Below are 57,671 nucleotides of genomic sequence, written 5' to 3'. Positions count from 1 at the left end.
GTCTGCGTCCTGATTTGGCGCCAAAGCATGTTGCGCAAATCAAAAGATTAACAGAGGAGGGGGCCTATAATAATGTTGTGTTTCATCGCGTTATTCCTAATTTCATGGCACAAACTGGTGATGTAGAATTTGGAAAAAAAGGCAGTAGAGATTTTGATCTGAAACGCGTTGGTATGGGTGGCTCAAATTATCCCAATATACCGGCAGAGTTTTCAAAACAGCCGTTTAAGCGTGGTACAGTTGGGATGGCACGGTCACAAGATCCGGATTCCGCGAATTCTCAATTCTTCATTTGTTTTGATGATGCTGCTTTTTTAAACGGTCAGTATACGGTTGTTGGAGAGGTTATAAAGGGGATGGATGTTGTTGATAAAATAAAAAAAGGTACGACAAGTAATAATGGATCTGTAAAAAATCCTGATGTTATTAATGCTGCTACTTTACAAGTTGAGAAATGAATCAAGGGAGCTTTCCATATGGCTGAGAATAAAAATCCAGAGAATACTTTAATTCTTGAAACAACAAAGGGCAGAGTTGTTATTGAGCTTTTTGCTGATTTGGCACCTTGTCATGTTGCACGTATTAAAGAACTGGTACGGGAAGGTGCTTATGATAATGTTATTTTCCATCGCGTTATTGATGGTTTTATGGCGCAAACAGGGGATGTGCAATTTGGAAAGAAGGATAGTGAAAAATTCAATTTATCACGTGCTGGTATGGGGGGAGCAGAAAAACCAAATTTAACAGCAGAGTTTTCAAATCTTTCTCATAAGCGTGGTACAGTTTCTATGGCACGGAGTCAGAATCCAAATTCTGCTAACTCTCAGTTTTTTATTTGTTTTGCAGATGCTCCGTGGCTTGATCGTCAATATTCCATATGGGGGCAGGTTGTTGAAGGTATGGAAAATGTTGATAAAATTAAACGTGGTGAACCTGTTGCAGATCCAGATTCAATTACCAAAGCCATTATTGCTGCGGATGTAGAATAGTATAAACTATACTGATTTCAATTGTAAGTTTCTAAGAAAAAGTACTCTTTTCTGATCAATAAAGGCACACGAAACTCTTTTGTAGTATCACGCTTACCTTTTATAATTTCGAGCTAAGCATTGTCCATATATTTTCTTTAATCGGATCTTCCTGAAGAATATAACGCAACGGATTTGTACAAACACCTGTCAGAATAAGAAAACGCAAAGTCTGTTGTATTATGGTTGTTGTTTGGCAAAGTGTTTTATAAAAAATTCGGCATTTCTCTTCAATCCATTGTCGGTCTTAATGGTTTTATGATGTTACTTTCTTAAGAGAGCGTGTGCTTTTGTTTCTGCTCGTAAATCAACATCCAATCCTAATGCAGAAGCATGTTTGAAACACATATTAAGACGGATAAGAGCTTTACTCGCTCATCCAGTTTTCTTAGCAAGGTGGAAAACCAGCATTTATATATATATTGGCGTAATCTTTAAAATAAGAAGACAGTTTAATCTTAGAAGAATATAATAAAGGCGCAGAAGTGAAATAAATGGCTAGTCTTGCCATCTCCTTTTTAACTCAACTTTACTTTTTTAAAAGTATCTAATGCAATATCTTTTAAATAATGAAGATTATGCATGGACTTACGCTTTTATTTTTCTCGTTTTTTAATAGAGGAATGCTCCAAACGGAATACACTTGTGTTGCGTATTTACGTGTTTTTTAAGAAGCATTTCTTAGTACATATCAACGTTCACTTCCACGATGACATTCATAGCATGTATAGTTTTAAAGCTATAAATAGTATAAAATATTATGCACCACCATCTTTAAAGCTTGTGAAGGAGCAAACGGGTACCATCATACGCTTTTTCAGCCTCCAATGTTACGATAGAGCTTTTGGTATTTGAGAATCTTTACAAAAAGCATTTTTAGTTTTTTAAAGTATTTTATTTACACGTTAATTTCTTTTGTGAATTATCTCTAATGCCAAGAGCTATCTCAATATTGTGAGTGGATAAGTGATTATGCTCATTTGCGCTTTTATTAAGCGTGAGGATCGCTGTGCCCAGTAGATGAAAAATTTTTATCTGTAAAAGTTAAAGAATATGTAAGCTGTACAATGCGTTCAAAATTTTCTTCTATGGGTACAAAGTTACTGCTTATGGAAGTATGTGAAGATGAAATTATTGTGATAATAATTTTGCAGTTCTGTTAAGGCTTTAGTGCGTTAAGCGTAGGTATTTTGTGGTATGATATTATAAGGATTTTACTATTTTTCTAGAGTTAGATTATCACTTTTATTATGGTGATTTCTTAACAAGAAATGTTCTTTTATCTCGTTTAATTTTTGATGCTGGTTACAATATTGAGCGAATCAAAAATTAATTCATAAAGCTTTTGACAATGCTCGTAAGGGGATATCTTTTTTCTTTCTATAGAGATATGCATTGATGGAATCAAAAAGACGAGAGTTATGATAAAGACATTTCATTATAGAAAAATTGCTCAAGATGGGTATGCACGTCGAGGCGAAATTATAACGGGGCGAGGATGTGTTCGTACACCCGCATTTATGCCTGTTGGGACGGCAGGAACCATTAAGGCTATGTATATGGATCAAATTCGTGATCTTGGTGCAGATATCATTTTGGGGAATACTTATCATTTAATGTTACGTCCAGGAGCTGAACGTGTTGCGCGTTTGGGAGGATTACATGAATTTTCACGCTGGAGCGGACCTATTTTAACCGATTCTGGTGGCTTTCAGGTTATGTCATTGGCGGGAATCCGTAAAATTACTGAACAAGGTGTGATTTTTCGTTCTTACATTAATGGAGCTTACTATGAAATGAGTCCAGAGCGTTCTATCGAAATTCAAGAACTTCTTGGTGCGGATATCCAGATGCAGTTGGATCAATGTATTGCATTACCCGCAACTGAAAAAGAAATGGAAGAAGCTATGGAACTTTCATTGCGGTGGGCGCTGCGTTGTAAAACAGCTTTTGGAGATCAGCCAGATAAAGCATTGTTTGGGATTGTTCAAGGGGGTGATAATATGAAACTGCGTGAACGTTCTGCTCAAGCATTAAAAGAAATAGATTTAAAAGGTTACGCTATTGGAGGGCTTGCTGTTGGTGAGCCGCAGAGTGTTATGACAGCAGTATTGGATACTACTTGTCCGATTTTACCAGAGGATAAACCACGCTATCTTATGGGAGTAGGGACACCTGATGATATTTTACAAAGTGTTGCTCGTGGTGTTGATATGTTTGATTGTGTTATGCCGACGCGTGCAGGACGTCATGGTTTAGCTTTTACCCGCTTTGGTAGAATTAATTTGCGTAATGCGCGTTATGCAGAAGATCCACTTCCTCTTGATCCACAGTCACTTTGTCCAGCAGCACATAATTATAGTTGTGCTTATTTGCATCATTTGATTAAATCTGGTGAATCTCTTGGGGGGATGTTGTTGACGTGGAATAATCTTTTTTATTATCAACAACTTATGCAGGGAATTCGTGATGCCATTGAGGAAGGCTGTTATGCTGATTTTTGCGCTGAAACGCGTGCTCTATGGGCACAAGGACGCTAAAATATTAATCGTAATATAGCACCTCATTTTTTTATTGAATTTATTCTCGCACTTACAAATTTAGCTAAAAATATGAAATTAGAAACATCTTCCAAAATTATAAAATTCCACTATCTTAAGATATAACAGTGCGGTTTTATAGGGTACATATTCTTTTCTAATTACTATATAAAACAGAAACTGTTACTCCGGTACGCGCTACCTGATCCGGAGAAAAACAGTTTTTCTGTTTCTGATGACTGTTTACAGCAACAATGTTAATGAGGCGTTAGCGAACTCTTAAAGAAGTATGAAAATTGTACTTTTATGAGCTACTTTGTGTTTTTTATTACTAAAGGTAAAGAATGGATTATATACAATCGAACAGATAAATTTTTAGAAAATTAAAATAAAACTAAAATAAAATTACAACATTTAAAATGTTATAATTTTATTTTTTAAGTTTTTATATATAAATATTCTTTAAAATAGATTTATGTAATATTATTTATATAATAAAAATATAGATATTATGTCATAATAAATTAAATATTAATCACGGTAATTGTCATGTTTATAAAACATCAATAAACATACTTATACAAAATTTATTATATTTGTTTTTTGCTTTGTTTATAGAATTTATCTGAAAATAATCATAATATATTTACGTGAATATTTTAATTTACAGATAGTGAGTTAGATATCTGATGCGATTCCTCTGTTAGATGAGGGAGGGGTAAAGATGTCTAAAAGAGGGTATTTAATAAATCTAGAAACCAAGCACTATTATCATGAGAATTTTTAAAAGACTCTATAATAATTTATAAGAATGGCCTAAAGTTGAAATTATAGCTTATCGATTTGGGGGATCTGTATTCAGGTAGCAAAATAAAGCAACAATAATTTGGGGGGAGAAGTTTTATCTTTGTATCAAGATAATGATGAGATATTGTTCACTTGTTTGAAATGCATTCTTCAGCAAATTTTAGAATTATTTATAGGGTATATTATATCGTTTTAAAATAAAGTTTTCACTGTAAATTTCAACGGCTAAAAAGAGGAGACAAAGTTTATTATCTGGTAGATTTGATAGAAATAGGTGAATACGTCTATGATCTTGAGGTTTTCAAAGATTTTCCATTAAAGAATCTTACTTAAAACTCCATAAAATGCTTTATATATCAAAATATTTCTAAAACTTTATTGGGGACTATTGGGCATGCGTATAACAATGTTTTGAATTTTTGTTTGTGTGTATTACAGATATTTACAGTTAAAACTCCTATTCAGAAGTGATGATATGAGGGATTCTTATCAACAAAAGGTTCTTGTATTGGGAATTGATTCGAGAATACGACGTTTAATAATTTTAGCTCTTGCCGTGGGCAGTTTTGCTATTGGTACTGCAGAGTTTGTTGCAATGGGGCTACTGCCAGAGATGGCACGAAGTTCCTATGTTGATATTCCTACCGCTGGTCAATATATTTCTGCTTATGCATTAGGAGTTGTGATTGGAGCACCTCTTTTAGCTGTGGCAACAGCTCAGGTATCACGCAAAACTGTTTTGATAGGCTTGATGCTTTTTTATGCTTTAGCAAATATTGCTAGTGCCTTTGTTTCTGATTTTAGCATATTAGTAGTATTACGCTTTCTCAGTGGACTTCCTCATGGAATCTATTTTGGACTTGCGGCTATGGTTGCCTCTTCAATGGTAGAAATGAAAGAACGTTCTAAAGCTGTTGGATATGTTATGCTTGGCTTAACAATTGCAACCGTTTTGGGAGCACCCAGTGCTACTTGGATTGGTCAACTTATTGGTTGGCAGATTGCTTTTGTCCTTGTGGGGATGATCGCTTTATTATGTTGTTTGCTTATTTGGAATTTTTTTCCTTGTGATTCAAGTTTTCCAAAAACGAATCCTTTGCAAGAAATGGGTGCATTAAAGCAAAAGCAGGTGTGGCTTCTTTTGTTGATGGTGTCGGTGGGAGCGTCAGGATTATTTTCTGTTTTCACTTATATCAAGCCAACATTAATGCATATTTCTGGTGTTTCACTTGAGTTGGTACCATTTATCATGCCGTTAGTTGGATTGGGTATGGTGGTAGGAAATCTCTTGGGGCCTAAATTGGCCGTTAAAATTGGTATTTCGCCGATGATATTTTTTTCTATGCTTTGGAGCGTATTTGTTTTTTTTCTTTTTTTCTTTTTATCCTATGCTCCGTTAACAGCGGCAATAGGATGCTTTTTTGTTGGAACTTCTTTTGCTGCTATGCCTTCTATACAAACAAAAATTATGGATGTTGCACTACAGGGACAGATTTTGGCAGGAGCATTAATGCAGTCTGCTTTTAATATTGCCAACGCTCTTGGTGCAGAATCTGGAGCATTAGTTTTAAAATTGGGCTATAGTTATGAATATACAGCTTTTTTAGGAAGTGTTCTAACTTTGTGTGGATTAATGGTTTTTTGCGTCTCATGGTATATGGAGAAGCATGCTTAATATTTTTCATTTTTTAAATGAAGAAGGAATTTTTATATTTATTTTTAGTTATTGGAATGTCCTGTTGGATTTTTCAATATGCAGTAAGAAATGCGCAGTGCTAATGGAATAGCAAGACAAAATAAAAGACCCATGAGCACTATAAGAAGAGTTTTTGCTGCTAAGATCATTCCTATTGTTCCTCCAGGATTAAAGAGGCCAGCAAGATTGGTGATGACTCCTGCTAGAGTTGCACTTAAGGCCGCTGAAAATAGTTGTACAGAGGTAAGGGATTCACTGGCACGGAGAGCATCTTCATCATTTGCACATTGTAAGATCCTTGTGAGCAAATGTGGCCATGCTATGCCCGCACTGATTCCAATAGAAAACAGTGCTAAGCAAATAATAAAAATATATTCAAGCGCGGAAACTTCTGTTGGGATGAGCCATAAAAGAATCACTATGCCTAACAGTTTTAATAGGGGCGAGTATACAATGATGTTGCGAATTTTTTTTGTGGAGACACCAGCACTTGAGATGGCTCCACATGTCCACCCTAGGCTCATAAGTGCTGCTATATAACCAGCAATAAGTGGAGCTTGCCCATGAAGCTCTTGAAGAAAAAGTGGAAAATAAAGTTCTATACTGTATACGACTGTTGTCATAACGAGTATCAATGCGTAAACAGAAAAGATTTCAGAAGAGAAAGAAAAGGATTTGCGGGGCAACATAGGATGAGGGGTAGATGATTCGATTTTTGCTAGAACAAAGAGAAGACTAAGTCCGATAACTAATCCGCAAATTTTTGCTATTGTAGACTCCATAGCCCCTCCAACAGAAATAATAAAAATCAATAAGGTGAGTGTGAAAAGCTGGAGAAGAGGAAGAGGGGGTGTTGGAACATCGTTTTCATTCTTTTTTGGTAAAAATTTAAAGGCGATGAGTGAGAAAAATATAGCTAATACGCCAATGATCAAAAAGGATGCTCGCCATAGCCCATAATATACAGAAAGCCCCCCGATTGCTGGTCCTAACAAGGTTGATATTCCCCACATTCCAGAGATAATACTTAATGCATGTGACCATAAAGATGGGCTGAAAACAATCCGTACCATGGAATAGGATAGGGATAACAAAGAACCACTTCCAAATCCTTGGATAAAGCGTCCTATTAAAAACAATGGCATAGATGAAGAAATGCTGCACATAAAAGTGCCTAGGGTGAAGATAAGTCCAGAAATAACATACGCATTGCGAGGACCTAATTTCCCTAATATTTTTGTTGCAAGTGAAGTACCCACGAGTGAAGCTGTAATAAAGACAGTAGCCACCCAAGAATAATATATTTCACTGCCAATATGATTCATAAGAGAGGGTAAAATAGTAATAACAATATAAACGTTGGTGGCGTGTAACACAACTCCACCTGTAAACGTTAAAAAGCAAAGACCATTTTTACCCAATAAAAGCGCAGACCAGCCCTGTTTTTTCACTGTTTTTTGCTATTTAATAAAAATCTATCCTCTTTTTACTTATAAGGTACTTCTTTGAATTTGCCAAGAGAAATTCAAAGCTCTGTTTAGAGCTTTGAATTTTAATTTAAGTAATAACTCAACTGCCCATTGCTTTTTTGAGATTCTCATCAATTTTATCGAGGAAACCTGTTGTAGAAAGCCACTTTTGTTTAGGCCCAATCAAAAGTGCGAGATCTTTGGTCATAAAACCTTCTTCGACGGTTTTAATACAAACTTCTTCCAATGTCGTGGAAAAGTTTTTTAACTTCTCATTGTTATCTAGTTTAGCACGGTGCGCTAGTCCACGCGTCCATGCAAAAATAGATGCAATAGAGTTCGTTGATGTTTCTTCATTCTTTTGATGCTGACGATAATGGCGTGTTACAGTGCCGTGTGCTGCCTCTGCTTCAACAATTTTGCCGTCAGGTGTCATGAGAACAGAAGTCATGAGACCCAGAGAACCAAAGCCTTGGGCAACAATATCAGATTGGACATCACCATCATAGTTTTTACATGCCCATACGTATCCACCTGACCACTTTAATGCAGAAGCAACCATATCATCAATAAGACGGTGTTCGTAATATAATTTACGGTTTTCAAATTCAGTTTTAAATTCCGTATCGAATATTTCTTGAAAGATATCTTTAAAACGACCATCGTAAGTTTTTAGAATGGTATTTTTTGTTGAAAGATAAACTGGAACATTCCGTTGTAGTCCATAATTAAAGGATGCGCGGGCAAAATCACGAATTGACTCATCAAGGTTATACATAGCCATGGCAACCCCTGCGCTTGGAGCATCAAAAACATCATGTTCAATAACTTGATTATCATCACCGACAAATTTAATACTTAATTTCCCTTTTCCTGGAAATTTAAAATCTGTTGCCTTGTATTGATCACCAAAAGCGTGACGTCCGATAATAATTGGCTTTGTCCAGTTAGGAACAAGGCGAGGGACATTTTTACAGATAATGGGTTCGCGAAAAATGACTCCTCCTAAAATATTGCGGATTGTGCCATTAGGTGATTTCCACATTTTTTTTAGGTTAAATTCTTTAACGCGTGCCTCATCAGGTGTGATGGTTGCGCATTTTATACCAACCCCATATTTTTTGATAGCATTGGCAGAATCGATAGTTACCTGATCATTGGTTGCATCACGATTTACGACGGAAAGATCATAATATTTTAGATCAATGTCGAGGTAGGGATGGATTAATTTATCTTTGATATATTTCCAGATGATGCGGGTCATCTCATCCCCATCAAGTTCAACAACGGGGTTTTCTACTTTGATCTTTACCATTAGAAATCCTTTTTCTTTTAAGCGATACTACTTGTATAACACTTTCAAGTTTATAATGAAAAGTAAAAACAAGGGAAAAAAGCATTCAAATATGAGCTTTTAGAATATATTATCAATAGAGTGTAAAATTTTGTTGGAGGGTTTAATTTTTGAAAAGAAGTGATGTGTTTGCAAATCTATAATTATTCTATGATTAATGAAGAATCTGTTTAATAGATAAGGTAGTTAGATCACCGGGGGACGGGGATTATGCATTTTTATTATCAGAGATTCCATTTAATAAGTTGATCGTATTCTGAATTATAGTTTCTTGATTTGTTGTGTTAGGTGAATAAGAAACTATTTTTATATTGCTATTTCAATTCTGAGCTTACGGTCTGTTTGTTTATAAAAAGTTTAATGTGATAACAAAGGCACTGTAATTAGAAATGCTTCATATAAAATGCGTTTGAGATAAACTTCAATTTTGAAGGTTGAAAAAAACGTATAAATGATGCCGGCTGGTTTTAATTTAAAAATTAACAGCATACGCAAGAATATGACTTATAAAATTACCGTATCGCGAGCTAGAATCTTCTAATTCTTATGTTTTATCGATTCTTATTGTTATTAACTATGCGCAGTAAAGCACTATCCTCGAAATGCAACAAAGAAATTAATCACCTAATGATTCTTGTATCCTTTTTACGAAGAGATTCCTTTTAAAATCTTATTCCCTCATTTTTATTTATGCATCCCTCATTTTTAAAAACACAAATAAAATGAATATATTACACATAGAAAAAAGAAACATGGTACGCCCAAGGGGAATCGAACCCCTGTTTCCGCCGTGAAAGGGCGATGTCCTAACCGCTAGACGATGGGCGCAAACCAATGATGAGGCTTATAGAGAGGATCTTTTTACTTCGCAAGCCCTCTGTGTCATTTTTTTTGAAAAAAGTGTGTTTTATTGAATAATTTTTGAGCGATTTCTGTTTGGATTGTTTTTTTCAGTTTGAGGAGTAGGCAAAAATGATCAAAAACAGCATTTTTAATGTATTTATTTTTTGCATATTTTATCGTTTGTTATCTTTGCTCACCATATGAGAATATTATTTAACTTGCTTGAAAGAGCCTTTATACAGAAGACTTCTCATTTGAGCTTATCATAAAGCAAAAACTGTATAATTTATGAAGTAGAAAGACAATATTTATTACCAAATTAACAAATAATACCAATCATACAAAAGTTTTTTGAGGAACAAGCCACAGATTCCTTTCAGTTTAACAAAATATAAAAAGATTCTTTATAATAAAAATATTAAAGCAATTTTTACAGAATATATTAAAAAATAATTTTCTTATATTTACTTTTAAATGACTGTAAAATTTTTAAAATTAAAAACCATTCATTTGTTCTTTTACATATTGAGAAGTTCTTGATTTGAAAATGAATTAGCGTGGATAAAGGGTAAATTGAGTTTTTTGTCACTTCAATTCGCTAGTTTTGCAAAGAGGTGGTAATAAGTTGAGATAAAATATTCGAATTTTGCAAATTTATTCTCCATATTTATAATATTTCAGAATTATGGTGTACACATATCAAGTCTTGTTTTTTACTTTAATGTAAGGTTCTATTTTGATATATGAGTGCGTTAAGATTTTTGCATTAAAGATTTATAGTTAAAGCTATGGAATGGTAGGAAGGAATGTGTTATCATTTACTGATTTACTTTATTTTATTCATTCCCTTAATTTATCATATGAAAGAATGTTTTTTTTTCCATACTTGTTGATTTAGAAGAGATGTTTTTATTCTTTCTTACCAATTCTTCAATATTCTTTAACTGGTTATTGATTATTTTTTAGAACTTTTCTTTATGGAAACTTGCATTTATAAGTTTTACAGATTTTCATTCTGAATTAGATATTTTATAAAGATTCTGAAATCTTTGAAGACAATAAATATTATATTTTTAGGAATGTTGATTGAACAAGCGGGGATAATTCTATTAGAGAAAATGAAATGAATAGAGCAGGGTATTTCTTTTGTTTTTATGAACATAAGTACTTTTTGTGTTGATTGGCACATCATTTAAACGATTTTTCAATGAAGATAGGGATCAGTGGTTAGAATATGGCAGAAGCTTTAAAAGTTGGCGTTGCGGGACTTGGTACAGTTGGTACTTCAGTTATTCGAACTCTATTTGAAAAAGCGAATAGTTTAGCTTGTCAATGTGGGCGATTCATCAAAGTTGTTGCTGTTAGTGCGCGTGATAAAGGTCGCAATCGTGGAATTGATCTTAGTGGTATAAAATGGTTTGATTCACCTGTGGAGTTGGCTGCTTCTGATGAGATTGATGTTTTTGTAGAGTTAATTGGTGGTGAATTGGATGTGGTGTATACCGCTGTTAAGAGAGCGCTTGAGGCGGGACATCATGTTGTAACAGCCAATAAAGCTCTTCTTGCTCAACATGGCGTAGAGCTGGCTATAATTGCAGAAAAAAAAGGTGTTTTTCTTCATTTTGAAGCAGCTGTTGCAGGGGGAATTCCTGTCATCAAAGCGATGAGAGAATCACTTGTCAGTAATCGCATATCGCGAATTTATGGTATTCTCAATGGAACATGTAATTATATATTAACACGCATGTTTACGGAAGGTCTTTCATTTAAAGATTGTTTAGCAGATGCACAGAGACTTGGGTATGCTGAAGCAGATCCAAGTTTTGATATTGAGGGAAATGATACTGCTCATAAATTAGCTTTGTTGACAAGCTTGGCATTTGGAACTGCTGTTTCGTTAGATGATGTTTATGTTGAAGGAATTCATAATATTTCGCAAATTGATATTCGAGCAGCTGATGAATTGGGGTATCGGATTAAGCTTTTAGGGGTTGCATTAAAAACGGATTCTGGAATAGAGCAACGCGTTCATCCAACAATGGTACCAACATCCTCAATGATTGCACAGATAAATGGTGTAACCAATGCTCTTTCTATTCAAAGTGATTTATTAGGTGAATTACTGTTTTCTGGTCCTGGCGCCGGAGGAAAGGCAACAGCATCAGCCGTTATTGGTGATTTGGCTGATATAGCAAAAGCACGTTCTGGTTTTCAGTATGCACCTGTTTTAAGACGCCCAGCATTAGAACTTGCTCCTCATAAAAAAGCACGTATTTCGCATCATGCAGGTGGTTATTTTATTCGTTTAAATGTTCATGATCGTACTGGTGTTTTTGCCGCGGTCGCAAGGCATATGGCTGATAATCACATCTCATTGGAGTCGATTGTTCAAAGATCTTTTGTAGAAGATCAAATTGAAAAAACAATTATTTTAATTACGCATGAAACAACAGAGGTGAATGTACGACAGGCACTTGCAGAAATTGAAAAAGATGGACATCTTGTTGCAAAATCTCAATTTATTCGTATTGAACCTATGACAGAGAATTGATAACTTTCTTGATAATGACAAAAAGGAACGCTTGAGTTCTTTTATCTCTTGTGGAAAATTTTCATCTTTGCCAAAAAACTTTATTCTTAGTATTTAATAAGGACTCATATTTTTTCTGGTATTCATTCGGTAGGATTTTTTCATATGCCCACAACTCAGAAGATTTTAAATGGACTTGATCGTATTTTGACGCTTGAATTGGTACGTGTTACTGAACGTGCTGCTGTTGCTGCTGCACGCTGGCGCGGACATGGCGATGAAAAGGCAGCGGATCAAGCTGCTGTAGATGCAATGCGGCAGGAACTTAATCGATTGCCTATTGATGGTACAGTGGTGATTGGTGAAGGTGAGCGGGATGAAGCGCCTATGCTTTATATTGGAGAAAAAGTAGGTCTTCAAAGTGGATTGGCGATCGATATTGCACTTGATCCACTAGAGGGAACAACACTTTGTGCTAAAAATATTGCCAATTCTTTGGCAGTAGTTGCAATTGCTGAAAAGGGTAATCTCCTTTATGCCCCTGATGTTTATATGAACAAAATTGCTATTGGTCCTGGTTATCCAAAGGGAGTAGTCGATATAGATGCTTGTCCTACCGATAATATACATGCTCTTGCGAAGGCTAAAGGAGTGACTGTTAATCAGATTGTTGTTTGTATTATGGATAGACCTCGTCATGAAAAATTGGTTAATGAAGTACGAGCGACAGGGGCGTCGATTCGCTTGATTGGGGATGGAGATGTGGCTGCTGTTATTGATACAACTGATCCAGAAGAAACAGGTATTGATATCTATATGGGGATTGGTGGAGCACCTGAAGGTGTCTTAGCTTCTGCTGCTTTGCGCTGCATTGGAGGACAGATGCAAGGTCGTTTGCTGCTTGATACAGAAGAGAAAATTGCTCGTGCAGCTAAAATGGGGATTAGTGATCCCAATAAGGTTTATACAATGGAAGAAATGGCAAAGGGTGATGTTTTGTTTTCAGCAACAGGGGTGACAGATGGCAATATGCTTTCTGGTGTTAAATTTACATCTCGTTACATTCAAACGGAAACTCTCGTAATGCGCTCCCATACGGGTACAGTCCGTAATATTAAAGCAAAGCATAGAAATCATTCGAAATTTGATTAATGCTTTCTTTTTTGTCACTAAAAATAGAGGGAGTTTTCTAGGAAAAACGCTTCCATGAATCTACTTTCATGGAAGCGTTTATAGATATGAGAATACCTTAAATATTATGAGAGCTGGACAGAATGTACCCAGCCATTTTTATCTTCTATGTTCCCTTTTTGAATGCCAACCAATTGTGTACGAAGCTGCTTTGTAACTTCTCCAACTGTTTCATTTCCAATAATAAATTCTCCCCCTTTATATCTAAAACGACCAATTGATGTGACAACGGCAGCTGTACCACAAGCAAAGGCTTCTTTAAGGTGTCCACTCTTTGCATCTTCTTGAAGCGCTGCAAAAGAATAAGGACGCTCTTCTATTTTTAATCCCATTTGTTGAGCTAACCTTAAGATTGAATCACGGGTTATCCCTGGAAGGATAGTTCCATTAAGTGGGGGGGTTACAAGTGTATTATTGTTCATAATAAAGCAGACATTCATACCACCAAGTTCTTCAATCCATTTATGTTCAATCATATCAAGGAAGAGTACTTGGCTACAATTATTTTCAGTTGCAGTTTTTTGTGCCAGTAAGCTTGCTGCATAGTTTCCACCACATTTGGCAGCCCCTGTTCCTCTTGGACCGGCACGACTATAATCTGTTTCAATCCAGACGCTGACAGATTTTTCTTCTCCTTTGAAATAGGATTCAACTGGAGAGGCTATGACACAAAAAAGATATTCTTGAGAAGGGCGGACTCCCAAAAAGTTTTCATTGCCAAACATAAATGGACGGATATAGAGGCTAGCGTTGGGCTGATCAGAAACCCATTTTTGATCAATCTTTACTAATTGATGAACGGCATCCAGAAAAATATCTTTTGGCAATTCTGGCATAGCTAAACGTTGTGCTGATTCTATAAAGCGTTGTGCATTGGCATCAGGACGGAAGAGCAAGATGCGTCCATCTTTTGCACGATATGCTTTTAAACCCTCAAAAATTTCCTGTCCGTAATGTAAAACGGTACTTGCAGGGTTAATTTCTAAAGCTTTGTATTGAGAAATGACGGCATTGTGCCAGTCTTTGTCTTCAGTCCATTGAATAGTACACATGTGGTCTGTAAAAAATTGACCAAAACCGGGACTTTTTAAAATTTCTTCATATTTTTCTTCTGACAGAGGAGATGGGTGTTTTTCTATTTTAAAGGGAAGCGATGATATGGGAGATTTCATAAAAAACCTTTTGAGTATGTTTCATTTTTATTAATAAAAATAATGAAATATTTTGATTATAACTCTATTATTAACAAAACCTTTGTGTCAATGTTTTATTATAGAATACAAAGGGGTTTATTATAGAATTCAAAGGCTAGAGTAGGGTAGATATTTTAATTCTATCCTCGCTTCTTTTTCTCAACTTTATGAAGTAAACTGGAACTTTTGTTTATAATTATCGTTTTCTCACAATAAGTATCTGAATAATTGCATATATGCATATTTTCTAGAAATTTAAAGGTAAGGGAATTGAGAAAAGGAATCCACTATGATTGATAAAAATTATCACACATATGAAGAACGTATGGCCGCAGAAAGAAGAGGTCGTGAACAACCTGTTTCAATCGCTAAGGGTATTTTTGCTATTCTTCTTGCGATGGTTATTATCTGGTTTATTTTTGGTTTTTTAGGATCTTTTTTTGCAAAATCTCCTGAACATAGTTCGCGTTATAATACCCCAGAAACAAGCCAAAGTGTAACAACGCCCAAAAAAGATTTAAATTCGCTTCCTCCTGTACCTTATACCTATAAGGGTACGGAGTAATTTTTTCGTAAATATAATCTTTTAGATAGGGCGAAAATCGACGTAGATTAAGGAATAAAGTCAGCACAAAGACATAAAAAAGAGAGGAATGATTTTAATTTCTGAAGTTTTTGATAAGTAATTAAATGGTATGGAAATAAATAATGCAACGGTTGTTAAAACCGTTGCATTATTGGTTTAGCGTGTGATGAAGCAGCTTCCACCAGAACTTTTAATGGATTCACAAAGGATTATGGCTTCATTACGGTCTTGCGCTTGAAGCCGAACACGGTAATAAGTACCTTTTCCTGGTATAAAAGCGGATTGAATATTTAAAGAACGGGCACCGATAAGGAATCCAAATTTAGATTTCATATTTTTTAAAGAATTTCTAGCGAGCTCATACGTTGGTTGAGATGCAAGTTGTACGTAATAACTTTCTGAATTTTGTGCTGCGACTCTGTTTGGTGATATGGGGTGAGACGCGGCTGGTGTTTCAACTTGTGTATTTCTTTCTGCATGAGAAGGGATAGGGATAAATTTTTCTTCAATATTTGAGCTAGAATTATTTTCTGCGATTATTTTATCAATATTATTTTTGAGATCATGATCTCTTTCTTGGTCGTTTATATCAGAATCATGCGATGAAACAAGGGACGAATCTTGAAGTTCATTAGAAGTTTGATCAATGCTTTCTTCAGATTGAGCAGCAGTTTTGCTGTTTGTTTGATGCGCGGGGGCTAGTGTAACTGTACCATCTTGATTGACAATAACAGTTTGTACTTCTCGCATTGGAATAGTATGGTTTATGGCTTCTGTGACTGCATCTTCAACATCAGATTCATTTAAAGACGATGAGGAAACGTTTGAAGATTCTTCAGGGTTTAATTCTTTTAAATTTTCAGGTTGTTCAGAGTTATCAATAAGAAATTGTTGTGTATTTTCTTGTTTCTCATTTTGTTCAGTTGTTTGTTTATAGATATCTAAATTATGTGCAACATCATTTTTCGTTTCAGTTGTTTCTGGTTTGAATTTAAAAGGCGTATTATCAGCGTGGATAATGACCGTTTCTTCATTTTTTTGTGATGGCATAAAAAAATGAGAATAACCAGCAAACCCAAGTCCTATTAAAATAAGTATAAAAAAACCTTTAATGAAAGTTTTACCAAAAATAAAACTTTTAAAGGGAGGAGGAGCTGATGGATGCGTGGGAACCTCATCTGAGCTTGTGTATGATGAATTCTCGCTAAAAGAGGGAAAATTATATTCCATATTGGCAGAAGAAAAATAGTCGGAATTTTGTTCTTTAGAGTTTATATAAACACCTTCTTTTGAATTTTGTATAGACTGATGAAAAACTTCACTAAAAACCTCATTTTTCTGTTGTTTTTGAGAAAAATTATCCGTTGGGACATTCCCTACATTGAGTACATCAGCAAATTCTTCTTCTAAACCACCATTAGTTGGCACATCATATTCTGGCGCTTCGTACGGGACTTCTGGAACCATAATAGGACCAGTTTTTTCTACGATTTCCTCTGAAAATTTATAAGTATCAACATTGGGAGGGGGAGTATCTCTGTGCGTATAGTTATGGGCAAAAAAGCCATCCGTTTGTTTTGTATTTAAAGAGGGGGATGAGGAAAGAAACTCATCTAAATTATTTTCATTATATGAAATTTCTCTATTTGGGTTAGAGGCACCTTCGGCGTTATTGATGTATTGGGCTCGAGCCTCATCATATATCGGAACTTTTTCGCCATAAGTTTCTTGTTGTGAGGGGTTTTCTGCAAAAAAATGGGGATAATTGGTTGTATGATCTTCTTGTGAAGCCCCCTTTAAATAAGATTGTCTATCAACTGGTGGAGAATCTAAAGGTGAGGAGAAGGTACTTGTTGTTTGATTTCTTGCAGTGTTTTGTCTTTCTGACACAAGATTAGAAGATGAGAAAAACTCATTTTCCTCTGTAGAAGAGGAGACATCAGGATAATCCTTTTTAATCCAATTTTCTTGATCAGCTGAAATTTTATAGGGATGGTTTATAGGAGTGTCATAGAGGCTTTGATTGTCCTCATAAGTTTTTTGTATATTCGTAGTCTCAGGTTGTTGTGAATTTATTTGTGAAAAACGATTGGTTTGTTCAACATCTTCTGGCGTCTCTCTCTTATTTTCGTGCCTTTCAGATTTATCAAAAAAGAAATTTTCTGATTCTGATTGTGACATAAGATTACTTTTTTCAAGAAAAGGATCAGCACTGGTTGCTGTTTTTTTCTGTTGATGTGATTGATTTTTTGGGATTGGTAATGGAGAAAGCGCATCTAAAATTTGTTCTTCATCATGACTGCTAGGTGAAGAATATTTCTCTTCAGATAAATTATTTTGTTTTGAATGGTTGAAAGAAGCAGCTTGTGCAATATTTGAGGCTGTTGCGTTGCTGGTTGCATACAAGTCCCATTGTTTTTTTTGATCATCAAACGGTAAGTCATGTGCTAAATTATTTTCAAGTTCCTCTTCTAGAAAGGACAAATCAAAATCATCATCATGGGATGATATTTCGGGGTGAGATGTTGATCGATCTGTTTTTAAAGAAGATTGCTCATTTTGGTTTCCGCTTTGTTTGTGCGGATTAAAAATGCGCGTAAGCCTTTCTAAAGGATCATGGTGTTCATGATCGTGTTTTGTTTCGTGTAGATTTTTGCGATCGTTATCGCTCATAGCTTTTCTCACATGATGGTTTGCACTTACGTGCAATCAATGGTTGATTTTGATTTGTTATATTAAAATTATAAATTTTCCCCCTCTCATGCAAGGATACATGAAAAAGTTTATCAATAGAGTACCTATTGTATGTATTTATAGAACTTTTTCAACGCATTTCTATGGGTGCTTCGACTCCTATGATGGTAAGCCCTGATGATAAAATATTGATAACAGCTTGTATCAATCCTAATCTTGCAAAGGATAACTCTTTATCATCAGGTTGAATAAAGCGTAAATTGAGATTTTCACTCCCTTTATTCCAATGGGTGTGAAAGCTGGAGGCAAGGTCATAAAGGTAAAACGCTAATCGATGCGGTTCTTTATGAATTACGGCCTGTTCAATGATACGTGGATATTCAGAAAGTTTGCGTATTAACAATATTTCATGGTCATCTGTTAATCGATGAAGATGGGCAATCAATGTATTATTTGAAAAGCTTTTAATATGAAGCGCTTCTTGTGCTTGACGAAAGACTGAGTGACAACGTGCACTTGCATATTGTACGTAAAAGATGGGGTTATCTTTTGATTGTTCTGTTACTTTTGCAAAATCAAAATCAAGAGGTGCTTCACACTTACGGTATAGCATCATAAAACGCACAGGATCACGCCCAACCTCTTCGACAACATCCCGTAGAGTGACAAAAGATCCTGCTCTTTTTGACATGCGTACAGGATGACCGTTGCGAAAAAGTTTTACCAATTGACACAAGAAGACACTTAATTTAGCTTTACCCCCAGAAATTGCTTTTGCCATTGCCTCTAGCCGCTTTACATAGCCAGCATGGTCTGCGCCTAGAATATAAATCATTTCATCAAAATGACGATTAAATTTATCCCGAAAATAAGCAACATCAGCAGCAAAATAAGTGTAAGAACCGTCAGATTTGACTAAAACACGGTCTTGGTCATCACCGACATTTGTTGAACGGAACAAAGTTTGTTCGCTTGGTTCCCAGTCTTCTGTATTTTGTCCTTTGGGAGGGGGGAGTTTTCCTTTGTAGATATAACCATTTAAAGTGAGGTCGTTGATGGTGTTACGAATGGCGCGTGCATTATCTGCATAAAGCATTCGCTCAGAGAAAAAGATATCATGATAAATATTAAGAGCAGCCAAATCTTCGCGAATCATGGACATCATTGCATGAATTGCACGTTCTTTCACAAGAGATAAGGCTTCATCTTTATCCATCGTGAGGAGTTGGTCACCAAACTCTTGAGCAAGCGATTGACCCAATGGTATCAAGTATTCTCCAGGATAGAGTCCTTCTGGAATTTCATTAATTTTTTGCCCAAGTGCTTCACGATAGCGCAATAGTACCGAATGGGCGAGGACTTCGATTTGTTGACCCGCATCATTGATATAATACTCTTTTGTAATGTTATAGCCCGTAAATTGTAGCAAATTGGAGAGAACATCCCCAACAACCGCTCCGCGGCAATGTCCTACATGCATTGGTCCAGTGGGATTTGCTGAGACATATTCAACATTGACGCATTTTCCTTGTCCCATTGGAATACGACCATAAGAAGTGCCTAATTCAAGCATAGATTTTATAGCATCTTGCCAAAATAATTTTGTAAGCTTTATGTTTATAAAACCAGGACCGGCAACATCTATATTTTCGATAGAGGAATCATTTTTAAGAAGTTCTATGATTTTATCTGCAAGTGCACGTGGATTGATTCCAATAGATTTTGCAAGCACCATAGCAGCATTGGTTGATAAATGACCATGGGAGGAATCACGCGGAGGATCAACAGTGATTTTTGATAAATCTAGAGCTTCTCCATTTTTTCCTTTTATATCAGATAATTCAATTGATCTCTTAATTTTTTTTTCGAAGTTTTTAAAGATATTCATATTTAGCTTCCATGATGATGCCAAAAGCCATTAAACGAAATTATCTGTATGGTCAAATAAACGCTGATATTCACGTAGAGCGTAGTGATCCGTCATGCCTGAAAGAAAGTCAGCAATCAAACGTGCTAACTCTTGATTTTTTAAGTGCACTGTTTTGCTCTGCCAACTTTCAGGCATTGTATTTGGATTTTCATAATAACAATTGAATAATTTTTGTACAATGCATTTTGCTGCATTGCGACGACTAAGAACTTGTTCATGGTAGTAAAGATTTTTAAATAAAAAGTTTTTTAGTTCTTTTTCATAAACGGTCATTGTCGGTGAAAAGGTGACAATAGTTTGTTTTGCTTGGTGAATATCGTTTATGCTTGTTGGTTTGATGCGTGCTAAATTTTTTTGTGACTGTTTGATAACATCTTCAACCATGGTTGTTATTTGTCTTCGTACAAGCGTGTAACCGCGACGCGTTTGGTCGAGGTGGGGATGCTCATCTGTTATATCTTTTAATATTGCTGCTGTTAGTGAAACATGTTCAAATTGATCGAGTGTTAAAAATTGCGAACGTAGACCATCATCAATATCATGCGCATTGTATGCGATATCATCTGCAATAGCAGCACATTGCGCTTCTAGCCCTGCAAAACAATCGAGTGCAAGGTCTTGCTTTGCATTGTATTGTAAAATATCGATAGGAACCTCCTTATTCTTTGCGTGAGGACCTAAAAGGGGACCATTATGCTTTACAAGTCCTTCGAGGGTTTCCCATGTAAGGTTAAGTCCATCAAAATTTGCATAGCGCTGTTCTAGTTTTGTTACAATGCGTAATGCTTGTGCATTATGATCAAAGCCGCCATAATGTACCATGGCTTCATTAAGAGCATCTTCTCCTGCATGGCCAAAGGGTGTGTGTCCAAAGTCGTGAACGAGGGCAATGGCTTCGGCAAGGTCTTCATCAAGACACAGGGCACGGGCTAATGTTCTTGCAATTTGAGAAACCTCTATGGAATGGGTTAGGCGAGTACGGTAATGATCGCTTTCATCAGCAATAAACACTTGCGTTTTATGTTTAAGACGTCGAAATGCATTAGAATGGATAATACGATCTCTATCTCGTTGAAAAGGTGAGCGTGTGGTGCTCATCGTTTCATGGTATAATCGACCACGGCTTGTTTGTGGATGAGCACTGTATACTGCTCGAGATTGGTAATTGAAGTCGATATTTCCTATATCCATTGCAAGCTGTCTATTATCATCTTAAAATTGAGAGTGGTTTATGACAAATAAACTGCTCTTTGAGTGTAGGATACTCTTTCTTGATGGTTTAATGCAAGGATATATAAAATGAATGTGAAAATTTCAGATGTTGCTGCCAAAAAAATTGCACAGATACTTTTGCGTGAACCCGATAAAATAGCATTACGTATTTCTGTTGAAGGTGGTGGGTGTTCTGGTTTTTCTTATAAATATGACTTGGTTTCTGAAATGTGTGAAGATGACCTCGTTCTCAAAAAAGACGGGGCAGTTGTGTTTATTGATTTACTATCACTTCCTTTTATGGAAGGAGCTGAGATTGATTTTGTTGATGATCTTATGGGGCAGTCTTTTCAAGTCCACAATCCCAATGCTGTTTCATCATGTGGTTGTGGTGTAAGTTTCTCAATTTAAAATGATGGCTGTGTGATATTGTTTCTTGAAAAAAAGATCATGTTGGTCAACAATGCAAAAATGGGTATTCTTATAAAAATAGTGCACCGATGTGTATGGTTGTGCGTGGCGCTTTCTTTATTGACTTGGAGCCACTGTGCTTTTTCTGAAGCAGGAGAAGGGCAAGATCAGCAGCAGAGACAATCAAGGAGTTTTATTGTAAAGACTCAAAAGCAGGAGAACGAAAACTTAGCATCTCAAACACAACTCATTTTGAATGCTCGATTAACAAATAGTCATCCGGATATTGAAAAAGGGCTTGTCTGGCGGGTTTATGCTCCTATTCTAGGGATTGATAATAAGTTACCATTAGTGGCAACCTATAAGGGGGGAAGTGCACGTTTTGATCTCGAACCAGGAAATTATCTTGTTCATGTCTCATTTGGTCATATGAGTGCTGTGCGCCATATTCGTTTAGAAAATGGGCAGAGTCTTGTAAAAAACTTTAATCTTGAGGCTGGTGGTGTCATTTTAAATGCAACACTGCTCAATGGCGTAATGAATGAAAAGGAACTCCGTTTTACCATTTATGAGGATGAAAAAGAAAATGATGATACGGGAGTAATTATATCAAATGTTAAACCCCAATCAGTTGTGCGTTTAAAAGCTGGCCGCTACCATGTTGCTTCCCATTATGGTTCTATTAATGCGACGGCTCGTTCGGATATTCAAGTGGATGCGGGTAAAATAACAGAAGTTACTCTTGAACATCAGGCCGCTCAGATTGTCTTAAAGCTGGTGCGACAAGAAAGAGGAGAAGCGCTTGCAGATACAAGTTGGTCTCTTGCCAATGATTCTGGTGATATCGTTTATGAAACAGTAGGTGCGTATGTTTCACTCGTGTTAGCGGAGGGAGAGTATATTGCAATTGCTAAAAATAAAGATAAAATCTATCAAAAAGTTTTTTCAGTCGTTTCTGGTCATGATGAAGATATAAGTGTGATAGCGAATGAAGAAAATATGCAGCGAGTTGATGAAGATGTGGATTGATTGTTGTTCATGGGGGGTAAACTATGATGAAAGACGGGGTATGAATTTTGATTGAAATTTCAACAGTTGGTGTGTTTTTTGCTGGGGCACTCTCTTTTTTGTCACCATGCGTTTTGCCGTTAGTTCCTCCTTATTTGTGCTATATGGCAGGGGTTGGTATTGATGATTTTCGTTCAGAAAAGCCTGATGAGAAAGTCTTTATCCGGTGGGCTTTATTATCTTCTGTTATTGCTTTTGTTCTTGGGTTTACGACTGTTTTTGTTGCTTTAGGTGCCAGTGCTAGTACAATTGGGAAATTCATCGGTTATTATCGTGATTGGTTTGCTCTTGCTGCTGGAATTGTCATTATTATTTTTGGTTTAAATTTTTTGGGGATTTTCAAAATCGCTTTTTTATTTCGTGAAGCGCGTTTTCAGACCAAAAAAACACCTGCTGGTCCTTTAGGCGCGTATATTATCGGTTTAGCTTTTGCTTTTGGTTGGACACCGTGTATTGGCCCTATTTTAGGTCCTATTATAACGCTTGCTGGAACAAAAGAAACTGTGGGAGAGGGAGCTGTTCTCTTAGCGGTTTATGCATTAGGTCTTGCTATTCCTTTTATGTTAGCAGCTTTATTTTCGAGCAGTTTTATGCGATTTTTAGGAGCTTTTCGTATTCATTTAGGAAAAGTTGAAAAAATTATTGGTGTTTTTCTTATTCTTACAGGGATTTTGTTTTTAACAGGTTCTATGCAGGATCTTTCATTTTGGCTTTTAGAACATTATCCTTCGTTGGGTTATATTGAAGATATTCGTTGGCACAATATTATGAATTTTTTTGGATTTTCTCGTTAGTCTTATGTGTTTTTATGGTTAGAAGTTGTCTTTCTATTGTTCTTGCCGCAGGTGAGGGGACGCGCATGAAATCGTCTCTGCCTAAGGTACTTCATAAAATTGCTGGATTGCCTCTTATATGCCATGTTCTAAAACAAATAGAATTGGCAGGCTCTTCACAATTAGCAGTTGTTGTGGGATTTGGTGCTAAGGAGGTTATGCACGTTGTTCAGTCATTTGTAAAAGATGTAATGATTTTTGAACAAAAAGAGCGTTTAGGAACAGCTCATGCTGTTTTGTCTGCTCGTTCAGCTTTGCAAAAGGAAGTGGATGATGTTCTCATTGTTTTTGGGGATACTCCTCTCATTCAGCAAGATTCATTGCACCAAATGCGTGCACAGCTTGCTGATGGAGCAGATGTTGTTTTTGCAGGTTTTCATACCAAAAATCCAACAGGTTATGGGCGTCTTCTCGAGAAAAATGGTCAATTGATTGCAATTGTAGAAGAAAAAGACGCTAGCGATGAAGAAAAAAAGATTTCTTTTTGTAACGGTGGAATACTCGCTATGCGTGGAAAACATGCACTTTCTCTTTTAGAGAAAGTTGGTAATAACAATGTGAAAAAAGAATATTACTTAACAGATATTGCTTCTCTTGCAACACGCAAAGGATTAGATGTACGTGTTGTTGAAGTTCCTTTTGAAGATATTGTAGGAATTAACAATGGTCTTGAGCTTTCTGAGGCTGATTCTTTGTGGCAAAAACGTAAAGCGCGCGATTTAATGTTATCGGGTGTTACACTCTTAAAGCCAGAAACACTCTATTTTTCTTATGATACAGAAATTGAACCAGGAGTGGTGATAGAACCAAATGTTTATTTTGGGTTAAGCGTAAAAGTACAATCTGGTGCGGTTATTCATGCATTTAGTTATCTCGAAGGTGCTGTGGTTGGTAGAGATGCACAGATTGGTCCCTATGCACGTTTGCGTCCTGGAACAGAGTTGGCTAAGTCCGTAAAGATTGGAAATTTTTGTGAAGTCAAACAAGCTAAGGTAGGAGAATCTTCTAAAATCAATCATTTAAGTTATATTGGTGATGCCGAAATTGGTGCACATACCAATATTGGAGCCGGTACGATTACTTGCAATTATGATGGATTTAACAAATATAAAACCATGATTGGTGATCATGCTTTTGTTGGGTCTAATACGGCACTTGTTTCCCCATTGGTAATAGGGGATGGCTCTTATGTTGCTTCAGGAAGTGTTATTACTGAAAATATTCCTATGAACAGTATGGCTTTTGGGCGTGCACGACAGGTTATAAAAGAGGGCTATGCGACAAAATTTCGAGAGCGTTTGTTAGAAAACAAACAGAAAAAATGATTATTTTCAGCTTATTCTTTTGTTTCGTGTTAATCTAACGATGGATGGAAGATTTATTCTTAAAGATTGCCGTATTCCATGTTTGAATTATTTTTATTATTTATAGTTTTAAATAAAGGCTGTTGGATTGTTTTGTAAAATTTGAATCTTAAGATGTGGGTTGGAGCTTTTTAATGTGTGGAATTATTGGAGTTCTTGGAAAGAGGTGTGTTACGTCCTCTTTGGTTGAGGGGTTAAAACGTCTTGAATATAGAGGGTATGATTCATCTGGGGTGGCAACGGTCCATAATGGGCATCTTTATCGTGTACGTGCTGAGGGGAAGCTTGTTCATTTAGAAGAAAAATTAAAAAAAACACCTCTGGAGGGAAGTTTAGGGATTGGTCATACCCGTTGGGCTACGCATGGAATTGCTGTTGAACGCAATGCGCATCCCCATGTGACTGAAAAGCTTGCGATTGTTCATAATGGTATTATTGAAAATTTTGTAGAACTGCAAAAGGAACTCATAGAGGATGGTTGTATCTTTGAAACAGAGACGGATACGGAAGTTATTGCACATTTAATAACGCGTGCATTAAAAGATGGTCTTTCTCCGCAAGAAGCCATACGTACCAGTTGGAAAAGGCTGCAGGGGGCTTTTGCTATTGCTCTTATTTTCGAAGGTGAAGATAACCTTATGATTGCGGCTTGTTCTGGTCCACCTCTGGCAATTGGTTATGGAAAAGATGAATTTTTTGTGGGGTCAGATGCCATAGCTTTGGCACCATTCGTTGATTATATTAGCTATATGGAAGATGGAGATTGGGCTGTTCTCACACGGGAAGGTGTTACAATTTATGATGCTAACAACCAACCGGTAAAACGTCCTGTGACGACATTACTCGAAGGGGCTTTATTGATTTCTAAGGGTAATCATCGTCATTTTATGCACAAGGAAATGTTTGAACAACCTGAAGTGATTTCTCATAATTTGGCGCATTATCTTGACCTTGGAAATTATGCGGTTCGACCGCTTGAGAATTTGATTGATTGGAAAAATATTCATCGGCTTCTTTTTGCGAGTTGTGGAACGGCATATTATTCAACCTTAGTTGCGCGCTATTGGTTTGAGAAATTTGCCGCTTTAAGTGTTGATAATGATGTTGCTTCCGAGTTTCGTTATCGTGAACCTCCTATAACGTCTGATGTGTTATCGCTGTTTGTTTCTCAATCTGGTGAGACAGCTGATACATTGGCTTCTTTGCGTTATTGTCGTGAGCGGGGTGTAAAAACAGCAACAATTGTGAATGTAGAGCAATCAACAATGGCAAGGGAGGCTGATTTTATTCTCCCAACACTTGCCGGACCGGAAATAGGTGTTGCTTCAACAAAAGCTTTTACCTGTCAATTGGCAACGCTTGCTTCACTCGCTCTTAGTGCGGCTAAACAACGTGGCTATCTCTCGGCTCAAATAGAAAAGCAACTGGTTCAACAGTTGGCAGAAGTTCCACGTATTTTAAATGAGGTCTTAAAATTAGAGAGAAAAATTGAATGTATTTGTCGTGATTTGGTGAATGCAAAAAGTGTTCTTTATCTGGGACGTGGAACTTCTTATCCGATTGCTTTGGAGGGAGCTCTTAAACTGAAAGAGCTTTCTTATATTCATGCTGAAGGTTATGCGGCAGGTGAATTAAAGCATGGACCAATTGCTCTGGTGGATGAGACAATACCCGTTATTGTTGTTGCACCTTATGATCGGTGGTTTGAAAAAACTTTTTCTAATATGCAAGAAGTGGTAGCGCGTAATGGTCGTATTATTTTAATAACCGATAAAAAGGGAGCAGAAGTAGCTTGTCTTAAGACTTTATCAACGATCACTTTGCCAGATGTTCCAGAATTTATTTCTCCTATTATTTATGCACTCCCTGTTCAGTTAATCGCTTATCATACAGCTGTTTTATTAGGAACAGATGTTGATCAACCCCGTAATTTAGCAAAATCAGTCACGGTTGAATAAAAGTATATTTCTGAATCTTTTGGAGAATAATCAAGTGTAAGAAATTGATTTATAATGAAACTTATTTTTTCATTTTTCTCTGTTGAACGAGAATACTGAAGAAAGGTTTTTTATTCCTAAATCCTTTACGATAAAACAAAAAATACTTTCTTACCTATCAAAAAATAGATCAGTTATGTGAATATAATGGTAAAAAAAGACGCAATATTGCTTCTACTGTTTTAATGCAGTTGATTTGTTATTCGTTCATGAAGCATAAAGATGGTAAGAGACTGCGTAGATCATTTATGGGTAATTCTAAGAGAAAATCATATTTGAACAGAGAGGTATTTAAGTTTTTTATTAGAGGGTTTTTGTTATCCTGCTCGTAAGAGGCGTGCAGCATCGTTGTGTCCGAAAAGATAAAGGAGCAACCGTAAAGCTTGTCCTTGCTCAGAAGAAAGATGAGGATCGCGTTGTAAAAATAAACGAGCATCTTTTCTTGCCATTGACAAAAGATCGCTATGAACTGCAAGGTTTGCTATATGAAATTCAGGGACTCCGGATTGTTTTGTACCTAAAAGTTCTCCTTCGCCTCGTAGGCGCCAATCTTCTTCAGCAATTTCAAAACCATCTTCTGTATTGCGGATAATATTAAGGCGTGTTGCTGCTGTTTTAGTCAGTGGATCTTTATAGAGCAAAATGCAGGAAGATTTTTTATCGCCTCGTCCTACACGTCCACGTAATTGGTGCAATTGTGAAAGGCCAAAATGTTCCGCGTGTTCGATGATAATGATCGAAGCATCTGGAATATCTACTCCCACTTCAATGACGGTGGTTGCAACTAAAATACGTGTATTTCCACATTTAAAAGATGCCATAGCGGCTTCTTTTTCTGCTGTAGACATTTTTCCATGGATCATACCAACGTGTGCTCCAAAGCGCTCATGGAGAAATGCAAAGCGGTTTTCAATTGAAGTGAGATCAAGAGCTGTCGATTCCTCTACTAAAGGACAAATCCAATAGAGCTTTTCTCCTTTTTCTAATGCAATTGCGATTCTCGCTATAAGCTCATGAAGACGTTTCAAAGAAAGCGTTGCTGTTGTAATGGGTTGTCGTCCCATTGGTTTTTCGGTAATTTTAGAGACATCCATATCACCAAAAGCTGTTAAGACAAGTGTGCGCGGAATGGGCGTGGCGGTCATAACCAGCATATCAGCTTTATTGCCTTTTTCTGTAAGAGCGATACGTTGATGGACACCAAAACGGTGTTGTTCATCGATAATGGTTAAAGCGAGATTATTATAAGTAACGCTGTTTTGTATGAGAGCATGAGTTCCGATAACAATAGAAACTTGACCTGACAGAATATCATTCACGATATTTGTCCGCAATTTTCCTTTTTCTCGTCCTGTTAAAAGCGTTGTTTGTAATCCGACCTTTTCGGCAAGAGGAGCGATGGTGGCAAAATGTTGCCTAGCAAGCACTTCAGTTGGTGCCATTAAAGCTGATTGTCCTGAATTTTCAGCAATTTGTGCCATTGCCATCAATGCAACAACAGTTTTTCCTGCGCCTACATCACCTTGAAGTAGTCTTAGCATCGGTTCTGGTGAAGCAAGATCATTTGCGATATCTTCTACTGCTTTTTTTTGTCCGGTTGTGAGTTGAAAGGGGAGGATATTGAGTAATTTTTTAGTATAAATTCCTGTTGATGGTCGAGAAGTGCCAACAAGAGATTTAGTTTTCAAACGCACGAGTCCTAGTGCCAATTGACAAGCGAGCAATTCATCATAGGCAAGACGTTTGCGTGCTGTACTTTCTAAGGATAGATCATTGGGGTTAATGGGTGCATGGATACGGCGTAAAGCAACGGAAAAAGAAGGAAAATTTTGCTGCTTTTTTACATTTTCATCTATCCATTCTGGTAGAAGAGGAATAAAATCAAGAGCGTTTTGTATGGCGCGTCTTAGTGTCTTTACAGTTAGTCCGGCAGTAGAGGGATAGACAGGTTCGATCAGAGGTATCTGATTTGATTGTTCGCTTGGGGCAATATAGTCTGGATGCGCCATTGAAAGCTGTCCATTAAACCATTCAACTTTTCCTGATATAATGACTTTTTTTCCTTCGGGGAGTTGTTTTTTTAGCCAAAGAGGTTGAGCATGAAAAAAGACTAAATTTATTTTTCCTGTGTGATCATGGGCAATAACACGATAGGGAATTCGGTTGTGACCACGGGGTGGTGGTTGATGTTGATCGATGATAATTTCGAGCGTAACAGTATCTCCTTCTTTTGCAGAAGCAATGTTGGGACGCATTCTGCGGTCTATAACGGAATGGGGCATTAATTGAAGAAGGTCAATAAGGGTTGCTTCGCGTTGTGTGGGATTAACATCTAAGAGTTTGGTCAATAAACCATAGACTTTAGGTGTAATACCAGAAAGAGTTCGGATAGAATTAAAAAGTGGGGTAAGAAGACTTGGAGGCATGAGCAAATTTAACCTGCCCTTTTTGTTTTTTCTAGACCTTTAGAAGAGCTTTTTGGGGATAAAGTCATAAAGACAAGGTTGCTTTATTTACACATTGAACTTTAGGAAGAGAAATTAATATTTAAAGAAAAATACAATTAAATGGTCAAAAATTAAAGTACTTAGATGAGGTATATTGTTTTTCTTTTTATTTTAGGTGTTTATTTGCTGTGAATAGAAGCATTTTCTTGATAGAACTCTCTTATAAATATTAATAAAATTGGGATATTGCTCCTATGTAGGATGATGAATTTATAGCTTTAAAGTTTGATGATGAACAGAAGTTTTTTCTTTTATAAGGGGTGCTGTTTAGCATTTATTTTGTAGTGGGAAATTGTGAGAGTGGTAAAAAATAAAATGCAAATGCAAGAGAACAAAAATTCTCTTCCTCGCTTTATTCATTTGAGAGTGCATTCAGCTTATTCCTTGCTCGAAGGGGCTTTAAAAATCCCCCAAATTATTCAACAGACGATTTTAGATCATGCACCAGCGGTTGCTATTACCGATACCAATAATTTATTTGGTGCTTTGGAATTTTCACAGCATTGTCTTTCTCATGGGGTCCAACCTATTATTGGTTGTCAGCTTACTGTTGATTTTTGTGATGAAAATGATCATTCACGTTTGGCTAAATGGCGTAATCCTTCTGATTTTTGCTCTATTGTTCTTTTGGCTGCTAGCGAAACCGGTTATGCTCATTTGGTTCGTCTTGTGAGCCGTGCTTATCTTGATAAGTGTGATACTGATCCTCCTCATATTAAAGCTGATTGGTTGTCAGAACACAGTGAAGGCATAATCGCTTTAACGGGTGGAAAGGGAGGACCTATTAATCTTTCTTTGGCAGAAGAGAAAAAAGAACATGCTGTTGAGCGCTTAATTTATTTGAAAAAATCTTTTGCTGATCGTCTTTATGTGGAGTTACAACGGCATGGCTCTTATGACCGGAGAGTAGAAGCTGATCTTATTGAATTGGCTTATGCGCATGAAATTCCTCTTGTAGCAACGAATGAAGCTTTTTTTCTGCAAAGAGAAGGGTATGAAGCGCATGATGCGCTGATGGCTGTTTCAGAAGGACAAATTGTCTCTAATCCAGATCGCAAACGTGTGACACCAGATCATTATTTGAAGTCACAAGATGAAATGGTTACACTGTTTTCTGATCTTCCAGAAGCTTTGGAAAATAGTGTTGAAATTGCATTGCGTTGTCATATTGCCTCGCCTCTTCGAAAACCGATATTGCCTCGTTTTATAGAACAATCTGTTAATTCAGAAACTACTTTAGAAATAGAAGATAGTGAGTTATTAAATCAGGCTAAAGATGGTTTGAAGATTCGGCTTGAAACAATAGGGTTGGCTGAAGGGTATACGATTGCAGATTATGAACAGCGGCTTGATTATGAAATTTCAGTTATTACGCGTATGCAATTTTCTGGATATTTTCTTATCGTTTCAGATTTCATAAAATGGGCAAAGGTTCATGACATTCCCGTTGGACCAGGCCGGGGTTCTGGTGCTGGTTCACTTGTTGCTTATGCATTGACGATTACTGATGTGGATCCCTTGCGGTTTTCTCTTCTCTTTGAACGTTTTCTGAATCCAGATCGTGTTTCGATGCCAGATTTTGATATCGACTTTTGTCAAGAGCGGCGCGAAGAAGTTATTCAATATGTTCAAAAAAAATATGGACGTGATCAAGTTGCTCAAATTATTACTTTTGGTAAGTTACAGGCACGTGCAGTTTTGCGTGATGTGGGGCGTGTTTTAGAAGTTCCTTATCGTCAGGTGGATTATCTTACAAAATTAATTCCTGCCACCCCAGGAAGTCAGGTAGAATTAGCAGATGCTATTAAGGATGAACCTAAATTTGAAGAAGAAAAGAAAAAAGATCCCGTTGTTGGACGCGCATTAGATATAGCGCTTCAGTTGGAGGGACTTTATCGTCATGCTTCAACTCATGCTGCTGGGATTGTTATCGGAGATCGTCCACTTTGGGAGCTTGTCCCGATGTATCGTGATCCTCGTTCTGATATGCCTGTTACACAATTTAACATGAAATATGTTGAACAAGCGGGGCTGGTAAAATTTGATTTTCTTGGATTAAAAACGCTTACTGTTTTGAAAATGGCAGTCGATTTTGTTGCCAGAAAGGGGATTAAAATAGATTTATCAAATATTCCTCTGAATGATGAAGCAACCTACGCTATGATGGCACGTGGTGAAACGGTTGGCGTGTTTCAGGTGGAAAGTTCTGGTATGCGCAAGGCGTTGATTGGAATGAAGCCAGACCGTATTGAAGATATTATTGCGCTGGTTGCACTTTATCGTCCAGGTCCAATGGAGAATATTCCAACCTATAATGCACGCAAACATGGGGAAGAGGAAATTGCTTCTATTCATCCTAAAATAGATCATCTGATCAAAGAAACACAAGGTGTTATTGTTTATCAAGAACAGGTGATGCAGATTGCTCAGGTGCTTGCTGGCTATTCGCTTGGGGAAGCCGATTTATTACGTCGTGCTATGGGGAAAAAAATTCATGCTGAAATGCAAAAACAGCGTACGCGTTTTGTCAATGGAGCTGTTGCAGGTGGCGTGGATAAAGATCAAGCTGATATTATCTTTGATCTTTTAGCGAAATTTGCCGATTATGGTTTTAATAAATCGCACGCTGCTGCTTATGCAATTGTTTCTTACCAAACGGCTTATATGAAAGCAAACTATCCCGTTGAGTTTTTAGCTGCTTCAATGACATATGATATGACGAATACAGATAAGCTCAATGATTTTCGGCGTGAAGCATTAAGGTTGGGTATTGAAGTTATTGCACCTTCTATACAAACATCTCATCGTGTTTTTGAGGTTGGTGATAATTGTATTTATTATTCTCTTGCTGCCATTAAAGGTGTGGGAGAAACTGTTGTAGATCATATTGTTTCTTGTCGTGGGAGTAAGATTTTTAAGGATTTGGAAGATTTTTGTGCGCGTGTTGATCCTCGTATTGTTAATAAGCGTGCGATGGAAAGTTTAGTTTGTGCTGGTGCTTTTGATTGTTTTAACATTGCACGTGAGGTTTTATTAGCCAATCTTGGAACCCTTCATGCGCGTGCACTTCGTATTCTCGATGACAATTCTAGCGGGCAGGTTGATATATTTGGAATGGCAGGCGGATTAAAAGAACCATTGATTTTATCGCAAACAACCCCTTGGTTGCCGGCTGAGAAACTTTATCGAGAATTTCAAGCTATAGGTTTTTACTTTTCTGCGCATCCTTTGGAGGAGTATCAAGCTATTCTGAACAAAAAACGCATTCAGACTTGGGGTAATTTTGCCAATGCCGTTAAAGGGGGAGCAACGGCTGCACGGCTTGCTGGAACTGTTGTGGCAAAAAACGTGCGCAAAACAAAATCTGGTAAAAAAATGGGAATTATTCATTTTTCTGATACAAGTGGACAATATGAAGCAGTTCTCTTTTCTGAGGCACTCTCGGATTATGAAGAGATGCTAGAACTCGGAAAATCTTTTATTATTACGGTGAGCGCAGAAAATCGTTCTGAAGGAGTTAGTTTGCGAATTGAAACAATTCAGTCTTTGGAAAATGAATCATTACAACAGCATAAAATGATGCGTCTCTTTATAAAAACAGTTGATATGCTTCCACAAATTGAACAAAATTTAAATCTTGGGGGGAATGGAGAGGTTGGGCTTATTTTAATTCAAGAGGATGGATTGCGAGAAGTCGAAATTGCGCTTCCTAAGCGATATAAGGTAAATTCACATGTCGCAAATGCTATGAAATTAATTCAGGGTGTTGTTGATGTAGAATTGAGTTAAAGAAAGATTAATGTAGTTTGACACTAGGTTTTATACTAAGTGGGAAAAGGTGGGATTAGGTAGGAATACGTGATAATTTGTTGTTTTTATGTATAAAATTTAGCATTAAAAGCGCGTTTTGTCAAAATAGATTTTGACACCTAAAATTGTAAAAAAGAGCTAAAAAGAGCGAAAATCAGAAAAAAGTGCATTTTCATGGTAAAAATGAGAGAAGGCTTTGAAAGGTCTGTGAAAACCCTGTGAAAAATTTTGAAAAGTCTGTGAAAGCCCAGAAAACCGCCTTTGAAGACCCTGTGAAAAAAAATTCGGTAAATTGTGAAGCTCACTCCGAAATTAGCCAAAAATAACCAAAAAAGCAAAAAAGATTTCCATATATAAGTGGAAATCTCTAAAAATTGAGTAAAAAGTATTTTTTATCAATAATTTATATAAATTTTTTAATGTAAAAAGATTTCCACTTTCATTTTTCATTTTAGAGAGGCATTAAGCTATATCTTATGTAGTTTCTGGATGTGCATTTTTAGCCTCTATTTGACGCTTTAAATGCAATTTTAGAAGAGGTAAAATAAGCTCGACTTCTTCCGTGTCGTTGATGTCTTGAACAAGCTCTTGCAGTTTTTTATAAAGTTCCGCCGCGAGTTCCGCTATATCTTCAGGAGGGATCTTTATATTTGCATCGCGATAGGTTGTATAAGCTATGCGACCAAGCTTTTTCATGAGACCAGCAGGTATGGTTGGTGCTTTAAAACCTGCTGCTTTCGCTTTTGCCATGTCACTAAACATTTCGCCTTCACCTGTAATTAGCCAAGTTAAGTTGATATTTAATTGCTGTGATAAAGCAGTCAAAAATTTTACATTGGGAAAAGTGGTCCCTCTTTCAGCATGGTCATAAATTGCTTTTTTAATACCTAAACGGGTAGCTATCTTATCTCGATTAAGCTCTAAGCTTTCTCGTATCAAGCGTAAGCGCTTTGCTAGTTCTGTTTTAGGTTCTAGTTCGGGGCGTGCCAAAAATGCTCCTTATTTATATTTAGGTTAGCTTAAATTACAGGATTTTAAAAAGAGATTCCCCATTCATCTTAGAGAGGCATTAAGCCGTATTTTGTGTAGTTTCTGGATGTGCATTTTTAGCCTCTATTTGACGCTTTAAATGCAATTTTAGAAGAGGTAAAATAAGCTCGACTTCTTCCGTGTCGTTGATGTCTTGAACAAGCTCTTGCAGTTTTTTATAAAGTTCCGCCGCGAGTTCCGCTATATCTTCAGGAGGGATCTTTATATTTGCATCGCGATAGGTTGTATAAGCTATGCGACCAAGCTTTTTCATGAGACCAGCAGGTATGGTTGGTGCTTTAAAACCTGCTGCTTTCGCTTTTGCCATGTCACTAAACATTTCGCCTTCACCTGTAATTAGCCAAGTTAAGTTGATATTTAATTGCTGTGATAAAGCAGTCAAAAATTTTACATTGGGAAAAGTGGTCCCTCTTTCAGCATGGTCATAAATTGCTTTTTTAATACCTAAACGGGTAGCTATCTTATCTCGATTAAGCTCTAAGCTTTCTCGTATCAAGCGTAAGCGCTTTGCTAGTTCTGTTTTAGGTTCTAGTTCGGGGCGTGCCAAAAATGCTCCTTATTCATATTTAGGTTCGTTTTAAATTACAGGATTTTAAAAAGAGATTCCCCCATTCATCTTAGAGAGGCATTAAGCCGTATCTTATGTAGCTTCTAGATGTACTCTTTCAGCTTCTATTTGACGCTTTAAATGAATTTTAAGAAGAGGGAAAGTCGCTTCTACTTCTTCCGTGTCGTTGATGTCTTGAACAAGCTCTTGCAACTTTATACAAAGCTCTGCCGCTAATTCCGCTATATCTTCAGGGGGGAGTTTTATATTTGCATCGCGATAGGTTGTATAAGCTATGCGACCAAGCTTTTTCATGAGTCCAGCAGGGATAGTTTGTGGTTTAAAACCAGCGGCTTTCGCTTTTGCCATGTCTGTAAACATTTCACCTTCACCCGTAACGAGCCAATGGGGGTTAATGTTATAGACTCTATGATAGGCGTTAATTGCTGAGGATGTTGGCTCGTGTACTCCGATTTCATAATTGGCAAGAGTAGTGCGTTGTAAATTAAGGCGTTGCGCAAAAATGCCCCGTTCTTCGTTTCCGAGCATTCGTCGTACTTCACGTAGGCGTTTTGCAAGTTCTGTTTTAGGTTCTTTTTCAGGGCGTGCCAAAAAAAATACCTCCAAATGACAAAAAACTGTTTACAAAGACAGATATTTGGCATATACCTATTATTACCGCCCGATATTGAGGGCAGATATTTTACAATTAACCCCACAAAAAACGGATGTGGGAGCATCCGTTTGAAGCAGGAGCGAAGTTTATGACTATCACACAAGTATGGGATCGCCATAGTATTTTAGCTGAGCTACGCCGCCGTAACATGACCTTGGCGGAGCTCGCGAAAGCTTATCAACTCTCGTCATCCAGTGTGCAACACATTTGGACACGGTCTAACGAGAAAGCCGAACGCGCCATTGCCGATTTTATCGGTTTGCCCGTTGAGCAGGTTTTTAGCGACCGCTACCCCAAAAGTCGCCGTCGCATTTTTAAAGCAGCAAAACATGCCAACACAGATTCGCGTGCGCATTCTGCTTTGCGCGGTAATGCTGCTTGAATTTCGTTACACGGCTTTGCGCTTTTGCGCATTTGCCATGAATTTAAATACCATAAGATAAAAAGGTTTATCAATGTCTAAAGATCAGTACGAAATAGGCAAGATAAATTGCATAGAGTTGCATCATAGAACAGCCGTTTGCATGGGTTGGTTCTGGCGATTAGATGGTGGTCATATTGTTTTTATAGGGGGTGGTTATGGTTGCTGCTTGTAATTTATGGACCCCAGATGTCAGAAACGATATCGTTAATCCTTATTCAGAAGTTGAACGTTTACAGGTGATGCTTTCCTGTTCTTTAAAAGCCGTGAGTAGTGGATTTAAGCATCTGCCGATCCGGTATATTATTGACCCCCCGCATGGCTTATTTGATGCGGCGTTAGCACGACAGATTGTTATTCATATTTTGCATTATCAGTTTGAGGTGCCACGGCGGCGTATTGTTGCGATACAGGCACGTCAGCGGACTTCTATTTCTCTATCTATGCAAGTGATTAACCGGCGTTTGGAAGAACCCGTTTTTGCGAAAGCTTATCGAAGATGGGCGGGGCGTGCGATGGATTTATTCTTTAAAGAGATCAGAAAGGCGGGGGCGTGATGGCACAGTTTCAAAAGCTTGCTCTTGATGTGATTGTGGTGCCGGAGCGTATACGCCCTGTGGATGATGAGCATGCTAAGGCACTTGCACAATCAATGGCGCGGGAGGGATTGATGAATCCGATTACCGTGCGCCATACCCCCAATGCTAAGGAAGGCAATTATACGCTTATTGCTGGAGCGCATCGGCTTCGTGCTGCTGAGCTTTTGGGCTATAGTGACATTGATGCCGTTGTGGTGCAGGCTGATAAGGATAATGCTGCGCTTTTAGAAGTGGCTGAAAATCTGTTTCGCAATGAATTGTCTGTTATTGACCGTGCGCTTTTTGTCCAGACTTACCGCGAATTGTGGGAAAAGAAGTATGGGGAAATTAAGGTTGGTGGTGATCATGGTAATCAATATACAAAGGACAAAGTGGCAAAGGGTAAAGTTTACCCTTTGCCAAATGATGGTTCTTCAGAGCATAACGAAACTGGGTGTGAAGGAGACAAAGTGGCAAAGGGACAAGTTGTCCCTTTGCCAAAAGATAGTTCTTCAGAGCATAATGAAACTGGGTGTGAAGGGACAAAGTGGCAAAGGGTCAAGTTGACCCTTTGCCAAATGATGGTGACTTAAATGGCAAAATGCAAAGTTTGCACTTTGCCAAACATGTAGCAGATCGCATTGGTTTATCGAAGGAGTCTGTGAAACGTCTCAATCGCATTTCCCAACATTTACAACCGGAGTTGCGTTCTGTTTTGCGGGGGACGGCATTGGCAGATAATCAAGCGCAATTGTTGAAGCTTGCCAAGATGGAGCCGGTTGCGCAACGGCGGGTGGCGATTGCGCTCCAACAGGTTGAGGGAGATTTACGGCGGGCTGTTGATTTGGTCAATGGGATTAATACGCCGCCGCAAATTAATGAACAAGAGCGGGTTTTTGCTCAGTTATTGGGTGTTTGGCAGAGAGCAGATGCGCAGACAAAGGCGCGGTTTTATGATTATTTGAACAAGCAATCGGGGGAGGTGCTGTCATGAAGAGGCATGGTTGCGGGCAGCTTGATTTTTTCCAAAAGCCGGTTTTTCCTTGTCGTGAACCCGTTGCGCAGATTGATTTAGGGCGGTTTCGCTCACGCATTAAGCGTGCGATGGCGCGGGCTTTGCGTGAATGCCGGCATGAGCGCAGTGTGATTGCGGAGCGTATGGCGCATTATTTAGGGATTGGGTGTTTAAGTAAGGCGAGTTTGGATGCTTATGTTGCGGAAAGTAAGCAGGTGGATATTTCCCTGCCGCGGTTTAAGGCATTTGTGCGGGCGACAGAGGCATTTTGGCTTTGGGATGAGGTGGTGAGTGAAGATGGATTGTTGCTGTTGCAAGGGGATGAGGCACGTTTAGCAGAAATTGCGCGGCTTCAGCAGGAACAGCGGGAGATTGCAGCGCAATTGAAAGCCATGCGCGCAACGCCGGTTCGCATTAAAAGGGGGCAGCCATGAAGGAATGGTTTAGTATTGCCGAATTGGCTGAGGCAGCTTTGCCAGGGTTGCCGAAAACAAAGATCGGTCTCAACAATCTTGCGCTTAAGAAATGGCGTTTGAATACACAATTGTTTCGCCAAACATTAGGCAAAACCAAGCCGGTTTGGGAGTATCACATTTCTTTATTGCCGGAGGGGGCGCGGGCGGCATTGTTGGTGCGGTTTGGTGGGGCTGTTGATGTGAAACAAACGCAAGGGGAGCAAAAGACAAGTATTTGGGTGCGTTATGAGGGGCTTTCCAAGGCGCATAAAAGGCGCTGTGAAGAGCGTTTGAAGGCACTTTGCTTTTGGGAAGATTTGCTCCATGCCGGTATGGGTGTGCATGATGCGGCAAGTTTGAGTGCGGTGCAATTTGGTGTGAGCCGGATGTCGCTTTTTAATTGGCGGCAGATGGTGGAGGGGTATGAGCGCCCTGATTGGTTGGCAGCTTTAGCGCCTTGTTATGGTGAGGAGAATGTTTCGCAATTTGCGCCGTGTCATGAGGGGGCGTGGGAGGTTTTTTGTTCGGATTATTTGCGCCCCTCTAAACCTGCTTTTTCGGCGTGTTATCGGCGCATGGTGATGGTTGCGCAGGAGCGGGGTTTTGAGCCCATTCCTTCTGAGCGGGCTTTGCGGCGTCGTTTTAAGGCGCAAATTTCCAAAGCGGTTGTGGTTTTAGCACGTGAGGGAGAAGAAAAGGCAAAAAAGCTTTATCCAGCCCAACGGCGTGATCGCTCGAGCTTGCATGCATTGCAAGCAGTGAATATGGACGGGCATAAGCTGGATGTTTTTGTGAGCGTTCCTTGGACAGAGAAGCCTGTGCGGCTTTATCTGATAGCGATACAAGATCTTTATTCGGGCAAGATTTTATCGTGGCGCCTGTCGGATGCTGAGACTTGGGAAATCGTTCGTTTGGTGATTGGGGACATGGTGGAAGCTTATGGCATACCGGAGCGTATGACTTTGGATAATGGGCGTGCCTTTACCAGCAAGTGGATTTCTGGAGGTGTGCAAAACCGTTTTCGTTTTAAGATTAAGCCGGATGATCCGCAAGGGCTTTTGACGAGTTTGGGGGTGCAATTGCAATGGACCACCCCTTATAGCGGACAGTCTAAACCGATTGAGCGGGCATGGCGTGATCTGGCAGAAGCGATTTCCAAACATCCCTTTTGTGCGGGGGCTTATACGGGCAATAAACCGGATGCCAAGCCTGAAGATTATGGCAAGCGCGCGATAGGATTTGAAGCGTTTAAAGCCCATGTTGGGGCGCAAATTGTGGCACACAATGCGCAAGCAGGGCGTAAGGCGGTTAATTGTGCGGGGCGCAGTTTTGATGAGACCTTTACTGAGAGCTTGCAAGCCGAGGGGACGATTATTCGGCAAGCAACGGCGGCACAACGGGCTTTATGGCTTTTAACCTCTGAGGCGTTGCGTGCGCAAAAGGGTACGGGGGAGATTCATTTTTATGGCAATCGTTATTGGGCGCGGGCGTTGAATGAGCATGCGGGGAAAAAAGTGATTGTACGCTTTGATCCGGATAATTTGCATCAAGATTTACGGGTTTATGATTTGAACAATCGGTTGCTTTGTCTGGCACCATGCCTTTGTGATGTAGGTTTTTATGACCAGCAGGCGGCGCGCTTGAATGGGCGTTTGCGTAAAGAATATGTGAAGGCTGTTAAAGCAGAAAAACAGTTGGCAGCAAAGCTTGCACCTGATCACTTGGCCGATGTTTATGGGCGCCTTGAGAAAAAGGATGAAGCGTTCAAATCTAAGCTTCCGATAAAGCCAAAGGTGAGCCGCTTGATGCCAAACAATGTGGGGAATTTAGCTTTGAAAGCAGACGATGATGAGGTTTTGGGGGAGGAAGAATTCAGTCAACACTTGCATAAAGCTTTGAGAAAGCTTTCCGCCTCTGATGAGGGGCGTGAGGTGATCAAGTTTCCTAAACGATAGGAAAGGAAAGAGGGGGGATTTGTAAGAATTCTCAAAAGGAAGCTGGTTTTGTATCGCGTACCAGGTTGAAGCGTTAACAAAGAAAGGGGGGAGGAATCTTAATCCTTTAAAAGTCTAATCAATACATGAAGTTTCTAGGTATCTTTGCCTGATCGGGTGAGATGCGTGGAGTTAGCAAGTTCCCTGATGTGTGAGAAAGAGAGGGGATTTGCAAGGTTAGCCGTTTTAGTATCGCGTACGGCTTTTAAATGTTCATTCTAAAGACAAAAGATAAGGGGCGGGTGGGAGCCCTTCCCCTTATCAATAGTCTAAAATCAATACGAGAGGGGAATATACATGAAAAACGCGATAAATGCAACGGTCGATAAAAATCCTTGGGCGCGACCTAAAATCCAGCCCAATGGAACAGCACAAAACCGCAACAGTGATGACATTGCTTTATGGAATGAGCTTGTGGATGCAGTGAGAGCTTTGGGGCAAATGAATGATTGGTCGAAAGCAGAGGTGGCGCGGCGCATAGGCATGCCGGATGGGACGTTTTCGCAATGGTATGCGGGCAGTTATGCGGGACAGTTGGGGAAGCAAAATGCAAAGGTTCAACAATGGGTTGAGGTTTTAAAGGAAACGGCGGGGTTTTTGGAGAAGATCCCTGAAAAACCAGCCTTTCAGAGGAATCGAATTGCCAGTGAGATCATTGACACTTTAACACTGGCACAAAGTACGGGGGATATGGTGATGATTACGCTTGATGCGGGCAGTGGTAAGACCGAAACTTGCCGTCATTATCGCTCTACCCGCCCGCATGTTTATCTGGTAACAGCCAGCCCGCATACGCGCAGTGTTCACGGTATTTTGAATGATATGGCAGCAGAATTGGAAGTGGTGGAATATAATCCCACCCGCTTAACGCGTGCGATTGGCAAAAAGTTAGAGCGTGTTGGTGGCGGAACATTGTTGATTGTTGATGAGGCGCAAAATTTAACGGATGAAGCGATTAATCAGTTGCGCCACTTTGTTGATATCAATGGTACGGGGTTGGCTTTGGTTGGCAATGATGAAATCTCTGGACGGTTGGTTCATCGTCAAAATGGTCCCTCTTATGCGCAAATTAAAAGCCGATTGGCGATGCATCTGAAACGGCGCAAGCCCTATAGTGAGGATATTGCAGCGCGCATTCATGATTGGGGGATTGAAGATGTTGGTGCGATAAAGTTTTTGACAGGGATAGGCTTAAAGGCTGGAGCTTTGCGGCAAATTGACAAAACCATGATGTTGGCACGCATGGCAGCGCTTGGAGATGGGTGTGAGGTGACTTTGAAACATGTCAAAGCGGCATGGAAAAACCGTGACGTGGAGGAATTGGCATGATCTCTTTATGCGACAAAGAATTATCCGATACGCTTGTTGGTCTTTATGACGATTATCAATGCGGTTTTGATATTGGAGAAAAGCTTAAATTGTGTGTTGATTTGGCGTTATTGCTTGAATTGGAGTTGAGTGTTCACCGTTTGGGGGAAGCGGATGCGGTTTTGGAAGGCCAAGTTGCAGAAGTTTTGGCTGAGTGTGACAGCTCTGATCGAGATGAAGATAAGAGCAATCGTGTGATTTATATGGATTTTGGAGGAAGCAAATGATGGAACGTAACCCTTATATGGTAAGAGATAGCTTGATTGCTTTGCGCTCTGCCTTTTTACAGTATGAGGTGAATGGCATTTTTATGCATGGACAAGATGTTCGAGAATTGAATGAGTATTTGCGTCGTTTGGCAGGCTATAACCACGTTTTAAGTCATGAGCTTATGCGGTGTCGTTGGCAATTGAAAGCGGGATGTGCGCCTTCTTCAGGGGATGTTGTGCCATTTCGTCGTTTTCAAAAAACACAGGAGGAAGTTGGTGATGAATCCACAAATTGAACTTGAAGGTACGCGTTATATGAAGGATGCAAAAGGGGCTTTGGTGCCGGTAAGTTTGATCCGCCCTGCGGATTTGTTAGAGGATGAAACGGTGCGCAAAATTATGGGTTTTGCGAAAGAATTATCGGCAAGGATTGCACGTTTTAACAACCATACGATTGCGGATTTGAGTGATTTTGATAGCTTGCTTGCGCAAGAATATGGTGTGGAGCGGCGTGGCAAAAAGGGCAATTGTACTTACACAAGCTTTGATGGTTTGCAACGTATTAAGGTGCAAGTTCAGGAAAGTGTTGATTTTGGACCGCAATTGCAAATTGCCAAAAGCCTTCTTGATGAGTGTTTGAATGAATGGTCTGCGGATGCACGCCCTGAAATCCGTGCGATTATTACGCGTGCTTTTAATACGGATAAAGAAGGCAAGGTGAATCGGGGCGAGATCTTTATGCTGTTGCGTTTGGATATTGATGATCCACGCTGGAAAGAGGCGATGCGTGCCATTCGTGAAGCGATCCGTGTGACGACATCTAAGGAATATGTGCGTTTTTATGAGCGCGATACATTAGAAAGCGCTTGGCGTGCTGTGACCATTGATCTGGCGAAGACATGAGGGGGGAGAGATGTCTTTAGCTATCCTTCATATGGGAAAACGCGCGTTAGGTCTTGATGATGAGACCTATCGCGCACTGCTCTATCGCTTGACAGGCAAGCAATCGGCGAAAGATTTGAATTTTTCAGAAAAGCACTTGGTTATCGCTGAAATGAAAGCGTTTGGTTTTAAGCCGAATGGGAAGCGTTTAGAGGGGAAATATGCTAAGAAGCTCTAGGCGCTCTGGATTGCTGGGTGGAATCTTGGCATTATTCGTGATCGTTCAGATAAGGCGTTGCTTGCCTTTGTGAAAAGACAGACAGGGATTGATCATATTCGTTTTTTACGCGATAGCGATGATGCATGCAGAGCCATTGAGGCGTTGAAAGGTTGGTTGCAGCGGGAGGGTGGGGTTGACTGGAGAGGAAAAAACCGCGAAGATTCATGGAGGAAGAAACCAAGCATTTCCATTTTGTGTGCCCAATGGAAGTGTTTGAATCCCGATGCTGTGTTTGATGTGGAATCTTTTCATCAAAGTGTTATGGCGTTAAGTGGTAAAGCTTTGGGTGAGATGAGTGGGGGCGACTTTAGAGAAGTGATGAATGTTTGGGGGCGGAAAATCCGTAAAGGTGTTAAAAGCGAGGGGTAAGCATGTATGCAAGAGGAAATCTATAGCGATTTTCCTGCCTTATTGCGTGAAATAGCTGATGTTGCGGGCAGTGAAGCAGCATGGAATATGATGCGGGCTTTTGGTGGACGAGAAGTTTATATACCCGGGCGTCTTGAGAGTGCGGATTGGTTGATTGAAATTGTTGGGTTTGAAGAGGCGCAGCAACTCATCAACCATTTTTGTTTTAATGGTTCGGGAGTGCGTCTTCTTATCCCCCTTGGCAGAGATGCTGAACGGCGGCAAAAAATGGTGCAAGCGTTGCAAAAAGGCTGGTCGGTGGATGCTGCCGCTGCTGTTTCTGGTATGCATGTGCGCACAGCCTATCGCTTGAAGAAGAAAATTTCTTTGCAAGAACCACAAGGTTCGTTATTTTCAGAGTTTTATGAGTATTGAGAGTTTTGACTGACAGTGTCAGGCTTATATTGGGGGTTTGAAATCCGATAAACTGCGAATGAATTTTTATGCATTGAGTGGTTTGTTATGGTTTCAATAGATGCTTCTTTTCTTCATCGCCTTGCGCCTAAATTGGCGCATCATGCGCGCCAAGATTTTATTATTGTTGAAATGGCACGCGTGTTGCCTAAAGCTTTATCTTATGGGGCACTCACAACACCGTTGCGTATTGCACATTTTTTAAGCCAATGTGCCCATGAGAGTGATGGCTTTTTTACTGTTTGTGAATATGCCTCAGGGCGCGCTTATGAGGGGCGGCGTGATTTAGGCAATGTCAACCCTGGGGATGGGGTGCACTTTAAGGGGCGTGGTTTGATCCAGTTGACGGGGCGCAATAATTATCGTCGTTTTACGAAGTTTTGGCGCCTAGTCGATGAACAAGCGGTTGATTGTGAGGCATTTCCGCAAGAGCTGGAAAAGTTTCCAGCAGCGCTTTGGTCTGCTGTTTGGTTTTGGCAAATGAAAGGCTTGAATAGGCTGGCTGATCAAGATGATTATCTAGGGATTACCAAGGCGATCAATGGGGGAAGAAATGGACTTGTGCAACGTTTGATTTATTTGAACCGCGCCAAAAAGCTTTTGGGACTTGGAGGCGAGGTAAAGGCATGAAGCCCTCTTATCGTGGTTCTAGGCTCTATTTATGGTGGTCTTTTTGGTTTGCTTGGGGGGTTATTTTTTTGCTTGTTTCTGGTGGTTTGTGGGGGGCTCCGCATATTGTTGATATGGCGAGCATTTCTATTCCTTCGATGGTGGCGATTATTGTTGGCAATCTGGGGGTGCATCGTGGCTTTGGCTCGTTGGATTTTTCTAATAGGAAACATTCCCATAAGCGGCATAGCAGCTCCTATGATGGGGTGGAGATAACGAGGTGGGGAGATAAAAGCAATGTTTAGCCCACTTTCAAAACTGTCTTTTGGTCTGCTTTTTTTGGTCAGTGTGATGTTGGCGGCTTTTGGCTTTATGAAAGCGCAAATTTTAAAGGCGGAAAAGGCGCGTGATTTGTATTGGCAGTTGGAGATTGCCAAGGCTTCAGCACGTGCACTGCTTGTACAAGAGCGACAAAGACAAGCAGCGTTGGAAGCTGAGCATCAAGCGCAAGGGGTGATTTCGGCTTTGGAACAAAAGCTTGTGAAAATGGAGGAAGTCAATGAGAAGTTGCCGGTTACTGGCGGTGGCATTGGGCTTGAGCGTGTGCGCTTGCTCAACACACAAGCCGGTGGGTAGCCTTTCTTATCATTTTTTATCGGTTGAGTTGCCGCCTGTTGTTCGCATGGCGTGTGCCCGTCCAGCTTTATTGCCAGAGCGTGCTTTGAATGCGCGCGAAGTGGTGCATTATTGGAGCCGTGATCGTGCTGCTTTATTGATTTGTGAACAGCGTAGAAAAGCTGCGGAGCGGGCGATTTTAGGCAAAAGAGAGGGGACTTTTAAGTGAATTTGGATATCAGTGTTGCCAATGGCTGGTTGTCTTTATTGTTATCGGTTATTGCGATTTGTGGGGTTTTGAGAGCCTATTTTTCTTCAGGTGCGCGGGAAATGCTGAAAGATATCACGGCGCTTAAAGAGCGTGTGCAAAAGTTAGAAACAGAGATGGACTTTTTGCCTGATCGTGATGCGCTGCAAAGATTGGAAGTGAATATGGAGAAATTGAATGGTCGTCTCAACACGCTTTCTGCACAATTACAACCGGTGGCAGCCATTGGTGAGCGCTTGCAAGAGTTTTTGTTGGAGAATGCCAAGAAATGAAAGCAGATATGGATAAAATCATCCGTGAAGAAGCGCGGTTGATTATTTTAAAAGGGCTTGCTTGTGAGCGCAGTGAAACTTTATCGAGTGCGATGATTGAGCGGCTTTTATACAGTTATGGCATCAGACGCGATCGCGATTTTGTGCATAATGAACTGGCATGGATGGAAGATCAAGGTGCTGTTACTTTAAAATGTGTGGGTTCGGTTTTTCTTGCGGCATTAACAGAACGGGGAGCGCGTCATTTAGACCGAAGCTTTTCCATTGAGGGGATTAAGCGGCCTAAACGTTCATCAATAAAAGACGAGGTGAAGGATGCACAAGGTCGGGCGTGGACGTTTAACGGCGATTGATTTATTGCCGCAAGCTTGTGATCAAATTATTGCTGCTGCTGCTGAGGCTTTAAATGGGCGTGAGAAGACGCAAAAAGCCATTTATGATGAATTTAAAGCAGCTTTGAAGGCTTTAAAAAAAGAAATGGGTTTAAGCTTTTCTATACCCTCCTTTTCCAGTTTTAATCGGTATTCTTTGCGGCTAGCCGTGATGTCACGGCGCCTAGAACAGACAAGAGAAATTGCAGCAAGCCTCTCGCAGCGCTTTGATGCTAAAGCTTCTGATAATATCACTCTTTTGACGGCGGCAGCGATTAAGGAGTTGATTTTTTCCACGTTGAGCAGTGGGAAAAACCTTTCGCCAAAGGCAGCACAAGAATTGGCCAATGCGCTTAAAGGCGTGTTGGCGGCTGAACATTTGTCGACCACGAGGCGGCAAAAGTTGGAAAAAGATTTTACCAGCAAAGCAAGCAAAGCGGTTGACGCAGCAGCAGCAGCGGCGGGGCTCTCAGAAGAAACAGCGCGGGCTATTCGTGCGCAGGTGTTGGGGGTAAAACATGGCTGAACAGCCCTTTTCAAAAAGTCATGTCTTTGATCATCAGAGTGGTTTTGATATTTGGCGGAAAAGTACTTTTCCCAAAGAGAGTGATCCCTTAGCGGAAGGCGTTTTGATGGCGCATCAACGGGCATGGATTGAAGATAAGTCCCCATTAAAATTGGTGGAAAAGGGGCGGCGGACCGGCATTACTTTTGCAGAAGCTTTGGATGATACACTGATTGCAGCGGCGGCACGTGAAGCGAGGGGCGATAATGTTTTTTATATTGGTGACACCAAAGACAAGGGGCGGGAATTTATTGGCTATGTGAGCAATTTTGCTTCGGCAATTACGAGCCATAGTGGGGATGTTGAGGAATTTTTATTCTCTGATCAAAGGGCGGATGGTTCAACGAAATATATCTCTGCTTATCGGGTGCGTTTTGCTTCGGGGTTTCGGGTTGAGGCGCTTTCTAGCCGCCCTGAAAATATTCGCGGACTACAGGGCATTGTGGTGATTGACGAGGCGGCGTTTCATCAAGATGTGCGCTCTGTTTTGGATGCTGTCAATGCTTTGCTCATTTGGGGAGGAAAAATCCGTGTGATCTCCACCCATAATGGTGTGCTCAATCCTTTCAATGAATTGATCCGTGAAGCGCGAGCAGGTAAGGTTCCTTTTTCGGTGCATTGTTACCCCTTTGGTGTTGCTGTTAAAAATGGCTTGTTTAAACGGGTTTGTGCCATGAAGGGGGAGGTGTGGAGTCGAATTTCTGAGCAACAATGGGAAGATCAAATTCGCGCGTCTTATGGGGTGCGTTTGGCTGCTATGCGCCAAGAATTAGATGCCATACCAGCCGATCAAGAAGGGGCTGCTTTAACACGCTTACAGATTGAAAATTGTTGTGCGCCTGATATTGCGGTGTTGCGTTTTGCTTGTGTGGATGATTTTAAAAATCAATCGGAACATCAACGAAGTGTTGCTGCTTTTGCTTGGTGTGAGAAACATATAAAACCTCTTCATATTGGGCTTGACCGGCGGCGCCAACATGTTTTTGGTGTTGATTTTGCGCGGAGTGGCGATGCGACATCGATTGTGGTGATGGAGGTGGGACAAGATTTGGTGCGCCGTGTCCGGTTTATGGTGGAATTGCGCAATACGCCGTTTGATCAACAAAGAGAGATTTTATTTTATGGGGTGAATGGTTTGCCGCGTTTGATGGGCGGCGCGTTAGATGCGCGGGGCAATGGGGCTTATTTAGCCGAAAAAGCGGCGCAGCGTTATGGAGCTCTTGTGAAGGAAGTGCCCTTGTCACAAAGTTGGTATGGCAAGGAAATGCCGGCTTATTTAGAAGCTTTTGGGGATGGGACGATTGTTTTGCCGCGCGATAGTGACATTGTTGCCGATCATCAAGCGCTTGCTTATGTCAATGGCATTGTGAAAATTCCAGACAATCATCGTTTTAAAGGCAGTGATGGTTTTATGCGCCATGGTGATAGCGCGATTGCTTGCGCTTTGGCTTATTTTGCCAGCCGCCAAACTCCTGAAATTTATGATTATACACCTGTGAGAGAGGCTTATCGTTTTGATGAAAGCTCGCTCTTTTCAACGCCTTTTTTTTCAACAATGCGATCAAAGATTTATTGATGGGATGATGAGATGGTAAAACTTTTAGATCAGTGGGGCAGGGCGCTTAATATCAAAGGGTTGGAGCGAGAAGTTGCAAGCCCTACCGTTAATGGTATTCGTGATGTATGGTCACAAACCATTGTCAGTGGTCTGACCCCTGCGCAACTTGCTGATATTTTGCAACAGGCAGCACAGGGGCATCCAGAGCAGTTTTTCCAACTTGCCGATGATATGGAAGAGCGTGATTTGCATTATCGTGCTGTGCTTGGCATGCGTAAAAATGCTCTCACAGGGGTGGAGCCTGGAGTGATTGCCGCAAGCAACAGTGCACAGGACAAAAAGATAGCAGATGCGGTGCGGGAAGTGATTAGTGCGCCTACCTTTGTTGATGATTATGTGACGGATTTATTGGATGCTTTGGGGAAAGGTTATGCGGTTGTAGAAACCTTGTGGGACAAGAGTGCCAAGGAATGGTGGCCGGTTGCTTGGAAATGGCGTGACCAGCGGTTTTTTCAATTGGATCGACGGGATGGTTTTCATTTGCGTTTAAAAGAAGAGGGGTCTTTTAATGGAAGTGAATTGCCTGCTTATAAATTTTCTATTCACAGACCCAAGTTAAAAAGCGGTTTGCCTATTCGTTCTGGGCTTGCGCGGCTTGCAGCTTGGGCATTTCTCTTCAAGTCTTATACACTGAAAGATTGGATGGCATTTTTAGAAGTTTATGGCATGCCTTTGCGTGTGGGTAAATATGGGGCAAGCTCTTCTCATGAGGAGCGACGGGTTCTCATTCAAGCAGTGCGTGATTTATCCAGTGATGCGGCAGCGATTATTCCCAAAGAGATGGAGATTGAATTTATTGAAGCGGCAGGGGGCAGTGGCAATGCGGTGTTTGCTTCTAAGGCGGAATATTTAGATCGACAAATTTCTAAAGGTGTGTTGGGGCAAACCATGACGACGGATGATGGTGCGTCTTTTTCGCAAGCGCGCATTCATGAAAATGTGCGCCATGATATTGCCAGAGCTGATGCACGCCAATTAGCTTTAACGGCTAATCGTGATTTGATTGTGCCTTTTGTTGAGATTAATTTTGGACGCCAAGAGCGCGCCCCCCTTGTCTATTGGCCGATTTCGGAAAATGAAGATATTAAAGCGATTAGTGATGCACTGGAAAAACTTGTGCCCTTGGGTTTGCGTGTTGGGGCGCAAGAAGTGCGCAATAAGATTGGTTTTTCGCAACCAAAAAAGGAAGAGGATGTTTTAAAGGCTCCTGATAATGCGCTTGATGATGAGAGGGGAGAAAAGGCTCATGTTTGTGCTGATTGTGGAGGTGTTTTTGATGTTTCTGTGACAAGAGAGGACAAGGGTGCAAAAGAGCAGGGTGGAAAACATCACGACGAATTGGACCGACTTTCACAAGAAGCTTTAAGCGACTGGGAAGAGGACTTAGAACCCCTTTTAGAGCCTTTTAAAAAGCTTGTGAGAGAAGCAACAAGTTATGAGGATATCCTTAAAGGCTTAGATGAATTGCTAGGTGAGATGGATCATCACGCATTAGCAGCGCGCTTGGCAAAAGTACAAATGATTGCACGTGGGCTTGGGTATCATGGATGAGGAACTTTTTAAAACCGCCCCTAAAGAGGTCACCCGTTATTTTGAAGCCAAGGCACTTGTTCCAAGCTTTGATTGGCGTGATATAGCACCAGAAGAACATGCCTTTTCCTTTACGGTGGCAAAATCGCTAGGCTATGATATTTTGGAGGATTTTAAGCGAGCGGTTGGAGAAGCCATAAAGCATCAAGTTCCTTTTCAAGATTTTCAAAAAAATTTGATGCCGATTTTACAGGAAAAGGGTTGGTGGGGTAAAAAGACCAGCATTGACCCCAAAACTGGTGAAAAGAGCGTGGTGCAATTGGGCAGCCCACGGCGTTTAGAAACGGTCTATTGGGCCAATACCATGAGTGCGCATGCAGCAGGCGAGTGGGAGCGCACACAAAATAATAAAGAATTTTTGCCCTATCTCACCTATGCTTTGTCGAGTTCAGAACATAAGCGTTTAGAACATGAAAGTTGGGTGGGGTTTACGGCACCTGTTGATGATCCGGTTTGGGATTGGCTTTATCCACCCAATGGCTGGCGGTGTAAATGTAGTGTGCGACAGGTAAGCCGTTATGAAGCAGAAGATTTAGGCTATGAAGAGGGGGCAGAGCCACTTCATGTTGAAAAGCAGGTTTGGCACAATAAGCGAACGGGGAAAATTGAGAAGATACCAAAGGGGATTGATCCTGGTTGGCATTCTAATCCTGGGAAACATCGCGCGCAAAACTTAAGCAATTTTTTGAGTGATAAAGTCTCTGTGATGGGGGACAATGACAAACGCATTGCCATTGAAGATATTGTGGGTTCACCACTTTTGGAAGCCATGTTTGAAGGACGGATGCCTCGCGGGTTTATACCCATTGCACCGATACCACAAAAGGTGCGTGATGTTTTTGCAGCGGAAAATTCTCTTATTCGCTTATCCGCAGACAGTGTGAAACATATTTTGTTAGAGCATCAAGCGCGTGATCTTCGCTTGGATGATTTTCGGGGCGCCATTCAAACACTCATTCGCCCCCATGGTGTTATTAGACGAAAAGATGCACAGAGTGTTGTGTTTTTGGGTGAAAATGGTGGGGCATGGTGGCGCTTTGCAGTCAAATGGGTAGCAAGCAAACAAGAGTGGTGGCTTATCTCGATGCATAAAAAGAGCTTTCGCGAAATTCAACGTTTGTTAAACGCCGCTGAAAAGAAGGATGAACGGTTGTTGTAAAGAGAACACCGAAAAAGATCTGCTGGCTTTTGTGAAAAGAGAAGGCGTGGAGGGCGGTCAACTCCTCGCAGATCCGGCAAAGCCGCCCTGGCATAACTGGCTCACGCCTCGCAGGTAATCTAACAGTTTCAACGTTCAAAAGCAATCTTTAAAAAACGGCTTGAGAGAGGCTTTTTTTTATAAGGCGATAAATTGTACCTCTCACTTCACAACGGCGCTCTATCGCCTTTGAAGTGCCTTTGAAAACGATTTTATGGGATGGTTTGGCACGGGGGTTTCTCTCACAAGGAGAATAATAGGGAAAAGAGTGCTTTTTTGAGAAATGCTCTTTTGACTGACAGTGTCAGACTTATAGTGGGAGTAAGTTTCATGCATTGTATTGCCAATGACAATTGTAAAGCAATAGGCAATGTATGGAACAGGAATTTCACGAAGATCAAAAAGATGGGGATGCAGAAACATTTCATGCTGCGTTAATAGATCTTTGCCAAGACGCTACCGTTAGCCAAGCGCCTGAATGGGTAGAGCTTTTGCCCAAAGCGCCCCATGTGAAGGCACGTGATGGACGACAATGGCATTATAACCCGCAAACTATTTTAAAAGCCTTTGCAGCCAATAAAGGACCGCTTGTGATTGATTATGAGCATGGGCAACATCACCGTGCGAGAAATGGTTTAGAAGCACCTGCCAGTGGCTGGATTGAAGAATTAGCAGAGCGGGATGGTGCGATTTGGGGGCGTGTTAAATGGACCGATATGGCTAGCAAAAAGATTGTTGCCCGAGAATATCGCTATCTTTCGCCTGAGTTTCGCCATTCCAAGAAAGGTGAAATTTTAAATTTAGCAGGTGCTGGTTTGGTGAACCGTCCAGCCCTTGTCATGACGGCTTTAAGCCGTGAACAGCCTTCCCCTATAACTTTGACGGAGAAAATGATGGATTTGACAGCCATTGCCAGTGCACTATCGCTGGCAGAAGATGCTAAAGCGGATGAGGTTTTAGCAACGCTTAAAGCGCGCGAAAAGGAACGCGTGGAATTAAATGCCCAATTAACAAAAGCGCGAGAAGATTTAGCGCTTTTGCAAGAAGAGCAAAAAAACAGTGCCATTGAGAGTCTTTTAGACAAGACCATTGAAGAGGGCAAGATTTTGCCGGCTGCTCGCGAGGAATATCGTGCGCTCTGTAGCCTTGAAGGGGGGATGGAGCATTTTAAAAGTTTGGTCGAGAAGTTGCCGGCGCTTGCCTCAACAAGCCCTTTAGAAGTGTGTGCCTTAGCGCAAGAACCAAAGCTTGCTCCAGAAGAGGTTGCCCTTGCGGCACGCCATTATCAGGAAGAGCAGAAGCAAAAAGGCTTCGACATCACCATTAGCCAAGCGGTTGAGTATATTAGCGAGCAAAAGGAGCGCCCATTATGAGTACGATGATTTTGATTAAATCTTTTCGCGCTGGAGATGTGATTTCACCTTATTGCATTGTTGCAGCGCGCGGTGACGGAATGGTGGCAACGGCTTCTGGTAAGGGTGATAAATTATTAGGGACTGCTGGGTCATTGAGTGCAAAGGCTGGTGAGATGATTGATGTTGGCCAATGTGGTTGGGGCGAAGTGGTTTGTGGAGGCAATGTTTCCTTTGGTGATTTTTTGACCTCTGACCCCAAAGGACACGCCATTAAAGCGGAAGCCGCAGATCGCACCATTGGTATTGCCATGAGTGATGGTTCTGCTGGTGATGTTATTTCTTTTAAAATTAATTAATCGAGGCATAAAATGAACAGACCTTTTCCCATTGATCCAACACTCACCGCTATTGCTATTGGTTATCGCAATCCAGCAGGTTCTCTTATTGGCGATAGAGTTTTGCCACGCGTTTGTGTTTTAAGTGAGGTGTTTAAATATAGTGAATTTCCTTTAGCAGAAAATTTTACCGTGCCTGAACTTGAGGTTGGGCGAAAAGGGCGCCCGAATGTGGTGGAATTTTCTGCCTTTGAACGGGAAGCCAGTGTCAAAGATTACGGACTTGATGATCTCATCCCCAATTCAGATATTGAAGCAGCGGCACGCGCACGGGCAGAAAAGCGCTCTCGTTATAACCCCGAAAAGACAGCTGTAGAGGGACTTGCCAATTTGCTAGAATTGGGGCGTGAAGTGCGTGTTGCAGCCCTTGTGCAAAGAAGTGAAAATTACGCACCAGAGCGGGTGATTACGCTTAAGGGTGAAAATAAATTTAGCGATTATGAAAAATCTGACCCTTATGCCACTTTAGATGAGGCGATGGATAAAAGTCTCGTCTATACGCCCAACACCATTGTAATGGGCAAAGTTGTTTGGTCAAAACTCAAACGTCATCCCAAAATCATTAAAGCCGTTAAAGGGGGTGGCACTGCTGATGGTTTTGTCACCAAGGCGCAATTTGCTGATCTGATGGAAATACACCCCGATCGTTTACTCATTGGTGAATCGCAAGTGAATTTGGCACGTAAAGGGCGTTCGGCACAATTGGCACGCGTGTGGGGCAATAAGATTGCACTGCTTTATATTGACCCTACCAAACAACAGGCAGATGGTTCGGTCATCAGTTGGGGCTTTAGCGCCCAGTTGGGCGAACGTTTGTCTGGAGTGATCCAAGATCCAGATATCGGCTTGTCGGGTGGTAAACGGGTGCGTGTGGGGGAACGTGTGTGTGAATTGGTTGCCGCAAAAGATGCCGGTGTTTTGTTGCAAGAAGTTGTCTAAGGGAAACTTTTAAACATGGCTTATGCAAGCAAAACATTGATTGAAGAGCTCTGGGGTGATGACTTCTTGGATGATTTGTGTGGGATGGATGAGAACTCTGATCCAGTTTTTTCAGAGCAAGCCATTGCCCGCGCGCTCGAACAGGCAAGTGGTGAGATTGATGTGCATTTGTCTCATCGCTACTCAATCCCCATTGCTGGACAGCCAGCGGCTCTGGGTATGATCTGTGTCAATATTGCTGTTTATAATTTAGCCATACGCCATACGGCACTGACCACGACTATTGAAGATCGTTACAAACAGGCGGTTGAACTCTTGAAACGCATTGCGGAAGGCAAAGCGGGTTTAGGCATAGATGAACCTAAAATTATGAGCGAAGATGGACCGGTTCGTGATGGGGCTTTTTTTCATGCCAAGCCGCGTTTGATGGGAAGATAATATGTCTGTTGCAACCCATATTGAGATTAAAGAGACAGGGCTTGAAGCGGCTTTATCCTTTTTGCAAAAGGGAGCTGATCGCTCGATGGGGACTTTGGCACAAGGGGTTGGGCGTCTCATTCAAGAAAGCACAAGGCGGCGGATTCAAAGTGAAAAAATGTCTGCTCAAGGAGAGAAGTGGAAAAACAATCATGCCCGCACCTCCATTCTTTATGCCAGTGGGGCGCTTTCACGCTCCATTGATATGAAAGCTTCACCAGAACAGGTGATTGTGGGCTCTGGGTTGGTTTATGCGCGGATTCATCAATTGGGTGGGGTTATTCGCCCGAAAAATGGCAAGACACTGCGCTTTTTTCTTAAAAGCGGCAATGCACACCGCTTTGTTTGTGTGCATCAAGTGACCATGCCCGCACGCCCTTATTTGGGGCTTTCAGAGCACAATAAAGTGGAAATTGTCAAAGCAGCAGAAGATTGGCTGGGGAGAGTATTTTCATGAGTCAAATGGTCAAGCAAGCAGGGCGCATTAATCAGTTTCGTGAGGCGGTGATACGGAGCCTTAAAAGGGCTTTACCGGATGTGCGTGATTGCGGCTGTCAATTTGGACGTTTTAACTTAGAAGAACTTGAAACACAAATGCTGGTGGCTCCAGCAATACGGGTTGCGGTGTTAGAAAGCCGTTTAATTTCTGTTGCTTCTGGACAGATGAGTGCGGATCTTCATTTAGGGGCTTTTATTATTACCACAGGTAAAGAGCGTGATGTTTCCAGTTGGCTTTTAGCAGAAGCCATTGCGGTGCTTTGTCATAGCGGGCAATTGTGGGGACTAACGCATTTGAGTGCCCCGCGTGAGGTGCAAATTGAACCGATTATCTCTGCGGCGATTAAGCAGCGTGGTGTATCGATAAGCGTGGTGGAATGGCACCAAGATTTGCATCAGTTGGGACAGGATATTTTTTGTGATGAGGGACAACTCAAAAGTGGTTTGATTTCATGGGACAATGAGGTGGGGGCATGAATGATGCACATCTCTTAAGTGATACCTTTCGACAAATCATGAAGCGTCTTGATGCGCTTGAACGCTGTCTTGCCAACCAGCACATGATTGGGCGGGTTGTGCAAGTTGATGGTCATAGGGTGCGGGTGAAACTTTGCGAACAGGGTTCTAATGGACAAGCGGTTTTATCGCCTTGGTTGCAAGCGCAAGAAGCTTCTGGCGCTCTTTCAAGCAATATGCCCCTCCATGTTGGTGATCCGGTGCGGTTGTTAAACCCCCATGGCGAAATTGGTTCTGCCTCTCTGGTGGTGCGCGATAGCTATAGTGAGGATGCGCCTAATCCCGCACGCTCTTTCCAAGAACTTGCTCTGTGTTATGCCGGTGGCGCTTTGCGGATGACAAAAGATGAACTTATTCTCTCTACATGGGGAAAATCAAATTCATTTGAGTGCACAAGGTTTGGTGCTTTCTCATCAAGCAACCCGTGTTGAATTAACGGGCAGTGTGCACATTCAAGCAGAAGATTTGCAGCATAATCAAAAATCTGTTGGCGCAAGCCACAAACACGGTGGGGTCAAAATGGGTCCCTCCACAACCTCTTCCCCTCTTTAAAGGAGTTTTATCATGCGTGAGAACATTTATGTTATTTTAACCAATGCCGATTTTGTTGCAGGCAAGCGTTCACCAGGCAAGGGTGAGGAAATTTGTTTAAGTGAGGAAGCGGCTAAATATCCGTTGCTGCTTGGTCAGATCGCTGAAAAACCAGCCCCTGTTGTTGCTGCGGCCCCAACGGTCTCTACCACAAAGACAAGCAAAGGGGCATAAGCCATGCGGTGCGGGATGAGCGAAAAGGATGGCTCTCTTTTATATGGCTTTGCGCATTGTCAACAGTCACTTCGTAAATGTCTGACGACAAGAATTGGGACACGGGTTTTGCGTCGTCATTATGGATGTGATGTTGGAGCATTCCAAGATGCCAATGCTGATCCTGCGACGATGATGCAGCTTTATCAAGCAATTGTTGAAGCACTCGATGATCCAGAGTGTGGAGAGCCTGGGTTCTCGTTGCAGAGGATTGATCTGACAAAAGCAACGCGTGAAGGCACATTCCATTTTGTTTTAACGGGTGTTTTTTATCCCAATGGGCATTTGGGGGATTGGTCACACAAAGAGCCAATGAGCATCAATTTAGAGGTTGGTGATGACTGAGTTTGAACCTTTATCCTTTTCACAGATTCCCCCTCCACAACTCCCTCTGCCACAAATTATTGAAGAGCTTTCTGTTGAAGCAATTTTAGAGCAAAAGATCACGCGTTTGACTGAGCTTTTTGCAGCGCATCATATTCCTTATAATGTGGAAAAGACGGCTTATGATCCCGTGGTCATTCAATTGCAAGCGGCGGCTTATGAAGAGTTTCTATTGCGCCAGCGAATTAATGAAGTGGCGCGGGATAATTTACTCACATTTGCGCGTGGAACAAGTTTAGATCATTTGGGGGATTTTCATGGGGTCACGCGCCTTTTGGATGAAGATGATGAGCGGTTTCGCCGCCGCATTCGCTTGAATAGACAAGGACATTCCACAGGGGGCACAGCGCCACGTTATCAATATTTTGCCCTCTCAAGCGATATCCATGTCAAAGATGCTTTTGTTTATCGTGAGGGTAAAAGCCCGATTATTCATGTGGCTCTTTTTAGTGATAGCCCATCAGGGGTGGCAGATGAAGCTTTAATTGCCAAGGTGCAAGCCGCCCTTGATGCCCCCCATGTTAAAATGACCAATGACCACATCCTTGTGAAAAGCGCGGTACAGCGGATGATCAATGTTTCTGCTGATTTTTGGTTGTTACCGGATGAAGGCTCCTTTGTTTTGGAAAGAGCGGAGCAGAATTTAAGAGCAGAATGGGCGCGTGCATGGAGGCTTGGGCGTGATTTGTCTTTAAGTTGGATACTAAGCCGCTTGATGGTTGAGGGCGTTCACCATGTGAACATAACGCAACCTTGTGAGGATATTTTGGTCGCACCGGATGAAGCCGTCGCACTAGGGGATATTGTCTTGTCTGAACGGGGGCGTGCTTATTGATGCTTTCCTCACTTTTGCCCCCAAATTCGAGCTTGTTTGAACGTTGTTTTGCAGAAGCAATGGCTCTTGACCCTCACGTTAAAATGGCACTCGAAGAAATACCTCGCGCGAAATTTATCACGCGTCCGCCTTCTTGGTTGCCCTTTTTAATAGACGAATATGGCTTACAAGAATTAACCCCTTATTTCTCTAACCTTTATGATTTAATTGATCAGGGTCTTGCATGGCAAAATATTCGCGGCTCCCTTGCGGCAATAGAGATAGGGCTTGAATGGCTAGAGATTACAGCACGCTTTCAACCCGCCTGGACGGGGCGAGCATGGTGGAACTCCTTTCAACTTGATTTTGATCAGTTGCCTGAACGAACACAGCTTGAAGCCATTGAAGCGATTACCGACCTTTCCAAAAGTTTGCGCTCTGATTTTCGCCGTGGGACCTATGGTTATGATGTGCAAGCTGTTGAATGCAATATGTCACGCCTTGATGACAGCATGTTGGAGTATGAAAGCGGTGTTCGTTTAACAGCTGGGGACACTTTGTTTTCCTTTGGGCGCACAACAGAGATCAATCACACGCTCACAAGAGAAGAAGGCAGGCTTATTGGTAATTGGATAGATGACTTTGACGAGGAGTTAAGCTGGAACCAAATTGATTATCCTTGGGATTTGGCAAATTTTCCGTGGTGTTCGGTCAAAAAACATGAACGCGATATGCTTATGGCAGAATGGTTTCATGGTCGCACGCTTTATCTCATGTTAAGAGACAGCCAAAATAGCGTGATTGGGTATCGCAGATGCTATGCTGTAGCGCCTGTCGAACAAGCTTTGGATGGTGTGTATAGCCATTGTGGTAACAGATTCCAGCCCTCCTCGATGGGCACGGCGCTTCTTGTTGCAGCCCGCACAGATTTTCACGATGTTGATGGCAAACAAGCAGCATTTGTTTCTATTCTCGTTCACGGCATTCCCAAACAAGATATCCCCCTTGGAAAGCTTTGGTGTG

At 40.6% G+C, this 57,671-nt stretch carries 54 protein-coding genes, 1 tRNA gene and 2 pseudogenes (1 of these 57 running past the window's edge); 46 read left to right on the top strand and 11 right to left on the bottom strand.

Translation table 11 applies throughout. From position 1 onward, the window contains the following. From ACFINS_RS05305 to ACFINS_RS05290, 4 genes are all read left to right on the top strand, one after another. Positions 1-458 carry the 3' portion of a peptidylprolyl isomerase gene (locus tag ACFINS_RS05305; RefSeq protein ID WP_375638223.1) on the top strand. Its footprint begins 136 nt before the window's first position, so only the last 458 of its 594 coding nucleotides appear in the window; its start codon lies beyond the left edge, outside the window; it ends in the stop codon at positions 456-458. Positions 459-476: 18 nt separating this feature from the next. Further along, positions 477-989 (top strand): peptidylprolyl isomerase, encoded by a 513-nt coding sequence (locus ACFINS_RS05300; RefSeq protein WP_375611520.1) that lies wholly within the window; start codon positions 477-479, stop codon positions 987-989. A gap of 1,460 nt (positions 990-2,449) precedes the next feature. Next, positions 2,450-3,568 (top strand): tRNA guanosine(34) transglycosylase Tgt, encoded by a 1,119-nt coding sequence (gene tgt / locus ACFINS_RS05295; RefSeq protein WP_375611521.1) that lies wholly within the window; start codon positions 2,450-2,452, stop codon positions 3,566-3,568. Between the two features lie 1,282 nt (positions 3,569-4,850). After that, positions 4,851-6,050 carry an MFS transporter gene (locus ACFINS_RS05290; RefSeq protein ID WP_375650514.1) on the top strand — a complete coding sequence of 400 codons (1,200 nt, stop codon included), beginning with the start codon at positions 4,851-4,853 and terminating at the stop codon, positions 6,048-6,050. Between the two features lie 44 nt (positions 6,051-6,094). On the opposite strand, the gene ACFINS_RS05285 is transcribed toward ACFINS_RS05290, so the two are convergent. The 3 genes from ACFINS_RS05285 to ACFINS_RS05275 all read right to left on the bottom strand — a co-directional run bounded on the left by ACFINS_RS05285 (position 6,095) and on the right by ACFINS_RS05275 (position 9,722). Continuing rightward, positions 6,095-7,522 (bottom strand): MFS transporter, encoded by a 1,428-nt coding sequence (locus ACFINS_RS05285; RefSeq protein WP_375611523.1) that lies wholly within the window; start codon positions 7,520-7,522, stop codon positions 6,095-6,097. A gap of 118 nt (positions 7,523-7,640) precedes the next feature. Next, on the bottom strand, positions 7,641-8,855 hold the full coding sequence (locus tag ACFINS_RS05280; RefSeq protein WP_375611524.1) for an NADP-dependent isocitrate dehydrogenase: 1,215 nt from the start codon (positions 8,853-8,855) through the stop codon (positions 7,641-7,643). Positions 8,856-9,647: 792 nt separating this feature from the next. Next, positions 9,648-9,722 (bottom strand) — tRNA-Glu (locus ACFINS_RS05275). A 1,249-nt stretch (positions 9,723-10,971) separates the two neighbouring features. Between ACFINS_RS05275 and ACFINS_RS05270 the strand changes: the two genes are divergently transcribed. Beyond that, on the top strand, positions 10,972-12,288 hold the full coding sequence (locus tag ACFINS_RS05270; RefSeq protein WP_375650519.1) for a homoserine dehydrogenase: 1,317 nt from the start codon (positions 10,972-10,974) through the stop codon (positions 12,286-12,288). Positions 12,289-12,432: 144 nt separating this feature from the next. Then, the gene (gene glpX / locus ACFINS_RS05265; protein ID WP_375650523.1) at positions 12,433-13,419 is read left to right on the top strand and encodes a class II fructose-bisphosphatase; all 987 of its coding nucleotides are present in this window, start codon (positions 12,433-12,435) and stop codon (positions 13,417-13,419) included. A 104-nt stretch (positions 13,420-13,523) separates the two neighbouring features. Here the strand turns inward: glpX and ACFINS_RS05260 are convergent, their stop codons facing one another. Next, complete coding sequence (locus tag ACFINS_RS05260; RefSeq protein ID WP_375650527.1) at positions 13,524-14,630, bottom strand: branched-chain amino acid aminotransferase; 1,107 nt, start codon at positions 14,628-14,630, stop codon at positions 13,524-13,526. 310 nt (positions 14,631-14,940) lie between these two features. Here ACFINS_RS05260 and ACFINS_RS05255 point away from each other — a divergent pair, with 310 nt between their 5' ends. Continuing rightward, positions 14,941-15,216 (top strand): hypothetical protein, encoded by a 276-nt coding sequence (locus ACFINS_RS05255; protein ID WP_375611528.1) that lies wholly within the window; start codon positions 14,941-14,943, stop codon positions 15,214-15,216. Positions 15,217-15,393: 177 nt separating this feature from the next. Here the strand turns inward: ACFINS_RS05255 and ACFINS_RS05250 are convergent, their stop codons facing one another. The 3 genes from ACFINS_RS05250 to ACFINS_RS05240 form a co-directional block, all read right to left on the bottom strand. Beyond that, positions 15,394-17,910, bottom strand: coding sequence for an SPOR domain-containing protein (locus ACFINS_RS05250; protein WP_375611529.1), 2,517 nt, complete (start codon positions 17,908-17,910; stop codon positions 15,394-15,396). A gap of 151 nt (positions 17,911-18,061) precedes the next feature. Next, positions 18,062-19,819 (bottom strand): arginine--tRNA ligase, encoded by a 1,758-nt coding sequence (gene argS, locus ACFINS_RS05245; RefSeq protein WP_375650531.1) that lies wholly within the window; start codon positions 19,817-19,819, stop codon positions 18,062-18,064. Between the two features lie 30 nt (positions 19,820-19,849). Further along, entirely contained in the window at positions 19,850-21,052 is a 1,203-nt protein-coding gene (locus ACFINS_RS05240) for a deoxyguanosinetriphosphate triphosphohydrolase (RefSeq protein WP_375611531.1), read from the bottom strand. Positions 21,053-21,160: 108 nt separating this feature from the next. Here ACFINS_RS05240 and ACFINS_RS05235 point away from each other — a divergent pair, with 108 nt between their 5' ends. From ACFINS_RS05235 to glmS, 5 genes are all read left to right on the top strand, one after another. Beyond that, the gene (locus ACFINS_RS05235) at positions 21,161-21,484 is read left to right on the top strand and encodes a HesB/IscA family protein (protein ID WP_375606652.1); all 324 of its coding nucleotides are present in this window, start codon (positions 21,161-21,163) and stop codon (positions 21,482-21,484) included. A 39-nt stretch (positions 21,485-21,523) separates the two neighbouring features. Beyond that, positions 21,524-22,513 (top strand): carboxypeptidase regulatory-like domain-containing protein, encoded by a 990-nt coding sequence (locus ACFINS_RS05230; RefSeq protein WP_375611584.1) that lies wholly within the window; start codon positions 21,524-21,526, stop codon positions 22,511-22,513. Positions 22,514-22,557: 44 nt separating this feature from the next. Further along, the gene (locus ACFINS_RS05225) at positions 22,558-23,346 is read left to right on the top strand and encodes a cytochrome c biogenesis CcdA family protein (protein ID WP_375660616.1); all 789 of its coding nucleotides are present in this window, start codon (positions 22,558-22,560) and stop codon (positions 23,344-23,346) included. 14 nt (positions 23,347-23,360) lie between these two features. After that, on the top strand, positions 23,361-24,710 hold the full coding sequence (gene glmU, locus ACFINS_RS05220) for a bifunctional UDP-N-acetylglucosamine diphosphorylase/glucosamine-1-phosphate N-acetyltransferase GlmU (RefSeq protein ID WP_375705951.1): 1,350 nt from the start codon (positions 23,361-23,363) through the stop codon (positions 24,708-24,710). A 173-nt stretch (positions 24,711-24,883) separates the two neighbouring features. Continuing rightward, positions 24,884-26,707, top strand: coding sequence for a glutamine--fructose-6-phosphate transaminase (isomerizing) (gene glmS, locus ACFINS_RS05215; protein ID WP_375611533.1), 1,824 nt, complete (start codon positions 24,884-24,886; stop codon positions 26,705-26,707). Positions 26,708-27,063: 356 nt separating this feature from the next. On the opposite strand, the gene recG is transcribed toward glmS, so the two are convergent. Beyond that, positions 27,064-29,172, bottom strand: coding sequence for an ATP-dependent DNA helicase RecG (gene recG, locus ACFINS_RS05210; protein WP_375650537.1), 2,109 nt, complete (start codon positions 29,170-29,172; stop codon positions 27,064-27,066). 402 nt (positions 29,173-29,574) lie between these two features. On the opposite strand from recG, the gene dnaE reads away from it, so the two are divergent. Then, positions 29,575-33,042, top strand: coding sequence for a DNA polymerase III subunit alpha (gene dnaE / locus ACFINS_RS05205; protein WP_375705964.1), 3,468 nt, complete (start codon positions 29,575-29,577; stop codon positions 33,040-33,042). Positions 33,043-33,537: 495 nt separating this feature from the next. Here dnaE and ACFINS_RS05200 read toward each other — a convergent pair whose 3' ends face one another. From ACFINS_RS05200 to ACFINS_RS05190, 3 genes are all read right to left on the bottom strand, one after another. Continuing rightward, the gene (locus tag ACFINS_RS05200; RefSeq protein WP_375650542.1) at positions 33,538-34,053 is read right to left on the bottom strand and encodes a helix-turn-helix domain-containing protein; all 516 of its coding nucleotides are present in this window, start codon (positions 34,051-34,053) and stop codon (positions 33,538-33,540) included. 79 nt (positions 34,054-34,132) lie between these two features. Continuing rightward, positions 34,133-34,660, bottom strand: coding sequence for a helix-turn-helix domain-containing protein (locus ACFINS_RS05195; protein WP_375650546.1), 528 nt, complete (start codon positions 34,658-34,660; stop codon positions 34,133-34,135). A gap of 93 nt (positions 34,661-34,753) precedes the next feature. Next, on the bottom strand, positions 34,754-35,272 hold the full coding sequence (locus ACFINS_RS05190; RefSeq protein ID WP_375650550.1) for a helix-turn-helix domain-containing protein: 519 nt from the start codon (positions 35,270-35,272) through the stop codon (positions 34,754-34,756). A gap of 152 nt (positions 35,273-35,424) precedes the next feature. Here ACFINS_RS05190 and ACFINS_RS05185 point away from each other — a divergent pair, with 152 nt between their 5' ends. The 33 genes and pseudogenes from ACFINS_RS05185 to ACFINS_RS05025 all read left to right on the top strand — a co-directional run. Beyond that, positions 35,425-35,718, top strand: a complete 294-nt coding sequence (locus tag ACFINS_RS05185; RefSeq protein WP_183194530.1) for a helix-turn-helix transcriptional regulator — start codon at positions 35,425-35,427, stop codon at positions 35,716-35,718. A gap of 73 nt (positions 35,719-35,791) precedes the next feature. Continuing rightward, positions 35,792-35,932, top strand: a complete 141-nt coding sequence (locus ACFINS_RS05180) for a hypothetical protein (RefSeq protein WP_273755279.1) — start codon at positions 35,792-35,794, stop codon at positions 35,930-35,932. Then, positions 35,916-36,314: a hypothetical protein gene (locus ACFINS_RS05175; protein WP_375705950.1), complete on the top strand. Its 399-nt coding sequence runs from the start codon at positions 35,916-35,918 to the stop codon at positions 36,312-36,314. The genes ACFINS_RS05180 and ACFINS_RS05175 overlap by 17 nt, the downstream gene beginning before the upstream one ends. Further along, a pseudogene (locus ACFINS_RS05170) lies at positions 36,314-37,329 on the top strand (ParB/RepB/Spo0J family partition protein). The gene ACFINS_RS05175 and the pseudogene ACFINS_RS05170 overlap by 1 nt, the downstream one beginning before the upstream one ends. Further along, positions 37,326-37,784: a hypothetical protein gene (locus ACFINS_RS05165; RefSeq protein ID WP_012232200.1), complete on the top strand. Its 459-nt coding sequence runs from the start codon at positions 37,326-37,328 to the stop codon at positions 37,782-37,784. The pseudogene ACFINS_RS05170 and the gene ACFINS_RS05165 overlap by 4 nt, the downstream one beginning before the upstream one ends. Next, positions 37,781-39,760, top strand: coding sequence for a transposase domain-containing protein (locus ACFINS_RS05160; protein ID WP_375705949.1), 1,980 nt, complete (start codon positions 37,781-37,783; stop codon positions 39,758-39,760). Before ACFINS_RS05165 ends, ACFINS_RS05160 begins: the two co-directional genes overlap by 4 nt. A 336-nt stretch (positions 39,761-40,096) precedes the next feature. Further along, complete coding sequence (locus tag ACFINS_RS05155; protein ID WP_375647629.1) at positions 40,097-41,128, top strand: AAA family ATPase; 1,032 nt, start codon at positions 40,097-40,099, stop codon at positions 41,126-41,128. Next, positions 41,125-41,394, top strand: coding sequence for a hypothetical protein (locus tag ACFINS_RS05150; RefSeq protein ID WP_012231825.1), 270 nt, complete (start codon positions 41,125-41,127; stop codon positions 41,392-41,394). Before ACFINS_RS05155 ends, ACFINS_RS05150 begins: the two co-directional genes overlap by 4 nt. Further along, positions 41,394-41,672, top strand: a complete 279-nt coding sequence (locus tag ACFINS_RS05145; protein WP_375624050.1) for a hypothetical protein — start codon at positions 41,394-41,396, stop codon at positions 41,670-41,672. Before ACFINS_RS05150 ends, ACFINS_RS05145 begins: the two co-directional genes overlap by 1 nt. Continuing rightward, positions 41,656-42,279: a DUF3164 family protein gene (locus tag ACFINS_RS05140; RefSeq protein WP_375613741.1), complete on the top strand. Its 624-nt coding sequence runs from the start codon at positions 41,656-41,658 to the stop codon at positions 42,277-42,279. The genes ACFINS_RS05145 and ACFINS_RS05140 overlap by 17 nt, the downstream gene beginning before the upstream one ends. Before the next feature lie 10 nt (positions 42,280-42,289). Further along, a pseudogene (locus ACFINS_RS05135) lies at positions 42,290-42,907 on the top strand (regulatory protein GemA). Positions 42,908-42,913: 6 nt separating this feature from the next. Continuing rightward, positions 42,914-43,321 (top strand): helix-turn-helix domain-containing protein, encoded by a 408-nt coding sequence (locus tag ACFINS_RS05130; RefSeq protein WP_375629092.1) that lies wholly within the window; start codon positions 42,914-42,916, stop codon positions 43,319-43,321. Positions 43,322-43,408: 87 nt separating this feature from the next. Continuing rightward, positions 43,409-43,990 (top strand): glycoside hydrolase family 19 protein, encoded by a 582-nt coding sequence (locus ACFINS_RS05125; protein ID WP_375613744.1) that lies wholly within the window; start codon positions 43,409-43,411, stop codon positions 43,988-43,990. After that, positions 43,987-44,274 carry a hypothetical protein gene (locus ACFINS_RS05120; protein WP_375612317.1) on the top strand — a complete coding sequence of 96 codons (288 nt, stop codon included), beginning with the start codon at positions 43,987-43,989 and terminating at the stop codon, positions 44,272-44,274. The genes ACFINS_RS05125 and ACFINS_RS05120 overlap by 4 nt, the downstream gene beginning before the upstream one ends. After that, positions 44,267-44,605, top strand: a complete 339-nt coding sequence (locus ACFINS_RS05115) for a hypothetical protein (protein ID WP_375681486.1) — start codon at positions 44,267-44,269, stop codon at positions 44,603-44,605. The genes ACFINS_RS05120 and ACFINS_RS05115 overlap by 8 nt, the downstream gene beginning before the upstream one ends. Further along, complete coding sequence (locus ACFINS_RS05110) at positions 44,598-44,813, top strand: hypothetical protein (RefSeq protein ID WP_375633720.1); 216 nt, start codon at positions 44,598-44,600, stop codon at positions 44,811-44,813. Before ACFINS_RS05115 ends, ACFINS_RS05110 begins: the two co-directional genes overlap by 8 nt. Next, positions 44,810-45,124 (top strand): DUF2730 family protein, encoded by a 315-nt coding sequence (locus ACFINS_RS05105; RefSeq protein WP_375607966.1) that lies wholly within the window; start codon positions 44,810-44,812, stop codon positions 45,122-45,124. The genes ACFINS_RS05110 and ACFINS_RS05105 overlap by 4 nt, the downstream gene beginning before the upstream one ends. Next, positions 45,121-45,477 (top strand): hypothetical protein, encoded by a 357-nt coding sequence (locus tag ACFINS_RS05100; RefSeq protein ID WP_375612320.1) that lies wholly within the window; start codon positions 45,121-45,123, stop codon positions 45,475-45,477. Before ACFINS_RS05105 ends, ACFINS_RS05100 begins: the two co-directional genes overlap by 4 nt. Next, on the top strand, positions 45,440-46,021 hold the full coding sequence (locus ACFINS_RS05095; protein ID WP_375705948.1) for a phage protein Gp27 family protein: 582 nt from the start codon (positions 45,440-45,442) through the stop codon (positions 46,019-46,021). Before ACFINS_RS05100 ends, ACFINS_RS05095 begins: the two co-directional genes overlap by 38 nt. Continuing rightward, complete coding sequence (locus ACFINS_RS05090; RefSeq protein WP_375654601.1) at positions 46,014-47,636, top strand: hypothetical protein; 1,623 nt, start codon at positions 46,014-46,016, stop codon at positions 47,634-47,636. Before ACFINS_RS05095 ends, ACFINS_RS05090 begins: the two co-directional genes overlap by 8 nt. 12 nt (positions 47,637-47,648) lie before the next feature. Continuing rightward, positions 47,649-49,229: a DUF935 domain-containing protein gene (locus ACFINS_RS05085; RefSeq protein ID WP_375705947.1), complete on the top strand. Its 1,581-nt coding sequence runs from the start codon at positions 47,649-47,651 to the stop codon at positions 49,227-49,229. Then, on the top strand, positions 49,222-50,427 hold the full coding sequence (locus ACFINS_RS05080; protein ID WP_375705946.1) for a phage minor head protein: 1,206 nt from the start codon (positions 49,222-49,224) through the stop codon (positions 50,425-50,427). The genes ACFINS_RS05085 and ACFINS_RS05080 overlap by 8 nt, the downstream gene beginning before the upstream one ends. 413 nt (positions 50,428-50,840) lie before the next feature. Next, on the top strand, positions 50,841-51,839 hold the full coding sequence (locus ACFINS_RS05075) for a phage protease (RefSeq protein ID WP_375705945.1): 999 nt from the start codon (positions 50,841-50,843) through the stop codon (positions 51,837-51,839). After that, complete coding sequence (locus ACFINS_RS05070) at positions 51,836-52,177, top strand: hypothetical protein (protein WP_375613753.1); 342 nt, start codon at positions 51,836-51,838, stop codon at positions 52,175-52,177. The genes ACFINS_RS05075 and ACFINS_RS05070 overlap by 4 nt, the downstream gene beginning before the upstream one ends. Positions 52,178-52,189: 12 nt before the next feature. Beyond that, on the top strand, positions 52,190-53,155 hold the full coding sequence (locus tag ACFINS_RS05065) for a capsid protein (protein WP_375613754.1): 966 nt from the start codon (positions 52,190-52,192) through the stop codon (positions 53,153-53,155). A gap of 15 nt (positions 53,156-53,170) precedes the next feature. Then, a complete protein-coding gene (locus ACFINS_RS05060) occupies positions 53,171-53,593 on the top strand; it encodes a gp436 family protein (protein ID WP_375624209.1) in 423 nt (140 codons plus the stop codon). A 1-nt stretch (position 53,594) separates the two neighbouring features. Further along, positions 53,595-54,089, top strand: a complete 495-nt coding sequence (locus ACFINS_RS05055; RefSeq protein WP_375621652.1) for a phage virion morphogenesis protein — start codon at positions 53,595-53,597, stop codon at positions 54,087-54,089. Next, positions 54,086-54,607 carry a hypothetical protein gene (locus ACFINS_RS05050; RefSeq protein WP_375705944.1) on the top strand — a complete coding sequence of 174 codons (522 nt, stop codon included), beginning with the start codon at positions 54,086-54,088 and terminating at the stop codon, positions 54,605-54,607. Before ACFINS_RS05055 ends, ACFINS_RS05050 begins: the two co-directional genes overlap by 4 nt. Next, the gene (locus tag ACFINS_RS05045) at positions 54,604-55,077 is read left to right on the top strand and encodes a hypothetical protein (protein WP_375705943.1); all 474 of its coding nucleotides are present in this window, start codon (positions 54,604-54,606) and stop codon (positions 55,075-55,077) included. The genes ACFINS_RS05050 and ACFINS_RS05045 overlap by 4 nt, the downstream gene beginning before the upstream one ends. A gap of 133 nt (positions 55,078-55,210) precedes the next feature. Next, positions 55,211-55,411 carry a hypothetical protein gene (locus tag ACFINS_RS05040; RefSeq protein ID WP_375705942.1) on the top strand — a complete coding sequence of 67 codons (201 nt, stop codon included), beginning with the start codon at positions 55,211-55,213 and terminating at the stop codon, positions 55,409-55,411. A 3-nt stretch (positions 55,412-55,414) separates the two neighbouring features. Next, positions 55,415-55,795 (top strand): GPW/gp25 family protein, encoded by a 381-nt coding sequence (locus ACFINS_RS05035; RefSeq protein WP_375633729.1) that lies wholly within the window; start codon positions 55,415-55,417, stop codon positions 55,793-55,795. Then, a complete protein-coding gene (locus tag ACFINS_RS05030; RefSeq protein WP_375638668.1) occupies positions 55,788-56,669 on the top strand; it encodes a baseplate J/gp47 family protein in 882 nt (293 codons plus the stop codon). The genes ACFINS_RS05035 and ACFINS_RS05030 overlap by 8 nt, the downstream gene beginning before the upstream one ends. Beyond that, positions 56,669-57,671: phage tail protein (locus ACFINS_RS05025; RefSeq protein WP_375705941.1), on the top strand; the 1,003-nt coding region annotated here is incomplete at its 3' end. The genes ACFINS_RS05030 and ACFINS_RS05025, both read left to right, overlap by 1 nt.

The organism is Bartonella sp. AA2SXKL, assembly GCF_042197205.1.
In the GTDB taxonomy this organism is placed as follows: Bacteria; Pseudomonadota; Alphaproteobacteria; order Rhizobiales; family Rhizobiaceae; genus Bartonella.
Note: the sequence above shows the minus strand (reverse complement) of the source record. Positions and strands in the feature narration are given on the sequence as shown.

Bases quoted from the DNA above. Each gene is read 5' to 3' on its own strand.
- ACFINS_RS05300 (WP_375611520.1), top strand. From the start codon at position 477: ATGGCTGAGAATAAAAATCCAGAGAATACTTTAATTCTTGAAACAACA.
- tgt (WP_375611521.1), top strand. From the start codon at position 2,450: ATGATAAAGACATTTCATTATAGAAAAATTGCTCAAGATGGGTATGCA.
- ACFINS_RS05290 (WP_375650514.1), top strand. From the start codon at position 4,851: ATGAGGGATTCTTATCAACAAAAGGTTCTTGTATTGGGAATTGATTCG.
- ACFINS_RS05280 (WP_375611524.1), bottom strand. From the start codon at position 8,855: ATGGTAAAGATCAAAGTAGAAAACCCCGTTGTTGAACTTGATGGGGAT.
- ACFINS_RS05270 (WP_375650519.1), top strand. From the start codon at position 10,972: ATGGCAGAAGCTTTAAAAGTTGGCGTTGCGGGACTTGGTACAGTTGGT.
- glpX (WP_375650523.1), top strand. From the start codon at position 12,433: ATGCCCACAACTCAGAAGATTTTAAATGGACTTGATCGTATTTTGACG.
- ACFINS_RS05260 (WP_375650527.1), bottom strand. From the start codon at position 14,630: ATGAAATCTCCCATATCATCGCTTCCCTTTAAAATAGAAAAACACCCA.
- ACFINS_RS05255 (WP_375611528.1), top strand. From the start codon at position 14,941: ATGATTGATAAAAATTATCACACATATGAAGAACGTATGGCCGCAGAA.
- ACFINS_RS05250 (WP_375611529.1), bottom strand. From the start codon at position 17,910: ATGAGCGATAACGATCGCAAAAATCTACACGAAACAAAACACGATCAT.
- argS (WP_375650531.1), bottom strand. From the start codon at position 19,819: ATGAATATCTTTAAAAACTTCGAAAAAAAAATTAAGAGATCAATTGAA.
- ACFINS_RS05240 (WP_375611531.1), bottom strand. From the start codon at position 21,052: ATGGATATAGGAAATATCGACTTCAATTACCAATCTCGAGCAGTATAC.
- ACFINS_RS05235 (WP_375606652.1), top strand. From the start codon at position 21,161: ATGAATGTGAAAATTTCAGATGTTGCTGCCAAAAAAATTGCACAGATA.
- ACFINS_RS05230 (WP_375611584.1), top strand. From the start codon at position 21,524: ATGTTGGTCAACAATGCAAAAATGGGTATTCTTATAAAAATAGTGCAC.
- glmU (WP_375705951.1), top strand. From the start codon at position 23,361: ATGGTTAGAAGTTGTCTTTCTATTGTTCTTGCCGCAGGTGAGGGGACG.
- glmS (WP_375611533.1), top strand. From the start codon at position 24,884: ATGTGTGGAATTATTGGAGTTCTTGGAAAGAGGTGTGTTACGTCCTCT.
- recG (WP_375650537.1), bottom strand. From the start codon at position 29,172: ATGCCTCCAAGTCTTCTTACCCCACTTTTTAATTCTATCCGAACTCTT.
- dnaE (WP_375705964.1), top strand. From the start codon at position 29,575: ATGCAAGAGAACAAAAATTCTCTTCCTCGCTTTATTCATTTGAGAGTG.
- ACFINS_RS05185 (WP_183194530.1), top strand. From the start codon at position 35,425: ATGACTATCACACAAGTATGGGATCGCCATAGTATTTTAGCTGAGCTA.
- ACFINS_RS05180 (WP_273755279.1), top strand. From the start codon at position 35,792: ATGTCTAAAGATCAGTACGAAATAGGCAAGATAAATTGCATAGAGTTG.
- ACFINS_RS05175 (WP_375705950.1), top strand. From the start codon at position 35,916: ATGGTTGCTGCTTGTAATTTATGGACCCCAGATGTCAGAAACGATATC.
- ACFINS_RS05165 (WP_012232200.1), top strand. From the start codon at position 37,326: ATGAAGAGGCATGGTTGCGGGCAGCTTGATTTTTTCCAAAAGCCGGTT.
- ACFINS_RS05160 (WP_375705949.1), top strand. From the start codon at position 37,781: ATGAAGGAATGGTTTAGTATTGCCGAATTGGCTGAGGCAGCTTTGCCA.
- ACFINS_RS05155 (WP_375647629.1), top strand. From the start codon at position 40,097: ATGAAAAACGCGATAAATGCAACGGTCGATAAAAATCCTTGGGCGCGA.
- ACFINS_RS05150 (WP_012231825.1), top strand. From the start codon at position 41,125: ATGATCTCTTTATGCGACAAAGAATTATCCGATACGCTTGTTGGTCTT.
- ACFINS_RS05145 (WP_375624050.1), top strand. From the start codon at position 41,394: ATGGAACGTAACCCTTATATGGTAAGAGATAGCTTGATTGCTTTGCGC.
- ACFINS_RS05140 (WP_375613741.1), top strand. From the start codon at position 41,656: ATGAATCCACAAATTGAACTTGAAGGTACGCGTTATATGAAGGATGCA.
- ACFINS_RS05130 (WP_375629092.1), top strand. From the start codon at position 42,914: ATGCAAGAGGAAATCTATAGCGATTTTCCTGCCTTATTGCGTGAAATA.
- ACFINS_RS05125 (WP_375613744.1), top strand. From the start codon at position 43,409: ATGGTTTCAATAGATGCTTCTTTTCTTCATCGCCTTGCGCCTAAATTG.
- ACFINS_RS05120 (WP_375612317.1), top strand. From the start codon at position 43,987: ATGAAGCCCTCTTATCGTGGTTCTAGGCTCTATTTATGGTGGTCTTTT.
- ACFINS_RS05115 (WP_375681486.1), top strand. From the start codon at position 44,267: ATGTTTAGCCCACTTTCAAAACTGTCTTTTGGTCTGCTTTTTTTGGTC.
- ACFINS_RS05100 (WP_375612320.1), top strand. From the start codon at position 45,121: ATGAAAGCAGATATGGATAAAATCATCCGTGAAGAAGCGCGGTTGATT.
- ACFINS_RS05095 (WP_375705948.1), top strand. From the start codon at position 45,440: ATGCACAAGGTCGGGCGTGGACGTTTAACGGCGATTGATTTATTGCCG.
- ACFINS_RS05090 (WP_375654601.1), top strand. From the start codon at position 46,014: ATGGCTGAACAGCCCTTTTCAAAAAGTCATGTCTTTGATCATCAGAGT.
- ACFINS_RS05085 (WP_375705947.1), top strand. From the start codon at position 47,649: ATGGTAAAACTTTTAGATCAGTGGGGCAGGGCGCTTAATATCAAAGGG.
- ACFINS_RS05080 (WP_375705946.1), top strand. From the start codon at position 49,222: ATGGATGAGGAACTTTTTAAAACCGCCCCTAAAGAGGTCACCCGTTAT.
- ACFINS_RS05075 (WP_375705945.1), top strand. From the start codon at position 50,841: ATGGAACAGGAATTTCACGAAGATCAAAAAGATGGGGATGCAGAAACA.
- ACFINS_RS05070 (WP_375613753.1), top strand. From the start codon at position 51,836: ATGAGTACGATGATTTTGATTAAATCTTTTCGCGCTGGAGATGTGATT.
- ACFINS_RS05065 (WP_375613754.1), top strand. From the start codon at position 52,190: ATGAACAGACCTTTTCCCATTGATCCAACACTCACCGCTATTGCTATT.
- ACFINS_RS05060 (WP_375624209.1), top strand. From the start codon at position 53,171: ATGGCTTATGCAAGCAAAACATTGATTGAAGAGCTCTGGGGTGATGAC.
- ACFINS_RS05055 (WP_375621652.1), top strand. From the start codon at position 53,595: ATGTCTGTTGCAACCCATATTGAGATTAAAGAGACAGGGCTTGAAGCG.
- ACFINS_RS05050 (WP_375705944.1), top strand. From the start codon at position 54,086: ATGAGTCAAATGGTCAAGCAAGCAGGGCGCATTAATCAGTTTCGTGAG.
- ACFINS_RS05045 (WP_375705943.1), top strand. From the start codon at position 54,604: ATGAATGATGCACATCTCTTAAGTGATACCTTTCGACAAATCATGAAG.
- ACFINS_RS05040 (WP_375705942.1), top strand. From the start codon at position 55,211: ATGCGTGAGAACATTTATGTTATTTTAACCAATGCCGATTTTGTTGCA.
- ACFINS_RS05035 (WP_375633729.1), top strand. From the start codon at position 55,415: ATGCGGTGCGGGATGAGCGAAAAGGATGGCTCTCTTTTATATGGCTTT.
- ACFINS_RS05030 (WP_375638668.1), top strand. From the start codon at position 55,788: ATGACTGAGTTTGAACCTTTATCCTTTTCACAGATTCCCCCTCCACAA.